Source organism: Pseudomonas cichorii (assembly GCF_019719005.1).
Lineage (GTDB): Bacteria > Pseudomonadota > Gammaproteobacteria > Pseudomonadales > Pseudomonadaceae > Aquipseudomonas > Aquipseudomonas cichorii_E.
Map to the genome: position 1 here is coordinate 116602 of NZ_JAIGPJ010000007.1, position 57671 is coordinate 174272.

Sequence of the window (57671 nt, forward strand, 5' to 3'; positions counted from 1 at the left end):
CGCGGCGGGCGGTTGTGGTCCCCAAGCCAAGGGCGGGGGAGCGGTGACGCGCGGGGCCCAAGCCCCCCCCCAGGGGCCCTTCCCCGCGACAGCAACCTACCAGCTCACTCTGAGCCCCAGATTTCCCCGCAGACCATCCAGGTCATTGTCATCCAGATTGCTGCTGTAATCGGCGCTCAGGTAAAGACTGATCTCACGTGACAATCTGGCTGTCAGACCCACTCCCATATCCGCCGTGGTGGCTTTGTGCTCAGTCTTGATCCGGTCGCTGTGATCGAAGGTCAGCGTGTCCGAGCCGTCGAAGTTGTGCCACAGGTTGCCCTGCACAAACGGTTCGACCGGGATACCCCGCACTTGATAGCGACCTTCAAGTCGCCCGCCGAGACGTGCGGTGGTGTAGGGCTGTGAGTCGAACGCGACGTGTGAAATTCCATCGTTCTGGCTATCAAGATCGATACGCTGGTGGATCACTTGTGCCTGAGGCTCGATGACCCAGTCCGGGTTCAGCTCAATCGGATAACCTGCCTCGATGGAAAAACTCAGGGCATCGCCTTCAATGTCCATGGGAATTCCACGTTGCGAGCGGGTAGAGCCATCCACTCGCGTACCCATTGCCACGGCATCCACATACCAGCCTTGCGGGTCTATCAAGGTCCAGTAAAGGCTCAGGCTATCGCCCTGGACTTTCAGTTTGCCGGTACGGCGATCCTTGAAGCCTTCGGCAAAGCCTTTGACGTGGCCGTCCAGTCGAGTGTGGGCCACGAACAGACCCGCCCGCTGGGTGCGCCCGCTGCCGGTTTGCAGGGCAAGCAGGTCATGGCCGATCTGATAGCCCTTGAGCGACGCATCCAGGTTCGGAGCTACCGTGCCCGACCAGTCCTGCCTGAAGTCGTTGCCGAATATACGCGCCCAGCCGGCAGGAAAGGCACCGGTTTCGGTCAACAGGTTCTGGTCGCCTTGACGCTCATGGAAGGTGCCCAGGGATGACAGCGCCAGCTTTGCCACGGCTGGCGGTACAACGGCGTAATTCGGCACTTCCAGGCGATACAAGGGAATGGGCGCAGCGCCACGTACCGGCTCGGGAAGCGGCGGGGTGCCCGGAGCCGGGACGGGTTGGGTCATTGCCGGTTGCACGGTGGGCGTTGGAGATGTTGGTGGTGTCGGAGTGGGGGACGGAGCTACAGGAGGTGTGGGCGGTATCTGAGTAGGTGGTTGAGGTGGCACTGGTATCGGAGGCGGTTCAGCGACAGGCTCTTCTGGCACGGATATGGCCGACAGAGGTACGGAAATCACTGATGAGCGCAGAAACCAGCTGTTCTCTGAACCGGCAGTAGCACCGCCCTTGAACAGGTAGTACTGATAGGCACCGACAGACAATGAGTTTTGCAGTGAAAAGGCCGAGTTATCGCTGGTCGCGCCATTGGCGGCCTCTACTACCTCGATCCCGTTCTGAAGCGTCAGCGCACCAGTGCCACCCAGATTATTGACTGCGATCCGGGTTGTGCCGCTGATCGAACCTCGGGAAACCACCAGCTTGTCGCTGGGTGAACTGTCGTCGCCCAGCACCGATTGCAGCAGCAGTTGCCCGTTGCTGCCAACGTAATTGCCATTGACCGTCAGGGTGTCAGTGGCGCTGCTGCTACCGTTGCTCATGTCCAGAGTGCCAGCATTATTGAGTGTGGTCAGACCGCTGCTGGTAAAGGGCGAAATGCTGCCCGATGCCGACGTCAGGGTGCTGCTGGCGTCGACATTCATGACTCCGGTTTCGCTGACGCTGTCTCCTAGTGTGAAAATGCCCGCCAGATCCAGCCGTGAACCATTGCTCACATTGACCGTTTCCCAATTGGTATAGCGTGCGGGATTTGCTGAGGTTGTTGCATCGAAAGTCAGCAGGTCCGTACCCGCGCCGCCATTGAGCAGAGGGTTGGGGCCCAGGAAGCTCTCATTCAGATTGCGCAGTGTCGCGGTGTCATTATCGCCTTCCATCAATACACTGCCGCGTATGTAGCCGCCATTGAGCCAAGTGAAGGTGTCATTGCCAAAGCTGGCGCGAACCCCGCCGCGAATCTCGCCGCCACTGACGGTCACCCGGTCGTTGCCACCGCTGACGCTGACGACCCCGCCAATACTGCCGCCCGACAGAATGATGGTGTCGCGACCAAAGCCTGTGACCAGATTATTGACGATGGTCCCGCCCGACATATCAAAGGTATTGTCATCCAGCTTCATGTCCACGCGGCCTATGGTCCCACCCGTCATTCGGGCCTGATCGCCATCCTCGAAGGCGTTGCTGATGGTGCCTTCGGTCATCAGAAAAGTGTCGAGGCCATCGCCTTGAGTCAGCGAGCGCAGGGTGCCGCCGCTCATGAAAAAATTATCGCGATCAGTCCCCTGATTGACATCGCCCGTGATGTTTCCAGCGGTGATGCGAAATTGATCCGCTCCAGCGCCCTGATTGAAACTGCCGGTGATGTTGCCGGAATTCATCTCAATACTGTCGCTTCCTGATCCATAGGTGACGCTGCCGATAATCGATCCCGTACCTCCGGCCGGAAAGATCAGCGTGTTGTTACCGACGGGTTTGTTCAAAGGGCCGCTGCTGCCGCTGTCACAGACCTGTATAGCGTTGCCGATGGTTGTGGCCAGATCGCAGGCACCATGAGCGTGGGGTGAGATGAAGCTCAGTACAGCCAGGGGAAGGATTCGTGCGGTGTAGCGCAGAAGTAACCGGTGGTCGATTCTCATGACAGCTCTCTCTGAACGCGTGGTCAGGGAGGCTGTTCATGGTTCCGTTACTGGCCTGTCCACCACGCAAGGGACGTCCATGAAGGGTTTTATCAGCCCGATCAATGGCTAACAGAGTCAAGTCAAGATCCGATTGAGTGGGTCGTCAATTAGTTGACCGACAGGCGGTGTCGGGCTTTGTCTGCCAGCAGGCTCAGAGGCCTTTTTGAGGGCGGCGTGATAACCAGAACGTCAGCGCCAGGGCGATGATCGACAGCAAAGAGGCATAAAAGAAAATCCAGCCATAGCCCTGACCCAGAGCAATGAAGCCCATCACCGGACCGGCAATCGCCAGTGCCAGGTCGAAGAACACCGCATAGGCGCTCAAGCCTGCGCCACGACTCGTGGTGGGGACTTGCTTGATGGCCTCCACACCCAATGCCGGATACACCAGCGACAGTCCCAGGCCGGTCAGGCCCGCGCCCGCCAGAGCAAAACCGGTATTGGGCGAAAGCCACAGCATGACCAGCCCGACGGTTTCCACAGCCATGCACAGCATCGCCGCAGTGAAGCCACCCAGGCGATTGATGGCACCGATAAAGAGCAGCCGCGCAAGGATGAAGCACACCCCGAACATGCTCAGGCACCAGGCAGCACCTTCCCAGCCACGACTGATATAGAACAGGGTGATAAATGTCGTCAGGGTGCCGTAGCCGATGGAAGAGAGTGTCAGCCCAAGGCCATAGGGCGCGATACGCCCGAACACCGACCAGTAGGGCAGGCGCTCGCCGGCAATCACTGGCACCGATGGCTTCTTGCGGATCATCACCAATGCCAGGGCAGCCATGGTGATCAAGGCAATGCCCAGGCTGTTGAATCCTGTGTGATCGATCACTACGACACCGACTGGCGCGCCGATGGCAATGGCGCCATAGGACGCGATGCCATTCCAGGAGATCGAACGTGCCGTATGTTCCGCGCCGACCTTGCCAATGCACCAACTGATGGTGCCAACCCCGATCATGCCCTGAGAAACGCCGAGAAACAGACGCGCCACGATCAGAATCCACAGGCTGGCCAGCGGGATGCTTTCCAGCAGCGTGGCGACCAGCGTCAGGACACCACTGATGGCTATCCCGCAAAGGCCAAGGACGATGGCGCGCTTGCTGCCCATATTGTCTGTAATCCGCCCGGCAAAAGGGCGGCTGAGCAGGGTGGCCAGGTATTGCGAACCAATGGTCAGGCCAGCGACAACAGCGCTGAAGCCGAGCTGGTCATGCACATAACCGGGCAGCACGGCAATCGGCAGGCCGATGCACAGGAACGCGATGAAGGTATAGGAGACGATGGAGACAATTTGCAGCGTGATCGTCATGGAACTGGGCTGCGCTGAAGGTTTTTGGCTTGTGGCGGCAGGCATCGGACTCGTTCGCTGGCAGGCGGTTGGAATGCATTCATCATGGCTCGGTAACGGCATAAATGAAAGCTTGCTAACAATCACGTGGGGCGTATTGCTGTTATTCGTGACTAGTCATAGGATGACTGACCACAAACACAATAACAAAAGGTGCGGCATGAAAAGAAATCTCCTGTTGGCGGCTGCGGTTTCCTGCTCGTTCGGTCTGTCTGCTCACGCAGCGACTTTCGCCTACATCTCCAGTCCTGCGGACGGGCTCATTTCCCAGTACCGGCTTGACGCGAAAAGCGGAGCGCTGAGCCTGATCGAGCAGACCAAGGCGGGCGATCAGGTCAATCCCATGGCACTCTCTCCTGATGGCAAGACGCTGTTTGCTGCCTTGCGGGCCAAGCCTTATCAGGTAGTCGGTTTCGGCATCGAGCCCGGAACGGGGCATCTGAAACAAATCTCCCAAGGGCCGCTGGCCGAAAGCCTGGCCTATCTGTCCACTGATCGCAGCGGCCGATTCCTGCTTGGCGCGTCCTATGGCGGCGACCTGCTGAGCGTTCAGCCCATCGATGAGCAGCAGCGCCCGAGCGACAAGATTCAGACCTACAAGACCGGCCTGCATGCGCATTCGGTTCGCACAGACCCGAGCAACCGATTTGTATATGCCGGTAACCTGGGTGTCGATCATGTCCTGCAATACCGCCTGGAAAAGGACGGCACACTTGCGCCGATAGGGACGGGCTACGTCACCGTCGCAGACAAGACCGGTCCACGCCATCTGGCTTTCTCGCCGGACGGCAAGTTCCTGTATGTAGTGGGAGAAATGAGCGGCACCGTGACCGGCTTTGCGATCAATGACAAAACCGGTGCGCTGACCCAGGTGACTCAGGCTGCCGGTATACCGGAGCGCCTGAAACTTGCCCATGGCGAGGTACGCGACGCCCGCAACAACGACCTCAAGGACGACCCGACTCCGCGCATCTGGGCGGCCGATATCCGCATGGCGCCGGATGGCAAGCTGCTGTTTATCAGCGAGCGTACGTCCAGCAGCGTATCGGCTTTCAAGGTCGAGCCTTCCAGCGGCAAGCTGACCTATCTTGAGAACTACGCGGTTCAGGAGAAGCAGCCACGCAATATCGCAGTATCCCCTGATGGGCACTGGTTGCTGGTGACGGGAGAGAAGAGCGAGGTAGTGGGCAGTTATTCGATTGGCGCAGAGGGCGTATTGAAGCGTGTGGGCGAAGCGCCGTCGGGTAAAGGTGCGCTTTGGATCGAGGTGTTGGAACAGCCGGGGGCTTGATTGACGCTTTCGCGAATAAGCGGAGCGCCGCCCGATTCGCTCCTACGGGAAATACACCGTAGGAGCGAATTCATTCGCGACAGGCGAGCTTAGATCACCACACCCTGACTACGCAGGTAGTCATCGTAGGTGCCGCTGAAGTCGATCACGCCGCTCGGGCTGAGTTCGATGATGCGGGTGGCCAGCGAGGATACGAACTCCCGGTCATGGCTGACGAAAATCAGCGTGCCCGGATAGTTTTCCAGCGCCAGGTTCAGGGCCTCGATGGACTCCATGTCCAGGTGGTTGGTCGGTTCGTCCATCACCAGCACGTTCGGCTTCTGAAGGATCAGCTTGCCGAACAGCATGCGGCCTTGCTCACCACCGGAAATGACCTTGACCGACTTGAGGATCTCGTCGTTGGAGAACAGCATGCGGCCCAGCGTGCCGCGTACCAGTTGCTCGCCGCCCTGGGTCCACTGACCCATCCAGTCGAACAGTGAGCAGTCGTCTTCGAAGTCGTGGGCATGGTCCTGGGCGTAATAGCCGATTTCCGCGGATTCGGTCCACTTGATCGAACCGGCATCCGGCGTCAGGTCGTTGACCAGAGTACGCAGCAAGGTGGTCTTGCCGATACCGTTCGGGCCGATGATCGCTACGCGCTCGCCGGCTTCAACCGTGAAGCTGAAATCCTTGAACAGCGTGTTGCCATCGAACCCTTTGGCCATGTGCTCCACGACCACTGCTTGACGGTGCAGCTTCTTGGTCTGTTCAAAACGAATGAACGGGCTGACACGGCTGGAGGGCTTGACCTCGGCCAGCTGGATCTTGTCGATCTGCTTGGCACGGGAGGTTGCCTGCTTGGCTTTCGAGGCGTTGGCCGAGAAGCGGCTGACGAAGGATTGCAGCTCGGAAATCTGTGCTTTTTTCTTGGCATTGTCGGCCAGCAACTGCTCGCGGGACTGGGTCGCCACGGTCATGTACTCGTCGTAGTTGCCCGGGAACAGACGAAGCTCGCCGTAATCCAGGTCAGCCATGTGGGTGCACACGCTGTTCAGGAAGTGACGGTCGTGAGAGATGATGATCATCAGGCTGTTACGCTGGGTCAGAACGTTTTCCAGCCAGCGAATGGTGTTGATGTCCAGGTGGTTGGTCGGTTCGTCGAGCAACAGCACTTCAGGATCGGAAAACAACGCCTGAGCCAGCAGGACGCGCAGTTTCCAGCCCGGCGAAACTTCGCTCATCGGGCCATTGTGCTGCTCGATGCCGATACCCAGGCCCAGCAGCAGCTCGCCAGCGCGGGACTCGGCGGTGTAGCCATCCATTTCCGCGAACTCGGTTTCCAGCTCGGCAACGGCCATGCCGTCGTCTTCGGTCATTTCCGGCAGCGAGTAGATACGGTCGCGCTCAGCCTTGACCTTCCACAGCTCTTCGTGACCCATGATCACGGTGTCCAGAACGGTGAATTCTTCGTAGGCGAACTGATCCTGGCGCAATTTACCCAGGCGCACGTTCGGTTCCAGCATGACCTGGCCACCCGAAGGCTCCAGGTCACCGCCCAGAATCTTCATGAACGTGGATTTGCCGCAGCCGTTGGCGCCGATCAGGCCGTAACGGTTACCGGCACCAAACTTGACCGAGACATTCTCGAACAAGGGTTTGGGACCGAACTGCATGGTTATATTCGCGGTGGAGATCAATTGCCTTACCTATCAATAACTTGGGAAATGCCGATGTGAGCCGTACCCGAAGGGCGGCTCGCTCCAGTCGGAGCTTGAGTGGTTCCAGCGAGGCATACGTCGATAGCAACCAGCCTCTCAGAGACGGGTTGCCGGAATATGAATGCGGGGTTCATGCCAGACTTTGGCGCGCATTGTCGCATAGGTGGGGCGGTAGTTGTACGGTGACGGGTCATGAATGCGTGGCTTTCTCTTGCTAACCGGCTTCCCGGTCGCTGTCAGTCACAGTAAGCTGTCGTGCGCAATCACCAGAATCTGAACAAACGGAATTCCAGTTCGACGGGAAATCGCTATGCCTAGACGTTTCAGAGGAGTACGCATGCAATTGGGTGTGCCCAATATTGGTGGGCATCTAAATACATTGATTCTAAACAACTCTCAGTATCGCGATATTGTGTGTTTTGTATTGAACAACAACCCTGGCTATAGCGAAATTCATGTGCATAGAAATGGTCTGAGGCAGGCTGTGATGATCTCACGTGTGGTGAGCGGGTATGGTGGAGGGCGAAACCATCTCTTGCATACGGATCCGCTTTTCACTGAAGCAGCGCAAGCCGCATCGGCCCATTGAGGTTGTACCTTTAAAGAGCGCGTACCGATTATCGGGAGCTGAAGCCGCCCTGATCTCTGTCAATGGCGAATTCCGTCTTGGTGCCTACGCTTTTGCCACAAGGGCCGGATACCCTGTCCAGACCCTTGCATTCAGGAGTAGTCCAATGTCGAGCAAGCCACCGCTCTTTAACGATGACATCCAGGCATGGGATCTGTACGCCTCTGCCGCGCTCAGTGCATTCATTGCCAGGGGAGAGTCCGCTGAACCTGCGGTTGAGGCCGCGGCCGATCTGGCGGATAACCTTCTCAAGGAGCGAGCAAAGCGTATCAAGGCTGCCAAGGAGCATCTTTTTCAGCACTGATTCGCCCGGGGCTCCAGGCGCGGGTGTCGTGACGAAGCGTCAGCTGATATGTTCGCAGCCTTCGGTTATGAATCAAGAGCTCGAAATGCTGCGAATACTCGGCAAGGCATCGTCAATCAACGTAAGAAAAGTACTCTGGGCATGCGCCGAAACAGACCGGCCTTTTGAGCGGGAAGACTGGGGAAGCGGTTTTCGGGCAACGGATACGCCCGAGTTCATGGCCTTGAATCCCAATGCCATGGTGCCCGTGATTCTGGAAGACGACTTTGTCTTGTGGGAATCCAATACCATCATTCGCTATCTGGCAGCCGCTCACCCGGATGAGGGGTTCTACCCGTCACAGCCCAGAGCCAGAGCCCGCATAGATCAGTGGATAGACTGGCAGGCAACGGACCTCAACAAGTCCTGGACCTATGCGTTTATGTCGCTGGTCAGGCGTTCGGCCGAATTTCAGGATCGAGATGCGTTGAAGGCATCCTGCAACAGTTGGTCCAGGCATATGCAGATACTGGATCGACAGCTTGAGCTGACTGGCGCTTATGTGGCCGGCGAGTCGTTTACCCTTGCCGATATACCGATTGGCCTCTCGGTCAATCGATGGTTTGAAACGCCGCTGGAGCATCCCGATTTTCCCGCAGTCGCTGCTTACTATGAGCGTCTGAGCGAGCGTCCCGGTTATTTGTTGTATGGCAGAAACGGAACTCCTTGACCGGATATTCACCGAATCCCTTCGTAAACAGGAGTCGCAGTCATGACCACCCTAAAAATAACCGCTGGCGGATATGAGTTCCTGGCCGAGGCCAATCCCGATGCGCCGCACACCGTTGCGGCCTTTTTGAAGTTGTTGCCTTATCGGCAGAAGTTCATTCATGTGCGCTGGAGCGGAGAGGGGTGCTGGGTGCCGCTGGACGATTACCAGCTCATGCTTGACGACAAACCCATCGGCTTCGAGAACGCGACCAGTCATCCTTCGGTGGGTGACATCCTGTTTTATCCGGGTGGTTACAGTGAAACCGAGATCATCCTGGCTTACGGCTCCTGCTGTTTTGCCAGCAAGATGGGGCAACTGGCGGGTAATCACTTCCTGACCATCGTTGAAGGCAAGGAAAACCTGCGCAAACTGGGCGTCAAGACCTTGTGGGAAGGGGCTCAGGATGTGGTTTTCGAGTTGGCCGAAGGTTGACTGGCAGCATGCGGTGCTAGAATCGGCTTTTTTCGACGAAGGCATGTCATGAAATTTCCGGTTTCTATCATCGCGGCAGCCCTGTTGCTGGCCGGGTGCGCGGCTCCCTCTGACTCGGCCCGTTCGGCCGGGCCGACCAAGGTCCTGTCCAGCAACAAGCAGGATGCTGCTGTCGCTCAATGCATTCAGGTGTCCTGGCAGAACGAAGCCATGTTCGGCACCACTTCGGATGTGTTCCTTCACAAGCTATCCGGTGGCGGCTTTACAGTCTTCACCACTGAAGCCAGATACTTCGCCGACGTGCGCAGTACAGGCCCAGCCACCGAAATCGAGTTCTATGCGCCGCAAGGCGATAGCCACTCCGCGTTGAGGGCAGCGGCGATCGCGACCTGTTTGTAAGAGGGAAGCAGGCTGAAAGCTACAAGCTACAAGCTACAAGCTACAAGCTTGAGGCTTACGGCTTACGGCTTGAAGCTTTCAGTTGTGAGCGGCTTGAAACTTGCTTGAAGCTTGAAACTTGCAGCTTGTAACTTTCAGCCCCCGGAGCCCCCATGCCTATCCCTGTCCCCGATAAAGGAACTGCCGAGCCAGGCCATAGCTTGTTGTGCGATGTAAGCCTGCCGGCTCTGGTGATCCACAATCAGGCGCTGGAGCACAATATTCGCTGGATGCAGGCCTTTGTCACTCAGAGCGGTGCGCAGTTGGCACCCCATGGCAAGACCAGCATGGTGCCTGCCTTGTTTCGTCGTCAGTTGGAAGAGGGTGCATGGGGCATTACCCTGGCCACTGCGGTGCAAACCCGCACTGCTTTTGCCCATGGCGTGCGTCGGGTGCTGATGGCCAATCAGTTGGTCGGCACTCCCAACATGGCAATCATTGCCGAGATGCTTGCTGATCCGCTGTTCGAGTTTCATTGCATGGTCGATCACCCGGATAACGTGGCGGCCTTGGGCGAGTTCTTTTCAGCACGCGGGCTGCGGCTGAATGTCATGATCGAATATGGCGTGCCCGGTGGCCGTTGCGGCTGTCGTACCGAACTGGAGGTGCTGGCGCTGGCAGAGGCGATCAATGCTCAACCCGCCCTGGCCCTCACCGGTATCGAAGGCTACGAAGGCGTGATCCATGGCGATCAGGCGATTGAAAGCATCAAGGCCTTTGCCGCGTCACTGGTGCGGCTGGCTGTCGAGTTGCAGGACAAGCAGGCCTTTGCCCTGGATCGTCCCATCGTGACCGCTTCGGGCTCAGCCTGGTATGACCTGATCGCCGAAGCTTTTGATGCCCAGGCTGTGCGTCAGCGTTTCCTCAGTGTGCTGCGCCCTGGCAGTTATGTGGTTCATGACCATGGCATCTATAAAGCTGCGCAATGCTGCGTGCTTGATCGTCGCGCCGATCTGGGCGAAGGACTGCGTCCGGCCATGGAGGTCTGGGCGCATGTGCAGTCCTTGCCTGAACCGGGTTTTGCCGTGGTCGCTCTGGGCAAGCGCGATATTGCCTACGACGCTGGTCTGCCCAATCCGTTGCGGCTTTACAAGGCCGGTTCGCTGTCATCCAGAGGCGATGACGTCAGTGCTTGCAAGGTCACGGCCTTGATGGATCAGCATGTCTTCATGACGATTGCGCCCGGTTGCGAATTGAAGGTCGGCGATATCATCTCCTTTGGTTCCTCCCATCCATGCCTGACCTTCGACAAGTGGCGCTCCGGGTGTCTGGTCGATGAGGAACTGAAGGTGATCGAAAGCTTCAATACATACTTTTAAGGTAATGGCACATTTACCATCAAACATGCAGTTGATCGCCTAAGGTTATGAAAGGAAAGCATTTCGCTGGAGCTTGCAGGCGAATCCGGCGACCATAGGCGTCCGACGATTCTCTATCCGGAGCCTGCGTGCCTGACGATCTGCCTTCCGCTCTTCCTCCCGACCTGGATGTCGAACTCAATCCGCCCGAGCGCCTGCCGCTGTTCAAACGCCTGCTGTCACGCTTGATCGGTCGTGGTTTGACGGGGCTTGGCGCTCAGCACAGGCCTTCGTGGTTTCAGGGGCATGCCGACGGGTATCTGAGCGGGCACATCGAGGGCGTGAACGAGGGTTACGCCGAAGGCCGTCTGGATGGGCTGGAGCAAGGCCGTAATGTCTTGCTGATTCGCGATACCCGTCCAGTCGAGCATCGTGGGCCGAAAGTCGATGATCATCTGTTCGATGACTGGCGTCTGGCGCTGACGCCCGAGCTGAAAAAGCGCATCAAGGCCGATGTCGCGCAAAAGCTGCCGCCCCATGCCCAGCCCAGCCCCGCGCAATGGAAAATGATTTTCAGCGATACGCCATCCACTTACGTAATTGCCGGCGCAGGAGCCGGCAAGTCCACATCGCTGGTGCTGCGGGTGTTGTTGCTTCACCACTACCTGGGGTTCGAGCTGGAAGCCATGACCGTGGTGACGTTCACCCGCGAGTCGCGCAAGGATTTCATCGGCAAGCTGATCGAGATAATGGCCTTGTGGGGTCATACCCTGAGCCACAAGCAGGCCCGGGATCTGGTTCGCACCTTCCACTCGCGAATCCTGCCTCTGGTTCGCAGCCTGCCGGGCTTCGAGCAACTGCGCGCTTTCGAGAATCTGGGCAATACGTCGGCCGCTGGGGACGAGGCCGACAGTAACCCGTTTGATCTGCGCATCAACGACGCCCAGCGTCAGCAATTGAACCTGTGCTATCGCGACCTGTATGCCAGCAGCGAACGCTTTCGCGAGGTGATTGCGCCGCTGTACCGCCATGCGCTGCAACTCAAGGAACTGGATCGCGATCACCCGGATGTGCAAAAGCGCATCACCGTGACTGAGCTATCGTCCAAGCGCGATGAAGAGCTGTGCGACATCATCGAGGACCTGTGGATTCGGGCAAAGGCCTGGCCCATAAAAGGCATTGAGCCCATGCGCCAGACCCTTGAAATCAATGGTTTTGCCTTTCACGTTCATGGCTACATCGCCGAGCTGGATGCCTGGGTCGTGCTGGGGCTTGATTCCAGCGAAGACCAACAGATGAAACGCCCCGGCGCCAAGCTTCCGGTCTGGGCCGAATGGGTCATCAAGCGCACACTGTTTCAAGCTTTCTGCCGCAAGCCGTTGATCTGGTTCGAGAACTACGAAGCGGCTGGCAAGGTGCTGCAATCCCTGGCCGGATCGGCCGTAGCGGGGCCGGGGTTCGATTACCGGGTCAAGGGTGAGCTGGGCGCTGCACCGCTGCTGGATTGCTTTGTCATGGCCGCCAGCTTTATCGAGAACCTTGGCCTCGATGTGCCCTCTGCCGTGGCTGAAATGAGTTTTGCCAGCAATGACCCTGACCGGTTTTTCTTCGAGGGTTTGAGCCTGTTCTGGAAGGCCCTTGAGAACCATCTGCTGGATCAGAAGCCGCCGATCATGACCTACAACCGGATGTTCGCCCTGTTTGGCGAAACATCACCGGAAAACCTGCGTCAGGTCAGCAATGAAGTGCTCAGGCCTCTGGCGCACCTGATGATCGATGAGTTCCAGGATGTCTCACCGCAGATCGTGCCCTGGATAAGGGCCAGCCTGCAGGAAATCCGACGTCGTGGCCCGGCCATGCACACCGGTCGCGTGGCCAGGCATTCATCGTTGCTGTGTGTGGGTGATGACTGGCAGTCCATCTATGGCTGGCGAGGCAGCTCGCCACACTACTTCATGGAGTTTCCCAAGGAGTTCTCATCGCCCGCGACCACCAAGGTCATGCTCAGCGATAACTTTCGCAGCCATCAGCACATTATCGATGCCGCCGAGCATATCGTGCGGGCTGCGCCTGCCATTGCGGGCAAGAAGGCCAAGGCCAGCGGCGCTGTCCAGGAACGGGTGCCGGTAACGGTGCTGAACCGCGATGACAATGAACTGGCCGAGCGTGTGGCCGAGCACTACAACGCCGGTGACTCGATCCTGCTGCTGTATCGAAAGAACAGTGAAAAGGCCATGATTTCCGAGCAACTGAAATCCCTGATCCAGGCTGATGCGGCCATGGGGCAGCAGGCGCGGCGAATCAGGATGCTGACCTATCACAGCTCAAAGGGATTGCAGGCCGATGCAGTATTCCTGCTAGGGGATTGTCAGCACTCGACGCTGTCGCCTTACAAGAATCAGGTGTATCGCCTGGCCGGTCTTGGTGATGCCGCAGATTCGCAGTCGTTCGACAATGCCCAGCAGGACGAAGTCCTGCGCCTGGCCTATGTGGCCATCACTCGTGCGGTACGCCATTGCTACTGGTACATCGATGAAAGCTCTGCGGGGAACGACCATATCAAGGTGCCCAAGGCATCGGACAGGGTTGCCCGGGACAAGCCTTTTTTCGATGACCTGCGCAAGAATCGATGAATGAGTGGGTGGGAGCTTAAGGCTCCCGTCTGTTTTACAGGAAGCCAGCCAGTTGATTGCTGCCGAACAGTTCCATCTCGGCTTCGATAGCCTCGATGATCCGCTCTACGTCGCTGGCGTTCATGACGGTTGCGCAGGGCAGGCCGGCAATCGCCACTACCGTTTCACCGCTGGCCCGATCGAACAGGCGGGCAATCATGCTGCTGGGGGCATCCATGGTGGCTTCAAAGCCAACCGGATGAAAGTGCCAGCGCATCAGTTGGCATGCATTGGGGAACGTGACTTTGGTCATGGAAGCGGCCCACCTGATTCAATCGAGCAATTCCTTCGGCCCCAATGGGTAGGGAGACCAGTCGAGATGCGACCGATAAAAGCCGAAGTGACCAAACAGTGAACAATCCTGAATGATCGTACTGCTTTCCAGCGGGATGATCTGAACGGTCTGACGAGACCTAAAAATAGCACCTGCCTGCACACAGCTGGAAAATATTTTCAGGCGCCAGTCGAATTTTTCAAATAATTTGATGTACGTCAAAAACGTTTGATCCTGCGAGCTGTTTGCTTCAAGTATTGAGGTGTGCCCGATGGATAGGGCAAGCTGGTTTCATTGACCCATGGAGTTGAAGAATGCTGAGTAAATCCGTTGCTGCTCTGATGTTGCTGGTTTCCACCAGTCATGCAGCAGACAGGGTCAATATCTACAACTGGACCGACTACATCGCGTCCGACACCCTGAAGAATTTTCAGGCGGCAACCGGTATCAAGCCCGATTACCAGACCTACGAAACCAATGAAGCCCTCAATGCCAGGCTCATGGCCCGTCACTCGGGTTATGACATCGTGGTCCCGTCGGTGCATTTCATGGCGCGGCAGATCGACAAGGGCGCCTTGAAGGTGCTCGACAAGCATCAGCTACCCAACTGGAAGAATCTGAACCCGGTCCTGCTCAAGGCGCTGGAGGTCAACGACCCTGGTAATCGGCATGGGTTTCCCTATCTGTGGGGCAGCACCGGCATCGGTTACAACGTGGACAAGGTCAAGGCCGTACTGGGTGACGACACGCCGCTGGACTCCTGGGACCTCATCCTGAAGCCGGAGAATATGCAAAAGCTTGCCCAGTGTGGTGTTGCCATCCTGGATAACGCTGCGCAACTGTTTCCGATCGTCTTGAATTATCTGGAACTGCCTCCCCACAGCGAGCAACCTGAAGACTATGCAAAGGCCGGGGCTGCACTGGCTGCCATTCGTCCCTATGTTCTGTACTTCGACTCGGTCAAGTACATCGAGGATCTGGGCAGCGGCAAGATCTGCATGGCATTGGGTTTTTCCGGTGATATGGCTCAGGCCCAGGACCGCGCAGATAAAGCCGATAACGGCATAAAAATCGGTTACACCGTCCCCAGAGAGGGCGCGCCGATGTGGTTCGACATGGTTGCCATGCCCATCGATGCTCCCAATGAAAAGGCTGGCTATGCCTTCATGAATTACCTGTTGCGTCCGGAAGTGATGGCCCACATCACCAACGAGGTCAAATATGCCAATGGCAATGAAAAAGCCGATGCATTGATCGACCCGGCTCTTTGGGCTGACACCAGCGTTTATCCCAATGCCGAGATGCTCAGCAGGATGTTCGTGCTTGAGCCGGTCGAGATGAAAACCGAAGCGTTGCGCACACGTATCTGGGCCAGTACCAAATCAGGAAATTGAATAGGATGGGGCAACTTTCCAGTCTGGAAATATCAGTGAAGTGCAACAAAAAGTCGTCACTTTGACGTCAGAAAAGATTTCCTGTTTTTGACTCCATTTATTCTCAAGTGCGACCGATAACCGGTTTATGGGGGATGGCTTTTATGCTGTCGCCCCTCTAATTGGCGAGGGTTCTGACTCTCTCGTTTCGTTATGCACGGATCGCATCGGGTTGTATCTCCCAAGAGAATGATTCCATGTCACTACGAAGCATCAATATTGCGCCTCGTGCTTTTCTGGGCTTTGCCTTTATTGCCGTTCTGGTAATAGGGCTGGGCATTTTCGCACTCAACCGCATGTCGATCATTCGCCAGGCAACCACGGACCTGGAAACCAACATGCTGCCCAGCATCGGCTATCTGGGCGAAGTAGACGAGAACCTGCTGCTGTTACGCATCATGTCGTTCAGGTACCTGATCAACCGGGAGCCCGAGCAGATACAGGAAACCGAAAGCCGTGCCCAGCTGTTGACTCAAAAACTCAAGAAAGCCGAATCCAGTTATGCAGCCTTGCCAGCGGACGGTGAGGAAAAAGACATCTACAGAAAGTTTCAAGTGTCGTTGGCCGAATACCTGGATATACAACAAACGGCGATAACGCTGTCGCGCAGTAATGATCTTGAAGCGTTGAAGACACTGGTCAACACGAAGATGAAAACCAGTACGGATTCGATCGCTTCGCAACTTGATCAATTGATCACAATCAATAAAAAATCGGCTCTGGATGCTTCCGAACTTTCAAGCATACACTTTGATAATGCCAATACCGCAGTCATTCTTGTTTCGGTGCTGGCGGCGGTCTTGACGGTTCTTCTGGCCTGGTTGTTGACGCGCAGTATTGTCATGCCATTGTCCAGAGCAGTACGTGCTGCACAGGAAATCTCCGACGGTAACCTGACCCGGCATATCGAAGTAGACGGCAATGACGAACCTGCACGTCTGCTGGAAGCTCTGGTAGTGATGCAGCAGAACCTGCGCAAGACCATCGAACAGATTTCAGGTTCTGCAACTCAGCTGGCTTCGGCGGCTGAAGAGCTGAGCGCGGTGACTGAAGAGTCCTCCCGCGGGCTGCAACAGCAGAATGATGAGCTTGAACAGGCGGCCACCGCCGTCAACCAGATGACCGCTGCCGTGGAAGAAGTAGCACGCAACGCGGTATCCACTTCTCAAGCCTCGCAGCAATCCAACGAAACAGCGCGTCAGGGGCGGGACAAGGTGGTGGAAACGGTGAAGGCGATCCAGGTCATGACCCAGGACGTACAGAGCGCTTCCAGTCTGGTCGAAGGGCTGGCCACTCAGGGACGCGAGATCGGCAAAGTACTGGATGTGATTCGTGGCATCGCCGAGCAGACCAACCTGCTGGCACTCAACGCTGCCATCGAAGCCGCACGTGCAGGCGAGGCGGGCAGAGGGTTTGCGGTCGTGGCAGACGAAGTGCGGGCGCTGGCGCATCGTACCGCCCAGTCGACCCGGGAAATCGAGCAGATGGTTGCAGGCATCCAGAGCGGCACTGGGCAGGCGGTGGAGTCCATGACCCTCAATACCGGCCGTACCCGAGTCACGCTGGACCTGGCTCAGGCCGCAGGCGATGCTCTGGAGCGGATCACCGATGCCATCTCGCAGATCAACGAGCGCAATCTGGTGATTGCCAGTGCTTCGGAGGAACAGGCTCAGGTTTCCCGGGAAGTTGACCGCAATCTGGTGAATATCCGTGACCTGGCCAACCAGTCCGCCGCTGGTGCCAATCAGACCAGCGCTGCCAGCCACGAGCTTTCACGACTGGCGGTGGGTCTCAATACGATGGTGGGTCGATTCGTGATCTGAAACTGGAGTGGGAGGCGGCAAGCCGCTTCCCACTAACGCCAACTCTTGAAACAAAATCTCATTCGCAATTTTTTTGCCAATACTTGCTTGTTTCTCGCAAAAAATCCTTGTGGTACTCCCCTTAATGAGCTTTTAAAGCTCATCAGAGAGCCTTTTTTTGGCGATCTTTTCTCTCGCGTTTTGTCTGTTTTTGCCTGCCGAATGCAACAAGAAGGCTTTTTTGGACTCCTACCATCCGAATTCTTCATATCGAAACATAACGGTATTAGTCTTTAAGCGTGATCAAGGGTACGTATTCGACTGATCCACAAAGGATTTCCCGGGGGCTGCGAACCCGCTCATGGCTGGCATATTCGCATCAGCTACACGCTGAATTTACATAAACACGTGCCGGACTCCATACCATGAATATGTCAAAACTCTCCTCCATAAGCCGCGTCTATCGCCGTTACGCCTGGTTTCTTTTTCCTGCCTTGTTGGTTTTCTGCGCGGCCTTCTGGCTTTCTATCGGCCGCGGGGTGCATGCCGAACCGAAAAACGGCACGCAAACCCTCGTATTCCTGCGCCATGCAGAGAAACCTTCCATGGGTCTTGGGCAGTTGAATTGCCAGGGCTTGAACCGCGCCATCGATTTGTCCGAGCTGTTGCCAAGGACCTATGGCAAGGCCGACTTCATCTTTGCCGCCAACCCGAGTCGTCATGTGGAAGAGGGTGAGGGTGATCTGTCCTACAGCTACCTGCGACCCTTGATGACAGTCGGACCCAGCGCAATCAAGCTGGGCCTGCCGGTCAATATCGACTTTGGTGCCAATGACACCGGCGCCCTGGCCGATGAACTGATGCATGACAAGTATCACAACGCAACTATCTACACGGCCTGGTCCCACGGTTATCTGCCGGAGTTGATCAACAAGGTCGCCCAGGAAGCTTCGGGCCAGAAAATGAAGCTGCTGGACGACTGGACGGGTGACGACTTCGATTCGGTGCTGGTGATTACCCTGAAATGGGTCAATGGCAAGGCCACGCTGGATTACGAGAACCATAGGCAAGGCCTCGATAATGGCATCGTCTCCTGTCCGACCTGATCGAAACCGCCCGTTCATGTCTGTGCGCGTCATGCTGGCTTGACGATATAGCCGGGAAGTCTGTTATCTGTGGCCATTGCCCATGGCCGAGGAACAGCGCATGTACAAGGATTACCCAGCCGCTTATCAGGTCAGCAAAGGTGCTGCGCTACAAGTGGACAAGCCGTTTTACGAGCGTATACGCGCCAGCGTCGATCAACGCACGCTGATCGAGAAATTCGAGGTGCCGATTCGCACCGGTCGGGCCTGGAAGGTCAAGGCGGGGCAGGTGTTTCGGGTCACCACGCCGGTGGGGCCGCAGGTTGGTGACTTCAATGTCTGGAGTGCCGATGATCCTCGGGAGCGCATGTGGGCTTCCCGTACTCGCCAGTTGCAGGGCGCTCATGTGACGACTCACGACAGGCTCTGGTCGAACCTGCCATTCCTGCGGCCCATGGTGACCATCACTGACGACAGCCTGGCCAGCTACGGCATCGACGAGCATGGCGGACGTCTGCATGATCTGCTTGGCACTCGCTGCGATCCTTACGTCAACAAGATGCTGACCGGCGAAGACTTTCACCATCACTGTCACTCCAACCTGACCCGTGCCGTGTTGCCCCACGGCCTGACCGAATTCGATGTCCATGATGTGCTCAATATCTTCCAGTGCACCGGCCTCAATCACGACGACATGTATTTCATGAAAGCCTGCCCGGCCCGCCAGGGCGATTATCTGGAGTTCTTTGCGGAAATTGACCTGCTGTGCGCCTTGTCCACTTGCCCCGGCGGTGATCTGTCATTGCCGATGTGGGGGCCGGACGCTCAGGACCCGTTATCCGTTTGCCGCCCGTTGGGTGTGGAAATCTACAGCCTGGAAGACTCATTGCTGGAAGGCTGGAAGTCACCTCAACGTGCAAGCTACGACGGCTTGCATGGGTTGAAGATTGCGCCGGCAGAGTGGGAAAAGTAGCCGCAGGCCATCAAGTTCATCGTTTACCCATGGCTTTACGGTTTGAGCCCGGATAATGTGTGAGCCCCTGTGTCTATATCAGCGCAGTACAGGGGCGCGAAGGGCCGAATGTCCCGCGCATGAGCCGATCACGGAGGAATGGCCGGGCATCTGACCGATGCATCACCGCTGGCTATCCGGACTCGAACTGACTCATGTGCTCTGTTTTTCGTACCTTGTCGGTACTTGTTGTCGTGCTCGGCCTTTCGGGCTGCATCGCCAACCCCATTCCGCTGACGCCACAGACTGTCGAGCGCCTGCACCAGCAAGCGCCCGTGCGGTTTCTGCTGACCTTTGACGACGGCCCAAGCGCATCGAGCTTCTACAACCCGACGCTTACGGTGCTCGACAGCCTGGCCCGTAATCCGCTGCAACCGGATATCAAGGCCGTATTCTTCGTTCAGACAGGCTCCAGCGGCGCAGGCGGCAGTGAGCAAGGGCGCGCAATCATGCAGCGCCAGAACGAGGAAGGGCATGTGATGGGTTTTCATACCAGCACGCCGCATCACACCAATCACCGCTCGCTGAACCCTGAAGAGCTTGAGCAATCCCTTACGCAAGGCAGTGCGATCATCGCCAGCATCACTGGCACGCCGACGGTTTTGTTGCGCCCGCCATTCTGGAACTACGACAAACGCACCTTCGCCGCCTATCGGCAGCATGGCTTGCATGTGCTGTTGACCGACCTGAGTGCCAATGACGGCAAGATATGGGGTTACAACTTCAGCCTGCGCCGCCGTTCCAATATGGTCCGCCAGCTATCGGAAGTGCGCGAGCGCATCGCCGCAGGCGAGCTGCCCTCCGTCGAGGGCGTCATACCGGTGGTGGTCACGTTTCATGATCTGAATCGCTACACGGCCCGGCATGCTCGGGAATACCTGCAGATACTGATCGACAGCGCCCATGAAACCGGCGTGCCCCTGGCTGAAAAGCCTTTCTACGACGACAGCGCGCAACTCAAGCGTGCAGCACTGGCTCGTACGGTCAAGAGCAGTGATGAGGCTGTGCGTTTGCCGGGCATATGGAACTGGCTCTGGGATCAAAACTCGCACTAGGCTCTAACCCGGTCACTGCTCCAGCGTATTCTTCCGGATATGACCATTCTGCAAGATCATCGCCAGACGCTCGCCTTGACCTACCAGACAATCAATATCGGTCAGTGGGTCGCCGTCGACTACCAGCAGGTCGGCCAGTGCGCCGGGTGCGATACAGCCCAGCTCACCCTCGCGCTGAAGAATCTGTGCCGCCACGCTGGTGGCGCTGCGCAGGGCTGCAAGATTGCCCAGCAGTTCGGCCCGAATCTTCAGCTCGTGGCTCTGGTACTCATGCATTTCGCCGAGCAGGTCCGAGCCATAGCCCATGGGCACGCCCGCTTCGGCGAACAGCAGCAGGGCATTGCGTCCGGCCTGACGCACGTCTTCGATCTTGGCCACCGAGTCGGCTGGTAGTCCGAAGCGTTCTCCATATTGGGCGAGCATTTCATAGGTGACTTGAGTCGGTACTGCAAAAGCCCCTTTTTCAGCCATCAGGCGTGCAGTGTCGGCATCCACCAGATTGCCGTGCTCGATGGTGCGCACGCCGCATTCGATGGCGCGGCGAATGGCGCGTGCCGTATAGGCGTGAGCCATTACATAGGTGTTGGCGGCTTCGGCCTCGTCGACGATGGCGCGGATTTCGGCTTCGCTGTATTGGGTGTTGGCAATCGGGTCGGTGGGCGAAGAAACGCCTCCGGAAGCCATGATCTTTATCTGGTTCGCACCTTGTTGCAGTTCTTCGCGAACCGCCAGGCGCACATTGTCGACACCGTCCACCACCCGGGCGATGGCCCCGGCGCGGAAGCAGCAGGAGCAGGGTTCATTCAGCAGCAACTCGCCACGGGCGCGCATGTCGCCGTGGCCACCGGTCTGTGACAAGGCCTTGCCCGATGCAAAGATCTTCGGTCCGGGAATCAGCCCCAACTGGATGGAACGGGCCAATGCCCAGTCGGCACCGCCGGCATCACGCACGGTGGTGAAGCCGCGTTGCAGCATGGCGGCCAGAATCGGAAGTGCGCGGTACATGATGATGGCGTTGGGTTGCAGGGCATTGAAACCCAGGTTGGCATTGGAGGCCAGAACATGAACATGGCAGTCGATCAGGCCAGGCATCAGGGTCTTGCCGCCCAGATCGATAACCCTGGCCCCGGCTTCGGCGGGTTCGCCAGCAGGGCGTACGGCGACAATGCGCTCACCTTCGATCACGACTTCCTGATCGGCGATCAATTGACCCTGTTGCAGATCAAGCAAGCGACCGTTGCGCAGTATCAGGCGGGAAGAGTCAGTGTGATTCATTGAAGGGCTCCAGTCAGAGGACGATGTGATGCGTGCTTGCGGTCGCGATAGAGCATCGCGCCGGTGCCGCTGATGATTGCTGCAAACATGATGTAGAAAGCCGGGGCCACGTTGCTGCCGGTCGAGGCGATCAGCCAGGTGATGGTGAAGGTGGCGAAGCCGCCGAAGATCGTGACCGCGAAGTTGTAGGCCACCGACAACCCGGTCGACAGCACGTGGGTCGGCAGCAACTCGCCGAATGCCGCGAGGATCGAGCCGATGTAGCCCGAAATCAGCAGGCCGAGCACCAGTTCAAAGACCAGCAGCGAAAACAGCCCCGGCATCTGGTTGATGAAGAGAAACATCGGGTAGGCGCTGAAGAAAATGGCCACTGCCGAGCCGAGGAGCCATGGCCGACGACCATAACGATCCGCAAGCGCCCCGACGATGGGTGTGGCCACGATCAGTACTGCGCCGCCCATCATCCCGGCGCTGAATCCCATCCATGAAGGCAGGCCGAGCACCCGCTGGGCGTATGACGGAATGTAAAACAGGACGGCGTAGGTGCAGACTGTCCAGAGCACGACCAGCGAGAAACTGATCAGGGTCTGGCGCGGATAGGTACGCAAGACTTCACGCAAGGGCGATTCGACAGTCTTGCTGGCCTTGTAGACCGGCGTTTCATCGACGCGGCTACGAATGTAGAAGCCCACCGGGCCGATCAGGGTTCCGATCAGAAATGGCACGCGCCAGCCCCAGCTTTCCAGTTGTGCCTGGGTCAGGTAACTGGACAGGACGGCACCCAGCGCGGAACCAAGCAATACGGCCACGCCAATGCTGGCTTGAATCCAGCTGGAGTAGAAGGCTTTCTTGCCTTCGGGTGCGTGCTCGGTCAGGAAGGCCGTGGCGCTGCCCATCTCGCCGCCCGCCGAGAAACCTTGCAGCAGGCGCGCCAGCACAATCAGCACCGGAGCCATCAGGCCTATCTGCGCATAGCTGGGGGTGATGGCGATGATCAGTGTGCCAAGGGCCATGAGCAGAATGGTCAGCGAAAGTGCCGCCTTGCGCCCGTGCTTGTCGCCATAGATGCCCAGCACGATACCGCCCACCGGGCGCATGAAAAAGCCGACGCCGAAGGTTGCCAATGCCAAGAGGTAGGAAGTCAGTTCGCTGCCGGTGGGGAAGAACACCTTGGCGATGATGACAGAAAAGAAGCTGTAGACCGTGAAGTCGAACCATTCCAGGCCATTGCCGATGACCGTGGCGGTCACCGCACGGCGGGCCTTTTGGTTGTGGGTGCGTGATGGAGATGCGTGTTCTGTGCTCACTTTTTTGACTCCTGCATGCAAGACATGCAGGAAACAACCCTGCATTTATAAGGGGGCAGAGTTGAAAAGCTGAAACATTATTCGGATCTAATGCCCGGTTGCGTTCGAGATTAGGCTTCGGCCTGGATTTGAGAAAGCGATCATTACGCAGGTTTGCATGCGTTTGGCGCATGCAAGTCAGTTGGCAATCTCATTGCTCAGCCATTTTTCGAAGGCTCGGGCAGCACGTCTTGGCATCTTGCCGCTGGGGGTGAGCAGGTAATAGCCGCCGATGGCACCGATATCCGAGTTGCATGCAGGCACCAGGGCACCGGATTGCACATGGCGATCAATCATCGGTCGCCAGCCCAGCACAATGCCGTGACCGGCTATGGCCAGATCCACGAGTACCGGATAGAGGTTCACGGTCATGCGCTGGTGGATCAGCGAAGCGTCCACGCCCTGGCGACCGAACCAGTCGTTCCAGGACAGCCATTGGCGCTGGCCGTCTTCGAGCATCAGCAGGCAGTGATCGAGCAGTTGCACCGGCTCCAGTGTCTGTCCGTCCAGATAATCCGGTGAGCAATAGGCATTCACCGATTCGGCAAACAGCAGACGGCTATCCAGCCCGGGTGGGGATTTTTCACGCAGGAAGTACAGCGCCAGGTCGAACTCGGCCCGGATCAGAGAATCCAGCCCGTCGACCACCCGCAGGCGTATGTCCACCGCGGGGAATTCGTCCTTGTAGCGACCCAGTAACGGACCCAGCCACAGCGCTGCCACGCCGCTGGAGCAGGCCAGGGTCAGTTGCTGTTCGCCGCTGTGGGTGATGACCTGAGCCGTGGCTTCGGCGCATTGAGTCAGGATCCGATGAATTTCTTCGGCATAGATCTGGCCCGCGATCGTCAGGTGAATGCGCTTGTGTTCGCGACGAAACAACGCCCGGCCCAGAAAATCTTCCAGTTGCGCGACCTGCCGGCTGATTGCGCTTTGGGTCAGGTGCAACTCGGTGGCTGCCCGGGTGAAACTGCCGTGGCGAACGGTGGCTTCAAAGGCGATCAGGTTCTGAAGTGGCGGAAGGGGTTCTATGCGCACAGAGGCTCCGTATTACAAACCATCGGGAAAGGGTGTCGACAGCAGCCAGTCCCTGAACACGCAGAGTGACGGCAGGTTCTGGAAGCGCGTGGCGTACACCAGATAGTAATTGCGGCCACTGTCCATGGGCTCGAACAGCGTGACCAGTTCGCCGCTGTTGATTTCATCCTGCACCAGAATGCGCGGCACCAGTGCCACGCCAATACCCGCCGCCACGGCCTGAATCAGGTGTGCGGTCAGCTCGAAACTCGGGCCGGGGCGCATGATGTGGTGGTCGAGCTGGTTTCTGTCGAACCAGTCGGACCAGGTATTGGGCCGCGAAACTACGCTTAGCAGCGAGTGCTGGGCAATCTGGCCTGGCGTCATGGACTCATGGCCAGCGAGTGCCGAAGGGCTGGCGATAAGCACCAGTTTTTCCGCAATCAGCGGATGGGCGATATAGCCCGGCCAATTGCCTGTGCCTGCACAGATGATCGCGTTCATGTCGCTGGCCGCAGGCGTCAGGTCGGCATGCACGATGCGCGAGTGGATATGCACCACATGGCCCGGATGCCTAGCATAAAAGTCATGCATGCGCGGCAGCAGCCACTTTGAGCCGAATGTGGGCAGCACGGCCAAGTGCAGGGTTCCGCCTTCGGACTTGTGGGCGATGGTCTGTAGCGTCGCGCTGCGAATCCGGCCCAGAGCGGCTGCCAGCTCATGCTGATACAACGCACCCGCCGTGGTCAGCTCGATACGTCGACCATCGCGCTTGAACAGCTCCACTTCAAGTTGCGCCTCAAGCGCCTGCACCTGACGGCTGACCGCGCTCTGGGTCAGGGCCAGCTCGTCGGCGGCCTTGGTGAAGCTGACATGACGCGCCGCTGCTTCAAAAGCGATAAGCAGTGACATCGAAGGCGTGAGTCTTCTCGGGTTCATTCATAAAACTCATGGAAAAACGGCAGGTTTTACATTTGCGCTCTTGGCCCTGAAGCCTGAAAATCAGCGTCAACCGTTGATAAAGCCATGCTCGGAGCGCTCTGAAGCATACGTGCTTTACCTATAAAAGTTTGCATATAAAAGTTTGCATATAAAAAGCCTAGCCTGTCAGGAAGCCACCATGATTGCCCTCTTGAAACCGACCTCTGCGCAGGTCGATCACTACGACCGTTTCCTCAATGCTCTGGTGCAGGAAGGGTTTCGAGGCGAAATCGCCAGGGATCATGGCTCACGAACCGTTCTGGCAACCGACAACTCGATCTACCAGCGTATGCCCCAGGCGGCGGTTTTTCCTCGCGACAGCGCCGATGTCGAGATACTTGCGCGACTGGCCGGGCGTGCCGAGCACAAGCAGGTGGTATTGACGCCACGGGGCGGCGGCACCGGGACCAACGGGCAATCCCTGACCGATGGCGTGGTGGTCGACCTCTCGCGGCACATGAACCGTATTCTGGAAATCAACGTCGAAGAGCGCTGGGTGCGGGTGCAGACCGGCGTGGTCAAGGACCAGCTCAACGCAGCGCTCAAACCTCACGGGCTGTTCTTTGCCCCTGAGCTGTCCACCTCCAACCGCGCAACGGTCGGCGGCATGATCAACACCGATGCCAGCGGCCAGGGCAGTTGCACCTACGGCAAGACCCGTGACCACGTGCTGGAATTGTCGACGGTGCTGCTCGGTGGCTCGCGCATACACAGCCTGGCCATGGGGGCCGAGCAACTGGAGTCGGAGCAGGCCCGAACCGATCGGGCAGGGGACGCCTATCGCTGCGCCAGCGAGATCGCCGATACCCAGGCGCAGTTGATCAAGGATATTTTCCCGCCGCTCAACCGTTGCCTGACCGGCTACGACCTGGCTCACCTGCGCGAAACCGATGGCCGTTTCAACCTCAATAGCGTGCTGTGCGGCTCGGAAGGCTCACTGGGCTTTATCGTCGAAGCCAAACTCAATGTGCTGCCGATTCCCAAGCATTCGATTCTGGTCAACGTGCGTTATGCCGGTTTCATGGATGCCCTGCGCGACGCCAAGGCACTCATGGCGCTCAAGCCGCTGTCCATCGAAACCGTGGACTCCAAAGTCCTGATGCTCGCCATGCAGGACATCGTCTGGCATGGCGTGGCCGAATACTTTCCTCAGGACCCGAATACCCCGACGCTGGGGATCAACCTGATCGAATTCTGCGGCGACGATGCGAGTGAAGTGGAGCAGCGGGTCCATGCCTTCGTCGAGCATTTGCAGAACGACACCTCGGTAGTACGACTGGGCCATACGCTGGCGGTGGGCAGCGCGGCGGTCAATCGGGTCTACGCCATGCGCAAGCGTTCGGTAGGCTTGTTGGGCAACGTCAAGGGCGAAGCCAGGCCTCAGCCGTTTGTCGAAGACACCGCCGTGCCGCCTGAAAACCTTGCCGATTACATTCAGGAATTCCGGGCGCTGCTGGACAGCTACAACCTGCAATACGGCATGTTTGGCCATGTGGATGCCGGCGTGCTGCACGTGCGGCCGATCCTCGACATGAAAGACCCGGTGCAGGCCGCGTTGGTGCGTCCGATTTCCGATGCAGTCGCGGCCCTGACCAAACGCTACGGCGGTTTGTTGTGGGGTGAGCACGGCAAGGGCCTGCGCTCGCAATATGTGCCGGAATACTTCGGCGAGCTGTACCCGGCGCTTCAGGCCCTCAAGGCTGCGTTCGATCCGTTCAACCAGCTCAACCCCGGCAAGATCGCGACGCCTGCAACCGTACCGACTGCCAGACTGACGCTGGTGGACGAAGTGCAATTGCGAGGCGATCTGGATCGTCGTATCGACGAGCGCGTCTGGCAGAGCTACGAAAGCGCCGTGCACTGTAACGGCAACGGTGCCTGCTACAACTACGATGCCGACGACGCCATGTGCCCGTCCTGGAAGGCTACCCGCAATCGCATTCATTCGCCGAAGGGCAGGGCTTCTCTGGTCCGTGAATGGCTGCGCCTGCAAGGTGAACAGAATATCGATGTGCTGACCGCCAGCGCCCGTGCCCGCTCGGCCAATGTCATCAAGAGTCTGGTGAGTAAAACAGCCAATACACTGGGCCGTCTCAGAGGCCAGAAAGACTTTTCCCACGAAGTCTATGACGCCATGGCTGGTTGTCTGGCCTGTAAATCCTGCGCTGGCCAGTGCCCGGTCAAGGTCAATGTGCCGGAATTCCGTTCGCGTTTCCTGGAGTTGTACCACAGTCGCTACCTGCGCCCGCTGAAGGATTACCTGATCGGCTCGCTGGAATTCAGCATCCCGTATCTGGCTCGCTTCCCGAAACTCTACAACGCCATGATGGGGGCCAAGCCCGTTCGCTATCTGCTTGAGCATGTGGCGGGCATGGTGGACAGCCCCTTGCTGAGCCTGATGGATTTCCGCGCCGCCTGTGCTCGCTGGAATGTCGGCATCGCCACGCCAGAGCGCCTTGCTGCGCTGTCGGAGCAGCAACGCAAGCGTACGGTGATTCTGGTTCAGGATGCCTTCACTCGTTACTTCGAGACTCATCTGGCGGCGGACTGGCTGGAGCTGATTTCACGTCTGGGCTATCAGGTTTACCTGGCACCCTTCGCGCCAAACGGCAAGCCGCTGCAAGTGCAGGGCTTCCTGGCGGCCTTTGAAAAAGCCGCCAGTTTCAACAGCCAATCGTTGCGCAAGCTTGAGGCTTACGGCATCCCGCTGGTGGGGCTCGACCCGGCCATGACCCTGGTTTACCGGCAGGAATACAGCAAGACCCTGGGCAGCGAAAATGCACCCACGGTGCTGCTGCCACAAGAGTGGCTGGCTGCGCAGATGGAAGAAACCGGGCAGGTCCAGCAGGGCGAAACCTATTACTTCCTGCCGCACTGCACCGAGAAAACCAACGAACCGGGCAGCGTCGGCCTGTGGCAGAAGGTCTTCGCCCGTACCGGTCTGAAGCTTGAAGTACTGGCCAGCGGTTGCTGTGGCATGTCAGGCACCTACGGCCACGAAACCCGCAATGCCAAGCATTCGGACACCATCTACAGCCAGTCCTGGCAACCGTTGGTGGCTCGCCACAATGGCGAGGGTCGGCTGGTTGCCGATGGCTACTCCTGCCGCAGCCAGGTCAAGCGCCAGGACGGGCAAGTGGTGCAGCATCCACTGCAAATACTATTGGCTCATATCTAAAACGGTGGGAGCGGACTTGTCCGCGAAGACGGCTTTCCCAGACACATAAATATGTGTGGGATGTTCCGGCCCTTCGCGAATGAGCGGAGCGCCGCCCGATTCGCTCCCACAATCCGTGCGAATGGGGTCAAACCAGATACCGCCGAAACCATCCCACGGTCCTGTCCCATGCCAGATTGGCGGCAGCCTCGTCGTATCGTGGGGTGGAGTCGTTGTGGAAGCCGTGGTTGGCACCCGGATAGATGTAGGTTTCGTAATGGGTGCCAGCCGCTTTCAACGCCGCTTCATACGCGGGCCAGCCTTCGTTGATGCGAGTATCCAGCTCGCCGTAGTGAATCATGATCGGTGCCTTGATCCGCACGACGTCTTCGGACTTGGGCTGGCGACCATAGAATGAAACTGCTGCTCCCAATTCCGGATAAGCCACGGCCGCCGCATTGGCAACGCCGCCGCCATAGCAGAAGCCGGTGATGCCAACCTTGCCGGTGGTTGCGTCATGTTTCATCAGCCATTCGATGGCGGCGAAGAAGTCGTTCATGAGTTTTTCAGGATCGACTTTCTGTTGAAGCTCGCGACCCTTGTCATCGTTACCCGGATAACCGCCCACCGAGGACAGGCCGTCGGGTGCCAGTGCAATGAAGCCTGCCTTGGCAGCGCGTCGGGCGACGTCTTCGATATAAGGGTTGAGCCCACGGTTTTCATGGGCAACCACAATCGCAGGCAGCTTGCCGCTGGCTTTCGCCGGACGCACCAGATAACCACGCACTTGCCCATGGCCTTTTGGCGAAGGGTAATTGACGTATTCGGCAATGATATCCGGGTCGGTGAACGCCACTTGTTCGGCCAGCGCGTAGTTCGGGCTCAGCGAAGCCAGCAGAGCCGTGGCGGTCAGGCCTCCCAGGGTGAACAGGGCAGCACGGTCGAGAAATTCGCGTCTGTTGATCTTGCCGTGGGCGTAGTAGTCGTACAGCTCAAGCAGTTCAGGGGCAAAGTCTTTGGCGGTGAGACGATCCATCTGCATGCTTCCTGTCAGATCATTGGGGTTTCTATTAAAGCAGCTTTGATGTCGAGGTGCCGCTCGTGGCACCTCGACATCCGGTCAGGATCAGAACTCCAGTGTGACCCCGGTATACAAGGCACGCCCATCGCCCGGCGAGTGCAGGGAATCGACGGCACCGTCCGGGTCATACCAGACGTACTCGTAGTAGCGGTTGGTCAGGTTCTTGAGTTGCAGGTCGAAGCTCACTGAATCGCTCACTTTCCAGGTCGCGCCCAGGTTCATCAGCACATAGCCGCCATAGGTGCCTTGGGTGTTTTCCCGCTCCAGATAGTAGTTGGTCTGGCCGTTCATCCAGGCGGTCAATTGCAAGGCGGGAGTGGCCTGATACGTCATACCCGCGTTGTACAGATGATGGGGGATATGGTCGATTTCCCGGCCCTTGCTGTTGGGCAAGGTGGCACTGGGCTCAAGGATTTTCGAGTATTGCCATGAGTAAGCCATCCATATTTCAGTGCGCTCGTTTGGATGCAGGTTTACTTGCAGGTCATAACCCCAGCGCCGGGTTTCCCCGACGTTGTCCGATTCGCCACTCGGGTCGTTCAGCCTGCGGCTGACCTCGCCACTGGCTTCCTGCTGCCAGTAGGCAACCCGGCCATCCATCCAGCGGGTGGGCGTGAACTTGATCCCGGTTTCCCAGCCTTCGTTGATCGACGGTGCCAGATCGGTATCCCGTGGCGGAATCTTGTAGGCCGCAGCGCCTGTGCCGACCTGAAAGGTGCGTCCCCAGTTGGCATAGAAACTGGCCACGTCCCAGGGCGAATACACCACGCTGAGTTTGGGTTGCTTGATCAGGCCGTAGTCATTGATGTCGTAGTCCAGGCCGGTCATTTCATTGGTGAAGTCGCCCTGGATCTTGTCGACCCGATAGGCCGGAACGATTTTCAGCGACTCGAACGGCTTGATCTCGGCCTGGACATACGCGCCGTAAGTGTCGAAATCGAATTGCTGATCGCGGGTCTGAGCCTGACGAACCCGATTCAGGGTGCGATAGCGCTCGCTCTTGTTTTCCTGCTGCTGCATGTCCGCTCCACCTTCCAGGGCGAAGTCATACAGCCAGCTGACTTCCGGACGCCAGGTCAGGGAGGTGAGGGCACCGTACTGGGTTTCGTAGGCATCCCGTTCCTGTTGTGAGGAGGTTCTCCAGTACTGGGTCCAGCGTCGATCATCGAAGGTATTGATGTAGGTCTTCGCCGACCATGCCAGGGTGTCGGCCAGGTCTGTGTCGAAATGCAGGCTGACCTGATTCATGCGCCGCGTGCCCTTGTCGGTGGCGTTGTAGCTGTTGGTCATGGTCGGGTGATGACGGGCATTTTCTTCGCTCAGGTAACCGGGCTCTTGGGCTTCGGTTTCGTAATGCCGGGCAATCAGGCCGATGCGATAGCTCTCGTCGTCCGGGGTATAGAACCACTTGCCGGACATGGAGAATTTGTCGGCTTCGGCATGATCCCGATAGCCATCGGATTTCTGATAGGCAAAGAAATAGTTCTGGCTCCAGTTGCTGTTCTCGAAGCCTTTGGACAGCTGGGTTTCCTGAGTATTGAAGCTGCCGTAGCGAATCCGCGCCTTGGTGTAGTTGCCGCCGGTGCGGGTCAGCATGTTGACGTTGCCTGCGATGTTATTCAGGCCATAGCGCGCATCGCTGGTACCGCGCACCACCTCGATGCTGTCCAGCTCCATGGGGAAAATCATGTCCATGAACGGCATGTTGCCGTCGTTGCTGTTGCTCGGAATGCCGTCGATCAACAGTTTCACTGCGTTGATTTCGCCTTCGCCATTAAAGCCGCGAAAGGAAATCTTGCCGGAAGTGGTGCCCTGATTGAATTCGGTAAGGATCACGCCCGGCGCACGGCTGAACAGCTCCCAGCTGTAATTGACCGGCATCTTTTCGAGAATGTCGCCACCCAGAATATCCACCGAACTCAGCACGCTGCTGGTGCTGAGCGGGCCGCTGCTGTTGCCCTGAACGGTGACGGAGCCGAGGGTCAGGGTCGAGTTTTCAACCTGGGTTTCGGCAAGGGCGGCGGACAACGGCGTCAGGGCAAATACCCCGCAGGTCAGCGCCTGACAGAGGGAGCGGGACACAGGGGCATGCATTGCGCGTGGCAATGTAGAAAAAACAGGCATAGCACTTACTTCCTGGAGACCAAGATATTTCAAGGACGTGGAATGGCCGTTCAAGGCGTTCCAGCGCCAGACAAGAAAAGCCGCGCCACAGTCGGCGGGCGGGTAAGGCGTGGTCAGGCCAGGGGAGAGGCGCGCGGGGTCAGACTGGGCCAGCGAACCCTGGGATGCAGCGTCGGCTGCTCGGGGTTGTCCAGTGCTGTATCAGGGGTGTAGCGAGGCAGAAAGTGTCGGTAGTAATCGGCTGGCAGCGCCGCCAGACCTGCATGGCCACAGCAGCAATCGCCATGCTGCATGGCGGCTTTCGAGGAAGCGGGTTGCGACGTATCGATCAGTTTCTTGAAACCGGGCGACAAGGCGATCGAACCGCTCCCGGAGCAGAACCCGCCCCACAGCAACAGATGCACATCCGGCGGCTGCATGGCGCGGCTCATCGGCATGGCCAGCATGTTGAGCAACACAGCCAGACAAGCGATCCAGGGACTGATGCGTTTCATTGAAGCCATGGGTGGGCCCGGAGCAAGAAGGCCGCCATTTAGCCGTATTTGATCAGGGAATGTAAATGCTTCTGTGGGCCGTATTTCAAGGGCGCAGAAGGGGATGAAAAGATTGGGGTGTGGCTATTTGACATCTTGATATTTTGTCATTTAGTGTCGTGGCCTGAGAAAAGGTTCTCAAGATATTTCACTCAAGCAGGGAGGCTGCTTCGCAATGGCCACTACCATCAGTACCGCGTCGATCAAGTCAGTACGTGTGCATCCGGGGCTGGGGATTGCCCGGGTCGGCAATGCGTTGGGTCATGACGAATATGTCCTGGCCGCAGAGGTTCCCGGAGCGGTTGCGAGCAGTGCGGATGGACAGTTTCGCGATGCCAACGGGCACTTGCGACGCCAGGCCGTGCGTTTTCGGATCTACGCTGAACTGACTGATGGATCGGTCCAGGAGCTTACCCTCGCCGATGGTGTGAAGATCGACTGGACCGTGGAACTCGCCAACCTCAAGGCCGGTTGGTACGACTTCGAGAATGCCATGGACCTGCCCGCGCCTTACGCCAAGAAAGCCGGTCGACGCAATCCGGCGGTCATTGGCAAGCAGCGCAAGGCGCTGGATATCCGTCCTGGTCCCAGAACCATCAGCGGTCGCAACAAGCAGGGCAAGGCCTTCCACTTCGACACCGGCGAGTTCTACAGCAAACCGGTCTATCTGGGCGAGTTGCGCACCGACGAAGAAGGTCGGCTCATTGCGCTGGGTGGTCATGGGCATTCCGCACCGCTCAAGGCGGGTACCAAGCCTGTCACCTTCGCCAACAATGAAGATTGGCATGACGACATTTCCGATGGTCCGGTCTACGCCCGTGTGACCTTCGCCAATGGCGATGTCCTTGAGGCCGAGCCTGGTTTCCTGGCGGTGACGCCGCCCAACTATGCGCCGGGCCTGTTCGGTGTGGTCACCATGGAAGACGTGGTGCGCAACCTGTATGTGAGCAATGGTCAACTGCCTGCCCACAAGAAGACTGAATTCACCCGCGACATCTGGCCGATCTTCGACCGCCTGACCAATATGCAGTGGACCAACCATGGTATTTACCTGCTTAGCGGCTCCGGCTCGCCACTGGATACCAAGAACAAGGCAGTCTTGAAGAAACTGGCCGATCCGTCTGCAAAGAATGCCGAGTTCCGCACCAGGGTCTTCGATCTTTTCCGTATCCCGAACGGCACTGGGGCGTTCACGTCTGCGCTATTGCCGTTCTATGGCGATTACTACGGCGATTATTCCGATGAAGAGGGTGCAGGCCTTGCCGTGACGCCTTTGATGTACAAGGCACTGGAAAACTGGGTGAAAGGGGATTTTGTCTCCGACTGGAAAGGTGAACCGGCTATCCCCGCGTTCTCGTCACTCAAACCAAAAGAGCAGGCCGAAGCGCTGGATCGGGTAGGGCTGCATGAATGTCTGGGCGGGCCGTTCCACCCTGGCATCGAACTGACCTGGTTCATGCGTGTGTCCAGCGTCTGGAAAAGTCCTTATCGCCTGGCCGTTCTGCCTCAGGGCCATGTCGTACGCCAGGATTACGGCAGCAAGCTGACACCGGAAGTCTGCCTGAGCAAAGGCGGCCCGCTGGACGGCGTAGGTCCAGGTTCCCTGACCCGCGCACTGGGCGTGCCATGGCAGACCGACGGCGCATCCTGCCTGTCCGATGCGGAATACGAACCGGGCTCTTATCTGTCCTTCCCCAGCTACTGGGGTGCCCGCGTGCCTAACAGCGTGCTCAGCAACGAGGCCTGGCAGCGTGTCGGTTCGACATTGTCGAGTGAGCCGCAGCAGCTCAAGAACTTCTCCTATCGCGAAGACTGGTTGCGCGACCTGAAAGGTTCCTACCTGGTGCGTATCAACAAGATGGTCAGCCAGTGGTGGGAGCTTGGCGTTCTGGTCAGCCAGGAAACATCGCCCGAGCTGCAAAAGAAACTGGGGCTGCCAGCCCAGGCCTGGGTAGAAACCGGTCGACCGGCAAGCGCCGTCGGCCCCAACACCAAGGTTGCCTTGCTCGCGGCCATCGAAGCTCTGGACCATCCACAGCCGTTGCTCAAAGGGGCTGAACTCGAAAAAGCCAAGCCGGGCAAGCATGTTGCACCACGCCGGTTGCGCAGGGACGAGATTTGACCCTCGTGTACGACGTTCTGATCGTGGGCGCCGGACCGGCAGGTTCGGCGCTTGCCATCTGCCTGGCCGAAGCAGGGCTTGATGTCTGCATGGTCGATCGTGGCGAAGCAGGCCAGCCACGGCCCGGTGAATGCCTGTCGCCCGAGGCGGTGCCGTCACTGGCCGCGCTTGGGCATGCCGACTTGCTGGAAGATATTTCGGCTGCGCGCCGCTGTTGCGGCGTGCAGTCCATCTGGATGACGCCGCAGCGGGACTTTCGCGATTACTTCGCCGAACGTTCATCCCATGGTTATTTCCTGGACCGTCAGGTGTTCGATGCCCGTTTGCGGGACAAGGCACAGGCCGCCGGTGTGGTGATGGAGCAGGGCGTTCAAGTGACCCATGCCGAATTCGCTGCAGTCACCACGCTGACGGGCTTGCGTGGCGCGCAGCCCTGGAGCGGTAAAGCCCGTTTCGTGGTCGATGCTTCGGGCAAATCCAGCGGCATTGCACGGCTCGGGGGGGCAGGAAGGCGGCGCTTGAGTCGTCAGGTGGCCGTGGCCGCCTGTTTGCCTGCCGGTACTTCGGAGCAGGCATCAACCGACTGGCTGTTGATCGAGGCGGACGCACTGGGCTGGTGGTCTGGCGCGACGTCAGCCAGCGGCCAGCGCCATCTGGTGCGCTTCTTTCCAGAAGGCGGCGATGTCGGCCGCAGCCCGGCCGAGCTTGCCCTGCAACTGCAACAGACAAAGCTGATGCACCTCTACGCCACTGCCGACGAGTTGTCGGTGGCATCTGTGCAGGTACTCGATGCAGGTTGTTCGGCACTGGACTGTGTCGCGACGTCGCAATGGCTTGCAGTGGGTGAGGCGGCAATCGCTTTCGACCCGGTGACTTCTCAAGGCCTGGCCCATGCGTTCGGTGCCAGCCAGCCGGCAGCCAACGCGATACTGGAATACCTGCATCACGGTCGCACGGACAAGCTTGAACGTTATGACCAGCAAACTCGCATCACCCTGGCGCATTCCCTCAAGGGGCTCATGAACCACTACGCGCAATGCCATAGCCTGGCGAGTGTCGGCTGAGCCTTTGCTGTGCAAGCGGGAGGCAGATCAGGTCGGTAAATCTCTAACTCTCAAGAGGAACCATTGACCGTGCAACCCAGTCATTTGTGCGGTCCCGCCATCGAGTTGTAGTCATGCTGATTGCACTGCTGATTTTCGTCGTCACTATAATTCTGGTCATCTGGCAGCCCAAGGGGCTGGGCGTAGGCTGGAGCGCAGCCTTCGGTGCGGTTCTGGCGCTTTTGACCGGTGCGGTCAGCCTGAGTGATATTCCTGCCGTCTGGCATATCGTGTGGAATGCCACCGGTACTTTCATCGCTCTGATCATCATCAGCCTGTTGCTGGATGAAGCCGGTTTCTTCGAGTGGTCTGCGCTGCACGTGGCACGTTGGGGTGGGGGGAGCAGCAAAAAACTGTTTGCCTTTATCATCCTGCTCGGCGCTGCGGTTTCTGCGTTGTTTGCCAATGATGGGGCCGCGCTGATTCTGACCCCTATCGTGATTCCCATGCTTTTGGCGTTGCGATTCTCACCGGCCGCAACCCTGGCGTTCGTCATGGCTGCCGGATTCATCGCCGATACAGCCAGCCTGCCATTGGTGGTTTCGAATCTGGTCAATATCGTTTCGGCTGACTACTTCGACATTGGTTTCAAGCGCTATGCCTCGGTCATGGTGCCGGTCAACTTCGTCAGTATCGCGGCCACGCTGGGCATGCTGATGTGGTATTTCCGCAAGGATCTGCCCGCCACCTACGACGTGACACAACTGCAGCGTCCCGGCGAGGCGATTCGTGACCGTGCGACCTTTATCGCGGGCTGGTGGGTGCTGGGGTTGCTGCTGGTGGGCTGCTTCGTGATCGAACCCCTCGGCATACCGGTCAGTGCAATTGCTGCTGCCTGTGCCCTGGTGCTCTATGTCATCGCGGCGATGGGGCACAGGATCGGAACCGGCAAGGTGCTCAAAGGCGCGCCCTGGCAAGTGGTGGTGTTTTCCCTGGGGATGTACCTGGTAGTGTATGGCCTGAAGAACGCTGGCCTGACCGATTACATCGCCAGAATTCTCAACGTCTTTGCAGGCTATGGAATCTGGGGTGCTTCCCTGGGGACCGGGCTGTTGAGCGCATTGCTGTCGTCGATCATGAATAACATGCCGACCGTGCTGGTCGGGGCGTTATCCATTCATGCGGCCGGGGTCGATGGCGTCATTCACGATGCCATGGTCTACGCCAATATCATCGGCTGCGACCTGGGACCCAAGATCACGCCCATAGGCAGCCTTGCCACACTGCTCTGGCTGCATGTGCTCGCCCGCAAGAACATCACCATCAGTTGGGGGTACTACTTGAAGGTCGGCATCGTGCTGACGCTTCCCATCCTTGTCGTCACCCTGAGCGCTCTGGCCGTTCGTTTGAGCCTCTGATACCGAAGATGTGTCACGCTATGCCAGCCAGCCCTGAGAAGGCTGGTCAAATCGAATGTAGGCAGGTGTTCAAATGAGTGAAGTTACACGGCAAATGCGTCTGGGCCTTTTCATTCAGGCCGCAGGTCATCATTCGGCTGGCTGGCGTTACCCCGGAGCCGAGTCCGGAAGTGAAAACTTCACGCTGATCCGTCGCCTGACCCTGGCCGCCGAAAAAGCCAAACTGGACATGGTGTTCTTCGGCGACAAGCTGGTGACCGGTCCCAAGGAACATCCTTCCATGATCGTGCGCCTGGAGCCCGTTGCGTTGCTGGGCGCGCTGGCGGCGATCACCGAGCGCATCGGGCTGGTGGCGACGGCCTCGACCACCTACAGCGAGCCTTACACCATCGCCCGGCAGTTCGCGAGCATCGATCACTTGTCCGAAGGCCGTGCTGGCTGGAACGTGGTAACCACCGGCTACGACAGCGCAGCCAACTTCACCCGCGCCACCCATCCCGACCATGCCCAGCGCTATGCCGTGGCCGAGGAGTTCGTCGATGTGGTGCGTGGCTTGTGGGACAGCTGGGAAGAGGGCGCTTATGTGCGCGACAGCGAAAGTGGCGTGTACCTTGACCCGGACAAACTGCACAGCCTGGATCACAAGGGCGAGTTCTTCTCCATCGCCGGGCCGCTCAACCTGACCCGCGCTCCGCAAGGTCATCCGGTACTGGTTCAGGCTGGTTCATCAGGGCCGGGTATGGCCTTGGCGGCGCGCATCGGTGAAGTGGTGTTCACCGCCCAGCAAGGTCTGGAAGAAGCCCAGCAGTTCTATCGCGACCTCAAGGCGCAAGTCGTCGCTCAGGGGCGCTCGCCGGATCATTGTCTGGTGATGCCCGGTGTCATGCCGATCCTTGGCAAGACCGCCGCCGAAGCCCTGGCACGTTTCGATCACCTGCAAAGCTGGACCGATCAGGAAGCTGCCTTGCTGATGGTTGCGGATCGTCTGGGGCAGGATCTTTCCGGCTTCGATCTGGACCAGCCGCTGCCGGACTTGCCGCTGCCGCAAAACATGCAAAGCCGCGCTCGCCTGTTGCTGGACCTCTCACACCGCGACGGCCTGACCCTGCGCCAGATCTGCAACCTGGCCGCTGGAGCACGGGGCCACAAAATCGTTGTCGGCACCCCGCAACGTGTGGCGGATGAACTGATTGCCTGGTTCGAGGGCCGCGCAGCCGATGGCTTCAACCTGATGCCCTCACACTTCCCGCAAGGCCTGGACGATTTTGTCGACGGCGTGCTGCCGATCCTGCGCAAACACAAACTGTTTCGTGAGGAATATAGCGGGAGCACGCTGCGCGAGCATTTGGGGTTGCCTGTCCCGGAGAATCGCTGGGCATAAGCTACAAGCTACAAGCTACAAGCTACAAGCGGCAGGCTGTGAGCTTTTAACTTGCAGCTTGCCGCTTAAGGCTTGCAACTTTCCCCCATTACACCCCACCCCTTGCTCCCATATCCAATGCAAATCCCGCAAATAACTTTTGCGGTTCTTACATAACCTCCAGACGCTGCATTCCTGCTTGTTTATGCCTTTTTGAAATAAGCATGAGGGGTTTCGGTATTTACGAAGAACGCTGGCGTTGTGGTTAAACGTCATCGCCTGCTGGCCAGACAGTGCCAGTGGTTTTCTACGGAGTCCGAAACCGCCCATGTCATTGCGTTCTTATCTTCTTGTTGCATTGCTGCTAAGTCTTGGCCTGACGCTGAAGCCTGCGGTTGCGGCGCAGCTCAATATTGCGGTGTCCGATATCGGGGCTGGCAGCAAGCCTGCCGGTGGCGGTCTGGTGGATGTCATTCATGCCCAGCAGCGTCTTGAGCAGGCGTTCAGTGCCGAGGGCGTGACGGTCAAATGGCACTTCTTCAAGGGTGCTGCGCCGCTGATCAACGAGGCGTTCGCCAATGGCCAGCTAGACATGGCCTATCTCGGTGATCTGGGCAGCATTGTCGGCAAGTCGGGCGGGCTCGATACGCGGGTGGTTGCTGTCGCGGCCCGGGGCGTCGCGCATTATCTGGCGGTACCGCCGGGTTCGTCGATTCATGCTCTGGCAGACCTCAAGGGCAAGCGTGTCGGCCTGTTTCGCGGGACTGCCGCGCAGCTTTCGTTCATTGATGCACTGCGCACCGCCGGGCTGACCGAAAAGGATATGAGCGTCATCAATCTCGATTTCGCTGCCGCCAGCGCGGCGCTGGCCGCCAGGCAGATCGATGCGACCTGGGGCGGTATCAATATCCTGGCGCTGCGCGAGCGGGGCCAGGCTCAGGTGCCTGTCTCGACCCGCGAACTGGGTGGTGCGGGTGAGTTGTCCGGTCTGGTTCTGGTGTCGCAGAAACTGCTCGACGAGCATCCGGACCGGGTCCGCAGGATCGTTCAGGTCCAGCGTGAGGCATCGAACTGGGCCAGCGACCCGCACAACCGCGAGGCCTATATCCAGTTACTGGCCGATCAGGCGTCTTACCCTGCCAATCTGCTGAAGGCCAATCTGGAAGGTGCGCCGCCATTGTCGGTGCTGCTGTCGCCGGAGCTGGACAGCGGTTTTGTCGAACGCCTCAAACAGTCCATCGGCAGTGCCAGGGAGGCGCGCCTGATTCGTCGTGATATCGATGTGGATCAGTGGCTCGCGCCGCAATTTCTGCAACAGACCCGACCTTGAACCTTATCTGCCGACAGCACCTCGCTGACGGTACGGCATCCCTTGCTCGCTGGAATACCCCATGAAACGTGAAGCTCAGCAAAAATACCTCCCTTGGGTCACCGGCATGGCGCTGGCCATGGCAGTAGCGCCCGCGATGGCCGAAACCACGACCCGTCTGGGCACCGTGCAGGTCGAGGGCGTGCGCGAAGCCGACCCTCAGCAGCCGCCTTCGTCAAAGCGCGAGCTGAGCGGCAAGACCCTTGAGCAGCAAGGCATCTACCGGCTTGAAGACCTGCAACAAGTAGCCTCGGGGCTGGATGTGGCCACAGTGGATTCCTACGACACGCGCATGACCATTCGGGGCGTGGGCGATGGTGGCGGCACCGAAATCAACATCGGCATGCCCAGCAGCGTCGGGCTGTTTCTGGACAACGTTTACCTGAGTCGTCCGGGCATGATGTCCAACGACCTGCTGGATATCGAAAGCGCTGATGTACTGAGCGGGCCGCAAGGCACCCTCAAGGGTTTCAACACCACAGGCGGCGCGGTGGATATCCATAGCCGCAAGCCAACCTTCACCCCTGAAGGCTCGTTGCGCCAGTCTATCGGCCAGCGCGGCTATACCCAGACCCAGGCGATGTTCTCCGGGCCGCTGACCGAAACCCTGGCGGGTCGCATCAACCTGTCACACACCGAAAAGGGCGGTTACATCAAGAACATCTACACCGGCCATGATCTGGGCGGCAGCAATCAGGACGGCATTCGCGGGCAGTTGCTCTGGCAGCCAGCGGACGACTTCAGCTTGCGGATCATCGCTGATTACAACAAGGCGACCAGTGAACCGGTGTCTGTGCTGGACAAGGCCAATACCGTCAACGGCACGGTGCCTTACCTGAACCGCACGGCGCTGGTGGGCGCGACGGTGGTCGGCGGTGGCTACAAGGTCAACGCAGACGATGAAAACCAGGCATACGTGCGCCAGGGTGGTTTGTCAGCAGAGGCGAACTGGACACTGGCCAACGGTTACAACCTGCGCTCGGTGTCGTCGTTCCGCTATTTCGGTTTCCAGCCCAACAACACCGATGCCCTGAACATTCCCCTGTATGCGGGCAGCGGTGCCGATGTGCGCGACCGTATCTGGTCCCAGGACATTCGTCTGGATTCACCCAAGGGTGAGCTTTTCGACTACGCCATCGGGGCCACCTACTGGGGCGAGAACCTGGACACCTTTGCCCACGATTACTACGCCGCGGGCACTCGCACCACGCAGTATTACGGCAACACCTCCAACACCGGCAAGACAGTAAAACGCTGGGGCGAGATCAACGACACGGTGTTTTCGCTCTATGCCCAAGGCACGCTGCACGTTACCGAGAAGTTCGATATCACCGCCGGGCTGCGTGACAGCTACAACAAAAAATCCGGCTCGTTTCGCCGGGTCAACAAGAACGATTTCGACTCGGGCGAGCTGAACCAGTACAGCCAGTTGCCCGCCGGGATGCTCAACTTCAGCTACTTCTTCATGCCCAACCTGCAAGGCTATTTCACCGTGGCCTATGGCGAAAAGGCCGGTGGTCTGAACGTGTCCTCGGGGGCGGCCAACACCGCCGGTTTCGACAGCCTGCTGATCGAACCTGAGGAAACCCTTGGCAGTGAACTGGGGCTCAAGAGCCGCTGGCTCGATAACCGGGTCATCGTGGATGCAGCCTTGTTCTGGTCGAAAGTGCGTAAATTCCAGACCACGGCCTATGATCTGGAAAGCCAGAGCAGCTACCTGATCAACGCCGGCACCATGCAATCGCGTGGCCTGGAAACCAATCTGACCCTCAAGCCGCTGGATGGCCTGAGCATCAACTTCAACGGCACATTGCTGGACAACACGTATCTGGACTTCAAGGGCGGCAGATGCCCGGCTGAAGTGACGCTTGCGCCTCGTCCGCCAGCCTCCTGCGACCTGAGCGGCAGCCGGGTGTTCCGCTCGCCGAAACTCACCTACAACCTGAGCAGCCGCTACGAGTGGCAGGCATTCGAGGGCCTGGAAGCCTTTGTCGCCGGGCGCTACTCGTATCGCACCTGGGCTTACGGCACCGTGGACAACTCCGAATTCACCCGCATTCCGGGCTATGGCCTGCTGAGCCTGTCCACCGGCCTGAGCGGCCAATACAACGAGGGCACCTGGAACGCTTCTTTGTGGGCCAATAACGTCACGGACAAACGCTATTACCGCTCACTGAATGCTGGTGACTATGGCTCGGCCTTTGGTGTGGTGGGTGAGCCGCGCACCTTGGGCATGACCGTTGGCTACGACTTCTAAAGGCCCTGACCGATGAGCAGATTTCTACTCGATCGCCGCAGCTTCATGCGCGCCGGTGCTGTACTGACAGGCTCCGCGCCCTTTATCGGCAGCGCTCTGGCTGCTCAGCCGGCCCCCAAGGCCGAGGCCCGACTCGGGTGGCTGGGCAAGCAAATCCCGGCGTCGTTCAGCGGCGTGACCTGGGGCACGCCATGGCCCTGGGGGCAGGTTGCCGCTGGCAGTCAGTTTCAGATTCACGGCAGCGATGGATCGACACCGCCGTTGCAAAGCTGGCCGCTGGCTTACTGGCCTGATGGCAGCCTGAAATGGACCGCCCATGCCATGGGGCCGCAGCAGGGCGTTGCAGAGCATTACGATCTGCGCCCGGGCAGCGTCGCCGCACCTGAAGGACGTGGGCTGGCCAGTGAAAACGATGAGCAGATCCGCATCGACACCGGCGTGTTGCAATGCGTCATTTCGCGTCAGGGCGAAAACCTGCTGCGCAGCGTCAGCCGCAAAGACCGGCTCACGCTGCAGAACGGGCATTTGCTGTTGCAAGTCCAGGGCGACCCGGATCAGCCCGCAGCGCCGATACGGCAATACCGCAGTGAAATACAACGCGCCGTGCTGGAACAGAATGGCCCGGTCCGGGCGGTAGTAGCCTTGCACGGCACCCATCGCCTGCAAGGCGGCGACGGGACTTTGCTGCCTTTCATCGTGCGTATCTATGCCTACGCCAACAGTGAAAACCTGCGCCTGATTCACACCTTGCTGATCGATATCGATGAGCAGCATGACTTCATCAAGGGCGTGGGCCTGCGTTTCGATACGCCGCTCGATCAACCCTTGCATGACCGGCACGTGCGTTTCGTCGCTGCCAACGGCGGGGTCTTTGCCGAAGCAGTGCGCGGCCTGACCGGCCTGCGCCGCAATCCGGGCGACGAGATCATGCGCGCTCAGGTCGAAGGCAGAAGCACCGGTCCTGTGGAAGGCTTTGCCCCGGAAGTTGCCAATCGACTGCACTACATTCCCGCGTTCGGCAGCTATCGCTTGCTGCAGGCGCACCCGGACGGTTACCAGATCAGCAAGCGCACAACGTCCGGCCAGAGCTGGCTCAACAGTGCCACGGGGCAAAGGGCGGCAGGCGTGGGGTATATCGGCTCGCCTCAGGGTGGCGTGGTATTCGGCCTGCGCAATTTCTGGCAGAGCTACCCGGCGCAGTTGGATATCGAAGGGGCGCAGACTGAAAGGGCGCAAGTCACCGTCTGGCTGTGGGCACCTCAGGCCGCACCGATGGACTTGCGCAGCTACCACGACGGCATGGGCCAGGACAGCTTCGTCAAACAGCGCGAAGCTCTGGAGATCACCTACGAAGATTATGAACCCGGCTTCGGCACGCCCTCGGGCGTCGCGCGGACCAGCGAGCTGGAATTGCAGTTCGTTGCAGCCACGCCCAGTGGCGCAGTGTTGCAACAGATTGCCTGGCGCATTCAAGAGCCACCTCTGCTGCTGGTTTCGCCCGAGCGCTTGCATGCCGCAGGCGTGTTCGGACCTGACTGGGCACCGGTCAGGAAAGAGAACGGGCGCAGGCAGCAGATCGAGCAACAACTGGCGTGGTATTTCGACTTCTATCGCGACGAGGTCGAACAGCGAAAGTGGTACGGGTTCTGGGACTACGGCGATGTCATGCACACCTATGACGAACAGCGGCATGTCTGGCGCTATGACGTGGGTGGCTTTGCCTGGGACAACTCGGAACTGAGCACCGACCTGTGGCTCTGGTACTACTTTTTGCGCACCGGTCGCCAGGATGTATTCCGCATGGCTGAAGCCATGACCCGTCATACCGGCGAAGTGGACGTGCATCATATCGGGCGGTTTGCGCCGCTGGGTTCGCGGCATAACGTTCAGCATTGGGGCGACAGCGCGAAACAGTTGCGCATTTCCACAGCCGCCAACCGCCGGTTTCTGTATTACCTGACCGCCGATGAACGCATCGGTGATTTGCTCCATGAGCAAGTGGAAGCCTTGCGCACCCTGCGCGACGTGGTGCCCGGTCGCAAGATCGGGCAGCAGCGTGATTCTCGCGACGGCTACGCCAGCATCACATTCGGCACCGATTGGGGAGCCATCGCAGCAGCCTGGCTGACCGACTGGGAGCGCAGCGGCGACCCGGCCATGGCACGCCGTCTGCTCAACAGCATGGAGACGATTGCCGCGCAGCCCCATGGCTTTTTCACCGGCCTTGGCAACATGCAACTGGACAGCGGACGCTTCGATATCGACACCAGCGGCAAGCTGTCGGTGTCGCATCTGTCGGCAGTATTCGGTCTGGCCGAGATCTGCAGCGAGCTGTTGCAACTGTTGCCCTCGGCCAGTTTCGAGCGTGCCTGGCTGGATTACTGCCGGTTGTACAACGCCCCGGCGGCAGAGCGGGAAAAAGCCCTGGGCGCACCACTGGCCAATCTCAATCTCGCCCAGGGCCATGCACGCCTGACGGCATTCGCGGCCTATCGATTGCGTGACCGTGGCTTGAAAGACCGGGCCTGGAAGGAGTTCTTCGGCGGCTCGGGCGGTATCCCGAAACCCAACCGAAGCCTGCATGTCGTGCAGCCGCCAGCCTATCTGTATCCGTTGAATGAGCCTGATCCCGTGTCGGTGATCGATGAGCATTCTGGAACATCCGCCGCGGCCAATCTATCGACCAATGCCGTGGCCCAGTGGGGCCTGACCGCTATCGCCTTGTTGGCGCTGGATAACTAGACGGTCCTTTATTCATCTGTTTCGAGACTGTATTCATGCCTCACCCGAACGTTGCACCCATCGCGCCTTCCAGCGTGGTGGTCCAGGATGATTTCCAGACCTTCAACACTCGACTCTGGAGCGCCGAAACCGAACTGCCGGAGCAATCCCGTGTCTGGGCCGAGCAAGGTCGCCTGATCATGGATACCCGCGCCGGAATGACCGTCTGGCTGCGCCTGCGCCTGAGCGGAGCCTACCGCATCGAATTCCTGCGCCAGGTTCTGGTGGCAGGGCAGGCCAATGATCGTCTGTCGGACATGAACGTCTTCTGGGGTGCCCATGATGGCGAGGCCAGCGAACTGATCGAGCGCGACGGCGTGCTGGAATCCTATGACTCGCTGGCCACCTGGTACGTGGGCATGGGCGGCAATACCAACACCACCACCCGGTTTCGTTACTACGACGGTCAGGGCAATCGTCCGTTACTGGGCGAGAAACTGGACGCTGCCCATCTGTTGGAAGCAGGGAGGATTTACCGGATTCGTATCGATGTGACCTCTTCAGCGACCCGCTATTGGGTCGATGAAGAGTTGCTGTTCGAGCAAGCGCTCGACGGGCTGCCGGTTGCCGGGTATTTCGGGCTGCGTTCGGTCTGGTCGCGTCAGGCCATCAGCCGCTTCAGTGTGCAAGCCCTGTAAGAGGCAGGTCGGCGAGTTCTTCTTGCGGCGGGTTCGCTTCCAGAGCCTGCATCGCCTGATCCGCCTCATGAAAGGCATCGATCAGGTTCTGCGCCAGGAATGACAGCTTGTAGCCGGCACGGCTGACAATGCCGTAGTGAGTGAAGAATTCCGGTGCCTGCGGGTCCAGGCCTGTCACGTTGAGCAGCTTGAGGCCCTGACGCAGGTAAGGGTTATTGCGGCTGACGTTGGTGGTGCCAATGGCATCGGAATGCTGGATGACACTGATCAGGCTGTAACCGTTATCGCATTCGATGCTGGTCTGGAAGTCTGGTCGTCCGCTGAGTTCAACCAGCGCCTTGCGCAGATTGGGCGGGCGCACGGTGCCCGCCAGCGGATAGCTGAACAATTGCTCGACGCTGACTTCATCGAACGCGGCCAGAGGATGTTCGCTACGGCAACAGAAACCCCAGCGATGCTGGCTGAGCAGCTCCACCCGATAATCCGGGTCGTGCTCGAAATTGCGGGCGTCGGCAACGAAGAACTCGCATTCCTCGGCCAGCAATCGCTGCCCGAGAGCCTGCCAGTTATCGACATGAAAACGCAGCCGGACCTTGGGCAGCCGCCGGGTGAAAAGCCCCAGCGCCTGAGGCATCAGCCAGGCCGCCGGAGCAGGGCCGCAGGCAAACGACAGCTCGCCGTCTTCGTGCTCGTTGAACTGATGCACCGCATTGATCAGGTCATGGGCATTGCCCACCATCAGCCGTGCGTGCTCCAGCACAATCAGGCCTTTCTTGGTGGGTGCAAGGTTTCGGGTGCGATCGATCAGGCGGGTTCCGAAGCTCTGTTCAAGCGCCTGAATGCTGCGGCTGAACGCCGACTGGGACAGGCTGACCGACTCGGCGGCAAGGCCGAAGTTGCGATGCTCCACCAAGGCAATGAAGTGCCGCAGTTGACGTAGATCCAGATGCATTGGTGGCCGTGATTGCAGGGGACAAGCGTGTGACTTTGCCGGATTTTCGCGGCATTTAAAAAGAATTAAAAACGCCTGTTCAATCGTATTCGGGCATAAAGCGATCAAGGCTCATCAGCCTCGACAATTGACGTAACATCGCCAGTCGATTCGTGCAGCCAGAGACTGCGTGTGAGTAGCGACGGACAATGAAAGGAGCGAAACAGTGAGCACATTCCCCGGCGACTTCCTATCGCTCAATGACTTTGAACAGGCCGCCCGGCGCATCCTGCCAAGGCCGTTGTATGCCTATGTCAGCGGTGCAGTTGAAGACGAGTGCTCGCTCAGGTTGAATCGTCAGGCCTTTGCCGAGTATGCGTTCCAGCCGCGCTTTCTGATCGACGTGTCGAAGCGCGATCAGAGCGTAACCCTGTTTGGCCAGACCTACAGCAGCCCTGCGGGTATCGCGCCGATGGGGCTGTCTGCACTGACCAGTTACCGTGGTGACATCACCATGGCCCAGGCGGCTCAGGCACGCCGGATGCCATGCATCATGAGCGGATCATCGCTGATTCGTCTGGAAGAGGTGATGGAAGCGGCTCCCGATACCTGGTTTCAGGCCTATCTGCCGGGTCACAGCGAGCAGATTGAGGCACTGATCGAACGGGTGGCCAGGGCAAGGGTCAGTACGCTTGTGGTCACGGTCGATATGCCCGTGTCATCCAACCGTGAAAACAACATTCGTGCGGGTTTCTCGACACCTTTGCGGCCCAGCCTGTCGCTGGGCTGGCAAGGCGTGACACACCCGCGCTGGTTGTTCGGTGTGTTCATGCGCACCTTTATGAACCACGGCATGCCGCACTTTGAGAACAATTACGCTACACGCGGCGCACCAGTGATGTCCCGTAATGTGCTCAGGGATTTTTCGGATCGCGGCCATTTGTCCTGGGAGCACATTGCAGCCGTGCGCAAACGCTGGAAGGGCGCGATGGTGCTCAAGGGCATTCTCAGCCCGCATGATGCTCTCATGGCACGGCAGCTTGGCATCGATGGTGTGATTGTTTCCAACCATGGTGGCCGTCAGCTGGATGGCAGCCTTTCACCCTTACAGGCGCTCCCGGCCATTGTCGATGCTGTCCCGGACCTCACGGTCATGCTGGACAGCGGCGTGCGACGTGCAACCGATGTGCTCAAGGCCATGGCGCTGGGTGCCAAGGCCGTGTTCATCGGTCGGCCATTCAATTACGCCGCCGCTGTCGCCGGGCAAGCGGGCGTGGCCCATGCACTGAAGCTGATTCATGATGAAATCAGCCGTGATATGGCGATGCTGGGCATCACACGCCTGGAGCAATTGACTGCGGAGTATCTGTTCAGACAGTCCTGAAATCACGAGCCTGGATGCTCGTGCTTCTATACATATTTCAATTGGTTATTTATCGCCTGATAAACCGTCCATTAGGCTATATGCCATTCCGTCATCTCTTGATGACGTCGTTTATCGCAGTGTGATCCGTGCGCGGCCTGCTTTTCTCTGATTCCTTGTGTTGAGTTCTCCATGAAAGTGCCCGTAACGGTCCCTCAGGATCCCTTGGTCAGTACCCGTGGGCTGGGCAAGTCGTTTGGCTCAAGCCGGGTCTTGCAGGATATCGATCTGGATCTGTATCCCGGCGAGGTCGTGGCCTTGCTGGGGGCCAATGGCGCAGGTAAATCCACCCTGGTGAAAATCCTCTCCGGCAGCCATGAGCATGATGCGGGCGAGTTGCGGGTCGAGGGCAGGGCGCTTGGTTTTGCGTCCCCTCATGAAGCGCGTCGTGCCGGTATCGTTGCCGTTCACCAGCAGGTTGACGAAGCCGTGGTGCCGGGTTTCAGCGTGGCCGAGAATCTGGTGCTGGATGAACTGTGTCAGCCGCAAGGTTCCATCTGGAGCAAACGGCGGCACATGCATGAGCGTGCTGCCCAGATCGCGGCAGGTCTGGATTTGCACTTGCCGCTGGAGGCTGCCATCGAAAGCCTCGGCACGGCTGAGCGGCAACTGGTGGTGCTGGCCCGCGCGCTGGCCCTCAAGCCCCGGTTGCTGGTGCTGGATGAGCCCACGGCGTCCTTGTCGGCTACCGAGGCTGAGCGCCTGTTCGCGCTGATCGACGTGCTGCGCGGGCGCGGGGTCAGCATTCTCTATATTTCCCATCGCCTGTCAGATTTGCAGCGCATTGCAGACCGGGCGATTGTGCTGCGCGATGGACGTCTGGCGGGCGAGTTCGCCGCACCGCTGGACCTGGCCGCTGCCGTGCGCGCCATGCTCGGCAGTGAACTGGCTCCGGTGGTTCATGAGCAGACTGCGCAAGGTCGTGAAGTCCTGCGGGTGCGTAATTGCCAACTCGGCACAGCCAGCACGGCTTTCGATCTCAGCCTGCATGAAGGTGAAGTGGTCGCCATGACCGGCTTGCTGGGCGCAGGCAAGAGCGAGATTGCCGAACTCTTCTTTGGTCTGCGTAAACCCGTGGCGGGCGTTATCGAACTGGACGGGCAGCACTGGACGCCGAAGTCGCCACGCCAGGCCATTGCAGGCGGTGTATTCATGGCCAGTGAGGACCGCGTGCGTGGCTCATTGGTGCCGGGCTTTTCCCTGACCCGAACCCTGACCTTGCCGTTTCTGCAGCGATTCAGCCGTGGCGGTTTCATTGATGCTGGCGCAGAGCGCGAGGCGGTGCAGGAGCACGTGCAAACTCTGGGCATCAAATGCGCAGGCATTGAGGTGCCCATGGAGACGCTTTCCGGTGGCAATCAACAGAAAGTGGTGCTGGCCCGCTGGTTGCTGGGCAATGGTCGCCTGCTGATTCTCGACGAGCCGTTTCAGGGCGTGGATATCCGCGCCCGCCGGGAAATCGGTGCGCGAATTCGTGCCAGCGCTGCTCAGCGCGCCACGCTGGTGATCTGCTCCGACCCCGACGAGGCGCTGGAAATCGCCGACCGGATTCTGGTAGTGCGTGACGCCAGTGTGGTGGCCGACTACCCGCGTGCCGGCCTGCAACGGGAGCAGCTAGTCGCGCACATGGCGGGCGTAGCGCCGCAACCCCCAATCAACCCTCTGCATCGCCAAGGAGCAACGCTTGCCTGAGTCGACGTCTTCAAACTTCCTGAAACCACGGCCATGGGAATCATTGCTGCGCTTCACCATTCATTACGGGCTGTTGCTGCTCCTGGCGTTGGTGGTCGTGCTGTTTTCGGTACTGGAACCTGCGTTTCTGCGGATCGGCAATCTGTTCATCATTCTGCAGTCAGTGTCCATCGTGGCGTTGCTGGCGTTGGGCGTGACCTTGAGCATGTCGGTGGGCGGGCTCGATCTGTCCATTGGTGCGGTGGCCGCCATGAGCCTGATGTGCGCCAGTTATGTGATGGTGGTTCTGGACTGGGGGCCGCTGCCGGCGATTTTCATCAGCCTGGCCTGCGGGGCGCTGGTGGGTTTGCTCAACGGATTTCTGATCGTGCGCATGGGCATCCCGGACATTCTGGCGACCCTGGGCAGCATGTTTTTGATCATCGGCCTGCAACTGATTCCCACCGGTGGCCGCTCCATTGCCGTCGGCATGACTCTGCCCAACGGCGACGAAGCTTCCGGCAGTTTCAGTGCCGCTTTTCTGGCGATTGGGCGTGCGCGGCTGTGGGACACCGTGCCGGTTCCGGTGCTGGTCATGCTGGTCGTTGCGCTACTGGTCTGGGGCTTTCTTGAGCTGACCCGCTTTGGCCGGGTGTTCTACGCCATCGGTGGCAACGAACGGGCGGCGCGGCTGGCTGGTGCCCCAGTGGAAAAATACAAGCTGCTGGCCTACGTGCTCTCGGCCTTGCTGGCGTCACTGGGTGGCCTGCTGCTGGCGGCCCGGCTGGGGCGTGGCGATGTCAGCTCCGGCAATGGTCTGGTGCTGGACGCGCTGGGCGCTGCACTGATTGGTTTTGCCGTGCTCGGTGCCCGCAAGCCCAATGCGTTTGGCACGCTGGTGGGTGCGTTGCTGGTTGCAACCTTGCTCAACGGCCTGACCATGCTCAATGCGCCTTATTACACCCAGGATTTCGTCAAGGGCGCGGTACTGGTCCTGGCGCTGATGTTTACTTTCGGCCTCGCGCAACGGGCGCGCTGAGCCTCATTGTCAGAGAAGGAACACTCGATGCATCGACTCATCACTCGCGGGCTGCGACGCCTGCTCGCCGCCACGCTGGTCGCTTCCCTTGCTACAGGTGCCAGCGCTGCCGGAATATCCGGTGCGCCTGCGCCGTTCGACAAGGGCGGGGTCAATATCGCGCTGGTGGGCTATCTGTTCTCGGGGGATTTCCCCGAGGCTTACCTGCGTGGCGTCGAGAAACAGTCCGAGGCGCTGGGCATCAACCTGCGCCTGTTCGATGCCCGACAACAGGCAGCAACTCAACGAGAAATGCTGGAGCAGGCCATCGACCTTGGCGTGGATGGCATCATCGTGCAACTGGGCCTTGCCGAAACCCTCAAGGACACCGTGGCCAAGGCCGTCGCCAAAGGCATCAAGGTCGTCGCTTTCGATATCGATCTTGGCAATCCGCAAGTGATCCAGATCGAACAGGATCACCATCAACTGGCGCGTCTGGCGCTGGATCAGGCCCTCAAGGACAACGGCAAGGCATTCCAGGCGGGTTATGTGTTCATCGGTGGCTTCACACCGATGGAGCGTCGCGATGAAATCTGGCGGCAGGTCAAGGCGGACAATCCCGGCATTGTCGAGAAGGCGCGTTTCGGCACCCTCAACCCGCCTATCGCCAACTCGGTGGCGGATCAAGCCAGTGCGGTGCTGCGGGCCAACCCCGGTTTGCAGGTGATCTTCGCGCCTTTCGATGAATTCGCCAAAGGCGCCAAGATTGCGGTCGATGAGGCTGGCCTTGGCAAGCAGATCAAGATTTACAGCGCCGACATTTCCACCGCCGATATCCAGATCATGAAAGAGCCCGGCAGTGCCTGGGCTGCGACGGCTGCGGTAAACCCGGAAGTGGCAGGCGCCATCAGCGTGCGCAGCCTGGCCATGCGCATTGCCGGTGAAGATCCGGGAGCCCGGGTGCTGGTGCCGCCTACCCTGATTACCCGCCAGCAGTTGCTGGACCTGGATGTGAAGAATGTCCGCGACCTGGCCAGGAAAGTGCCCGCGTTCGGTGAAGCAGCAGGTGTCGCGCGTTCGGCCTGGATTCCGTTGGCCAAATAAAATGAATGTCTTTCGCGAATGAATTCGCTCCCACAGAGTAGGAGCGAATTCATTCGCGAAAAAGCCCATGTAACTGTTGCCTGTCCAACAACTAATGTTGAATAAGCAACAGTGTTTAAGGCCGATATAACCTAAGTCTTATTGGTTCTTTGGCATTGATTGCCACCTCGTCTAATGTCCTGTCCTCAAAGGGTTTTATTGACTCTTCGTGCTTGCTTTTGCCGTGCTCGCTACTTCCCGACGTTAAAAAATACAGCCGAAAACCGTCGCAATAATTATTTGCCGACAGGTATTTCTGCGACTCAAAGGAGCCGTTCCATGTATTACCGTTCACGGTCATTGCTGGCTGCCGCTGTAGTGGCGGCTATCACACAACTTCCAGCGCAAGCCGAAGAAGCTTCCCCGAGTGCTGATGACGACACGCGCCTGGGTGCCGTACTGGTAACCGGCACGCGGGGCAAGGCCCGTACCGTGCTGGATTCGCCCGTGCCGGTGGACGTATTGACCGCCGATGACCTCAAGTCTGCCGGTGCCAGCGGTGGTGAACTGGGTCAGGCGTTGCAGACGCTCTTGCCGTCGTTCAGTTTTCCCCGCCAGTCCAACTCCGGCGGTGCGGACCATGTAAGGGCCGCGCAGTTGCGGGGCATGAGTCCCGATCAGGTGCTGGTGCTGGTCAACGGCAAGCGGCGTCATACCTCGGCGCTGGTCAACGACTCCTCGAAGATCGGTCGAGGTACCGCGCCGGTGGACTTCAACTCGATCCCCATCAGCGCCATCAAGCGCATCGAAGTGCTGCGTGACGGGGCCGGTGCGCAATATGGCTCCGACGCCATTGCCGGGGTGATCAACATTATTCTTGACGATGCTCCCGAAGGCGGCGAAGTTTCGACTACTTATGGCGCCTATCACACGCGCCAGGACGCCATCGGCAAGACCACCACGGATGGCCGCAACTCGCTGACCACGGCCAAGATCGGCACACGTCTGGGAGACGAGGGTGGTTTTATCCGTGGCGGCACCGAATACAAGGACCGTGACCCCACCAACCGGGCTGGCTTCGACGGTTTTGCCGATACACCGGGGCAGCGCAACTATGTGATGGGCGACGGCGTGGCACGGGACGTCAATGCCTGGTTCAACAGCGAGCTGCCGTTGGGCAACGGCAAGGCTTACTCATTCGGCACCTACAACGAACGACACACCACGGGTGCCGAGTTCTATCGCTATCCCAGCGATCAGCCGCAGTTTTATCCCAACGGCTATCTGCCGCAGTCATTGGGCGATAACAAGGACCTGTCGGCCACCATCGGCTTCAAGGGCCTGATCGGCGAGCAGTGGGATTTCGACAGCAGCCTCACCCATGGCCGCAACCACTTTGAATCGGCAACCCAACGCACCCTCAACGTGGCCCTTGGAGCCGACTCGCCGACCCGCTTCGATACCGGAACATACGAGCTGCGCCAGACCACTGCCAACCTGGATTTCACCCGGGAATTGCGCCTGGCAGGTCGTCCTTTCGTGCTCGCACTGGGCAGCGAATACCGCTACGAAAACTACCTGACCTACGCGGGCGACGAAGCCTCGTATGTCGGCACCGGAGCCGATGGTGCCAACGGCCTGCGCCCGAGCGAAGAGGTTGACCTGGACCGCAATGTCTTCGGCACCTACGCCGAATTGTCCGGCGACCTGACCGACCGGCTGTTTGTCGATGCCGCCACTCGCTGGGAGCGTTATGACGATGCAGGCAGCAAGCTCACCGGCAAGCTGAGCGGCCGCTACCGCCTGACCGAGCAACTGGCCTTGCGCGGCGCTGTCTCCAATAACTTCCGGGCGCCGTCACTGGCGCAGGTGGGCTTCCAGAACACCACTAGCAACTTCGGCACCGGCGGCACGCTGACCGATATTCGCGTGCTCTCGGTCAATGACCCGATTGCCCGCGCCCTGGGTGCCGAGGACTTGAAGCCGGAAACCTCGAAGAACTTCAGCATCGGCCTGACGGCGCAGTTGAACGAGCGCTTCGATGCGTCCTTCGATGTGTTCCGCATCGACGTCAAGGACCGCATTACCTTGTCTCAACGCATCGGCAGCGATGCGCTGGAGCAGTACATCAACGACAACCTCGGTGTCGCCGGGGTCCATGATGTGAACTTCTTTACCAACGCCGCCGACACCCGCACCGACGGAGCCGAGCTGGTCCTCAATTACCGCCAGCCATGGCTGGACGGGCAACTGGGCCTGACCACGGCTTACACCTGGAACCACACCAAAGTCACCAAGACCAAAGGCACGCCTTCACAGCTCAGCAGTCTGGGGATTGGCAGCGATGCGTTGGTGGGCGTGGAAGAGCGCAACACCCTGACCGATGCGGCACCCAGGGACCGTTTCGTGATTTCCGCCAACTGGGCCAGCCAGCACTGGGGCCTGCTGGGCCGCCTGACGCGTCAGGGCAAGACCACACGGGTGTTCGACTTCGGGGATTCCCAGCCTGAGCAGACCTATAACGCGGTCTGGCAGCTGGATGCCGAGGTGCAATACAAGTTCACGCCCAGGTTCGATATTGCCCTGGGCGGCAACAACCTGACTGACCAATATCCGGAGCGTTCCAGCTCCGAGATCAACTATGGCGGCAATCTTCCGTATGACGTGTTGTCACCGGTTGGAACCAATGGCGCGTATTACTACGCCAGGGTGACTTACGGATTCTGATTCGCCCTGTAGGGGTAATGCAAAAACTGGTGGCCAGTGTGAAATCCGTGGGAGGGGCCTTGGCCGCGACTTCAAATCAGACACTGATGTGGTGAGTGTATGAATGTCGTGGCGGCCAAGGCCCCTCCAACAATTGATGTACGCTGATATGAGGGGGATCGTTTAAAAGGAAATCTCTGCCGGTTGCGACAGGCGCAACACCGAAAGATCACCGGTCACACGCTTCCAGGTCAGGCGAATGGCCTCGATGTTCTCGCGGTTCTTGGCTGTATTTTCATGCAGGATCACGATCACCCGGGTATTCAGCCGCTCCGGTTGTGTGGCGCCTTTATCGCGCCATTGGCCGTAGGCATCCAGAGCCGTAAATCCATCGGGGAAACGTGGCGTGACTTCCTTGTCGAGAAACGCCCGCCAGCGCGCTACATTGGCCTGATCCTTCTCGCTGTCCAGCAAGCCCAGCGAAAAATACAATTCCGTGCGTAACCATATCGCTTGCGGCGGACGACCACTGTCGCCCTGCAAGGTGGAAGTGCCTGGGTCAGTCGTGTGAACGGGAAGAGCGGGAGACGCGGAACAACCGACCAGCAGCATAAACAGGCCGGGTACTAACAGGCGTGGCAACATCAGGGATTCCTGCAGTGGCATCGATAAAGAGGCTCACTATAAGAAGCCGGGCTAATGGTTAGAAATAATAAAAAACCTGTTTCCTGAAGCAAAAAGAATAAGCAAACCCCAACCCCGATAAGAGCGAATTGATTCGCGAGATGTCATTGAAGGCGATACATCTTCTTCAAAACCAGTTCGCGAATGAATTCGCTCCTGTGCATGCTCAATGCGCTTTGATGGCCGCCGCAACCGAATCTTCAAAACGCTCCAGAACCATACCCACTTCCTCTTCGCTGATGGTCAGTGCCGGCAGGAATCGCAACACGGAGCTGTGGCGTCCTCCGGTTTCGATCATCAGGCCATTCTCGAAGCAGTTGAGCTTGATTGCACGTGCCAGTTGCGAGTGGCCTGGCCCGGTGCGTCCCTTTTCTTTGGGATGAGTGACCTCGACCCCCAGCATCAGACCGCGACCACGCACCTCGGCCAGTGCCGGGTAGCGCTGGGCAATGTCCTTGAGCCCGCTGGCAAGTCTTTCGCCTCGCGCTGCCGCCTGGGCTGCCAGGTTTTGTGATTGCACATGACGGATAGTCGCAGCACCCGCCACCATTGCAATCTGATTGCCACGGAAAGTACCGGCATGCATGCCGGCGCTCCAGGTATCCAGATGCTCGGCAAAGACAATCACTGACATCGGATAACCGCCACCAATGGCCTTGGACAGCACCAGAATGTCCGGGACGATTCCGGAATGTTCAATGGCAAAGGTGCTGCCGGTACGGCCCAGGCCGGTCTGTACTTCATCGATGATCAGCAGGATTTCCTGCTCGCGGGTGATCTCGCGCAACTCGCGTAGCCAGTTTGCCGACGCCGCAATGCAGCCGCCTTCGCCCTGAATCACTTCGACGATCACTGCCGCGGGTTTCTGCACACCACCTTCGGGATCGCTGAGCACTGTGCGGATGTATTCGATAGACAGTTGGTCGGTCTGAGAGCCATCGGTACCGAAGGGGCAGCGCAGTGCATAAGGGAAGGGCAGGAAGTGAGTGCCGGGGTTGACCGCACCTGCGTTGATCTTGGGCTTGAGGTTGCCCATGGCCGACAGCGCGCCTGCGGTCATGCCGTGATAGCCGCCGTGAAACGCCATCAGCGGAGTGCGCTGGGTGTAATGACGGGCCAGCTTGATGGCGGCTTCCACAGCGTCCGAGCCGCTGGGGCCGCAGAACAGGATCTTGCTGTTATTGCGCATGCCCGCAGGCAATGTAGAGAACAGCGCCTGTACGAATTCATGCTTGGCCGGTGTGGCCAGGTCCAGGCCCTGTTGCAGTTGATCGGTATCCAGGAATTGCAATACGGCTTCGCGGACAACGGCAGGATTGTGACCCAGTGCAAGAGTGCCGGCATTGGCCAGGCAGTCAAGGTACTCACGTCCCTGGTCATCCTTGAGGCGTGAACCGTTACCGCTGACGAACAGGCGTTGGAATGTGGCCGCGTAAGTCCTTGCGTTGGATTCGACTTTTTTCAGATAGCTCAACTCTTGCATAGTCGGTCACTCGTTTGCCTTGAAAAATGGGATCTCCTGCGAGTCGTCTGCACGCCCGCGTGATGGAGTTGGATTCTGCTGCACAGGTCATGGACCGACAATTTCCCACGGGGCAATGTCCCCGCTTTCCGCGCCAGACAGTCATTGCGTCAAACGCTTCAATAGCGCCGTCAATGCAGCCGAGCGCCTGACCCAACGTCCAGGCATCAAGAGGACGTCATGGATATCTTCAAAACGGCAGCGAAACGTTCACTGCCGATACTCATTGCCCTGATCACCAGCGGCTGTGTGATGGGACCCGATTACCAGCCTCCGGCGGTCAGCATGCCCGCGCAATGGCATGCACCTTTGCCCCATGGTGCCAGCGTCAAGGCGCTGTCCGGCTGGTGGCAGCAATTCAACGACCCGCAACTCGAACGCCTGCTGCAATGGGCCGAGGCCGACAGCCCTACGCTGGATCAGGCCCGGGCGAGCATTCAGCAGGCCAGGGCGACCCTGGCGGTAAGTGATGCCGATGCGTCACCTGCGTTGCGAGGCAGCCTGTCGCGCAACCGCACAGGCGAACGTCAAGACAGTACGCGACAGTCTTATTCCAGTTCATCGGCGGGTCTTGATGCTGCCTGGGAGCTCGACCTCTTCGGCAAGTTCCGGCGCAATCGTGAAGCAGCAGCCAATCGTATACAGGCCCGTGTCGATGACTGGCATGACGCACGGGTATCACTGGCTGCCGAAGTGGCCGATGACTACGTTCAATATCGAGGTTGTCAGCGCCTGGTCCTGGCCTATCAGGAACAGCTCGACTCGCAGCGTCAGACGGCAGAGCTCACCGGGTTGTCGCTCAAGGCGGGCTTCACTGCACCGGCCGATCTGGTCCTGACCCAGGCGTCGGCAGCCAGCAGCCAGTCGACCCTGATCAATCAGCGCAGCGAGTGCGAGTTGCTGCTCAAACAACTGACTCAACTGACCGGCAGCGATGAAAACCGGGTGCGTGAATTGTTGGGTCAGGCCCCGGCAATATTGCCGTCGCCAGCCCGCCTGAATGTCCATTCCATTCCTGCCGACCTGATCCGCCAACGTCCCGACCTGGCCTCGCGAGAGCGCGAGCTGGCCGCCGCCAGTGCAGATATCGGCGTGGCCGAAGCCCAGCGCTGGCCAAGCCTGAGCCTGACCGGCTCGTTCGCCGTCGGCACCACGGATGGTCAGTTGGTGCGCAACTGGACGGTGGGGCCTTTGTTGTCCTTGCCGCTGCTCGATGGCGGCCTTGGTCGCGCCACGGTCAAGAGTGCCGAAGCAGCTTATGATTCGGCACTGGCGGCTTATCGGCAAACCTTGCGCACCAGCGTGGGTGAAGTGGAGCAGGCGCTGGTCCGGCTCGATGCGGCGCGACGCCGTGAGGCTGATGTGGAGCGGGCGACCCAAGGCTATAGCGAATATTTTCAGGCCGTGGACAAATCCTGGCAGGCCGGTGGCGTGAGTATCCTGGACCGGGAGGTGGCCCGGCGTTCTGCGCTGGATGCCCGGATCGAGCTGATCACCTTGCAGCAGGAGCAGGTGCGTTACTGGATTGCTCTTTATAAAGCGTTGGGTGGTGGCTGGCAGGACAGCCCTGAAAACCGGTCAGTCGCGCAGGCTTCGACAGGAGAGCGATCTTGATTGCCGGTCGTCGAAAACTTGTCTGGATTGTGCTGGTACTGGGCGTTGCTCTGGCGCTGGTGTGGATGATGCGCAGTCGCCCACAGGCCCCTGTCGCCGAGCCGGTGAGCAATCTCAGCAGTCTCAGCGTCGAAGTCACCCGTGCGCAGTGGCGTCCCTGGCCTGATGAACTGACCGCAAGCGGCCGTCTCTTGCCCTGGCAGGAGG

At 59.0% G+C, this 57671-nt stretch carries 44 protein-coding genes (1 of these 44 running past the window's edge); 29 read left to right on the plus strand and 15 right to left on the minus strand.

What is annotated here, in order from left to right; genetic code table 11:
* Window positions 1-96: 96 nt before the first annotated feature.
* Both K5D32_RS08195 and K5D32_RS08200 read right to left on the minus strand, forming a co-directional pair.
* Window positions 97-2745 carry an autotransporter outer membrane beta-barrel domain-containing protein gene (locus K5D32_RS08195; protein ID WP_221599779.1) on the minus strand — a complete coding sequence of 883 codons (2649 nt, stop codon included), beginning with the start codon at window positions 2743-2745 and terminating at the stop codon, window positions 97-99.
* A gap of 193 nt (window positions 2746-2938) precedes the next feature.
* A complete protein-coding gene (locus K5D32_RS08200; protein ID WP_221599781.1) occupies window positions 2939-4144 on the minus strand; it encodes an MFS transporter in 1206 nt (401 codons plus the stop codon).
* Window positions 4145-4298: 154 nt separating this feature from the next.
* Between K5D32_RS08200 and K5D32_RS08205 the strand changes: the two genes are divergently transcribed.
* Window positions 4299-5429: a lactonase family protein gene (locus K5D32_RS08205; RefSeq protein WP_221599783.1), complete on the plus strand. Its 1131-nt coding sequence runs from the start codon at window positions 4299-4301 to the stop codon at window positions 5427-5429.
* A gap of 89 nt (window positions 5430-5518) precedes the next feature.
* On the opposite strand, the gene K5D32_RS08210 is transcribed toward K5D32_RS08205, so the two are convergent.
* A complete protein-coding gene (locus tag K5D32_RS08210) occupies window positions 5519-7108 on the minus strand; it encodes an ABC-F family ATPase (RefSeq protein ID WP_221599785.1) in 1590 nt (529 codons plus the stop codon).
* Between the two features lie 358 nt (window positions 7109-7466).
* Between K5D32_RS08210 and K5D32_RS08215 the strand changes: the two genes are divergently transcribed.
* The 7 genes from K5D32_RS08215 to K5D32_RS08245 all read left to right on the plus strand — a co-directional run bounded on the left by K5D32_RS08215 (window position 7467) and on the right by K5D32_RS08245 (window position 13613).
* Complete coding sequence (locus tag K5D32_RS08215; protein ID WP_221577576.1) at window positions 7467-7718, plus strand: hypothetical protein; 252 nt, start codon at window positions 7467-7469, stop codon at window positions 7716-7718.
* Window positions 7719-7863: 145 nt separating this feature from the next.
* Window positions 7864-8061: a hypothetical protein gene (locus K5D32_RS08220; RefSeq protein ID WP_221577575.1), complete on the plus strand. Its 198-nt coding sequence runs from the start codon at window positions 7864-7866 to the stop codon at window positions 8059-8061.
* Window positions 8062-8146: 85 nt separating this feature from the next.
* Window positions 8147-8770 (plus strand): glutathione S-transferase family protein, encoded by a 624-nt coding sequence (locus K5D32_RS08225; protein WP_221599847.1) that lies wholly within the window; start codon window positions 8147-8149, stop codon window positions 8768-8770.
* A gap of 42 nt (window positions 8771-8812) precedes the next feature.
* The gene (locus tag K5D32_RS08230; RefSeq protein ID WP_221594035.1) at window positions 8813-9244 is read left to right on the plus strand and encodes a DUF3830 family protein; all 432 of its coding nucleotides are present in this window, start codon (window positions 8813-8815) and stop codon (window positions 9242-9244) included.
* Between the two features lie 48 nt (window positions 9245-9292).
* Entirely contained in the window at window positions 9293-9643 is a 351-nt protein-coding gene (locus K5D32_RS25920; protein ID WP_260407307.1) for a 2-oxoacid ferredoxin oxidoreductase, read from the plus strand.
* A gap of 152 nt (window positions 9644-9795) precedes the next feature.
* Window positions 9796-11001 carry an amino acid deaminase gene (locus K5D32_RS08240; RefSeq protein WP_221599787.1) on the plus strand — a complete coding sequence of 402 codons (1206 nt, stop codon included), beginning with the start codon at window positions 9796-9798 and terminating at the stop codon, window positions 10999-11001.
* Window positions 11002-11129: 128 nt separating this feature from the next.
* Window positions 11130-13613: a UvrD-helicase domain-containing protein gene (locus K5D32_RS08245; protein WP_221599789.1), complete on the plus strand. Its 2484-nt coding sequence runs from the start codon at window positions 11130-11132 to the stop codon at window positions 13611-13613.
* A gap of 34 nt (window positions 13614-13647) precedes the next feature.
* On the opposite strand, the gene K5D32_RS08250 is transcribed toward K5D32_RS08245, so the two are convergent.
* Entirely contained in the window at window positions 13648-13905 is a 258-nt protein-coding gene (locus K5D32_RS08250) for a DUF1652 domain-containing protein (protein ID WP_122320400.1), read from the minus strand.
* Window positions 13906-13923: 18 nt separating this feature from the next.
* Window positions 13924-14148 carry a hypothetical protein gene (locus K5D32_RS08255; protein ID WP_221577571.1) on the minus strand — a complete coding sequence of 75 codons (225 nt, stop codon included), beginning with the start codon at window positions 14146-14148 and terminating at the stop codon, window positions 13924-13926.
* 92 nt (window positions 14149-14240) lie between these two features.
* On the opposite strand from K5D32_RS08255, the gene K5D32_RS08260 reads away from it, so the two are divergent.
* The 5 genes from K5D32_RS08260 to K5D32_RS08280 all read left to right on the plus strand — a co-directional run bounded on the left by K5D32_RS08260 (window position 14241) and on the right by K5D32_RS08280 (window position 20313).
* Window positions 14241-15320: a polyamine ABC transporter substrate-binding protein gene (locus K5D32_RS08260; protein WP_221577570.1), complete on the plus strand. Its 1080-nt coding sequence runs from the start codon at window positions 14241-14243 to the stop codon at window positions 15318-15320.
* 236 nt (window positions 15321-15556) lie between these two features.
* The gene (locus K5D32_RS08265) at window positions 15557-17182 is read left to right on the plus strand and encodes a methyl-accepting chemotaxis protein (RefSeq protein WP_221599791.1); all 1626 of its coding nucleotides are present in this window, start codon (window positions 15557-15559) and stop codon (window positions 17180-17182) included.
* 404 nt (window positions 17183-17586) lie between these two features.
* A complete protein-coding gene (locus K5D32_RS08270) occupies window positions 17587-18267 on the plus strand; it encodes a hypothetical protein (protein ID WP_221594032.1) in 681 nt (226 codons plus the stop codon).
* Window positions 18268-18367: 100 nt separating this feature from the next.
* Window positions 18368-19219: a DUF1989 domain-containing protein gene (locus tag K5D32_RS08275; protein WP_221599793.1), complete on the plus strand. Its 852-nt coding sequence runs from the start codon at window positions 18368-18370 to the stop codon at window positions 19217-19219.
* Window positions 19220-19413: 194 nt separating this feature from the next.
* Window positions 19414-20313 (plus strand): polysaccharide deacetylase family protein, encoded by a 900-nt coding sequence (locus tag K5D32_RS08280; RefSeq protein ID WP_221599795.1) that lies wholly within the window; start codon window positions 19414-19416, stop codon window positions 20311-20313.
* 12 nt (window positions 20314-20325) lie between these two features.
* On the opposite strand, the gene K5D32_RS08285 is transcribed toward K5D32_RS08280, so the two are convergent.
* The 4 genes from K5D32_RS08285 to K5D32_RS08300 all read right to left on the minus strand — a co-directional run bounded on the left by K5D32_RS08285 (window position 20326) and on the right by K5D32_RS08300 (window position 24887).
* Window positions 20326-21588 carry an amidohydrolase family protein gene (locus tag K5D32_RS08285; protein ID WP_221599797.1) on the minus strand — a complete coding sequence of 421 codons (1263 nt, stop codon included), beginning with the start codon at window positions 21586-21588 and terminating at the stop codon, window positions 20326-20328.
* Window positions 21585-22895 carry an MFS transporter gene (locus K5D32_RS08290; RefSeq protein ID WP_311775777.1) on the minus strand — a complete coding sequence of 437 codons (1311 nt, stop codon included), beginning with the start codon at window positions 22893-22895 and terminating at the stop codon, window positions 21585-21587. Before K5D32_RS08290 ends, K5D32_RS08285 begins: the two co-directional genes overlap by 4 nt.
* A gap of 177 nt (window positions 22896-23072) precedes the next feature.
* Window positions 23073-23969, minus strand: a complete 897-nt coding sequence (locus K5D32_RS08295; protein WP_221599801.1) for a LysR substrate-binding domain-containing protein — start codon at window positions 23967-23969, stop codon at window positions 23073-23075.
* A gap of 12 nt (window positions 23970-23981) precedes the next feature.
* A complete protein-coding gene (locus K5D32_RS08300) occupies window positions 23982-24887 on the minus strand; it encodes a LysR substrate-binding domain-containing protein (protein ID WP_221599803.1) in 906 nt (301 codons plus the stop codon).
* A 181-nt stretch (window positions 24888-25068) separates the two neighbouring features.
* Here K5D32_RS08300 and K5D32_RS08305 point away from each other — a divergent pair, with 181 nt between their 5' ends.
* The gene (locus K5D32_RS08305) at window positions 25069-28107 is read left to right on the plus strand and encodes an FAD-binding and (Fe-S)-binding domain-containing protein (RefSeq protein ID WP_221599805.1); all 3039 of its coding nucleotides are present in this window, start codon (window positions 25069-25071) and stop codon (window positions 28105-28107) included.
* Between the two features lie 127 nt (window positions 28108-28234).
* Here K5D32_RS08305 and yghX read toward each other — a convergent pair whose 3' ends face one another.
* The 3 genes from yghX to K5D32_RS08320 all read right to left on the minus strand — a co-directional run bounded on the left by yghX (window position 28235) and on the right by K5D32_RS08320 (window position 31794).
* The gene (gene yghX / locus K5D32_RS08310; RefSeq protein WP_221577560.1) at window positions 28235-29122 is read right to left on the minus strand and encodes a YghX family hydrolase; all 888 of its coding nucleotides are present in this window, start codon (window positions 29120-29122) and stop codon (window positions 28235-28237) included.
* Window positions 29123-29212: 90 nt separating this feature from the next.
* Complete coding sequence (locus K5D32_RS08315; RefSeq protein ID WP_221599848.1) at window positions 29213-31261, minus strand: TonB-dependent receptor; 2049 nt, start codon at window positions 31259-31261, stop codon at window positions 29213-29215.
* 143 nt (window positions 31262-31404) lie between these two features.
* On the minus strand, window positions 31405-31794 hold the full coding sequence (locus tag K5D32_RS08320; RefSeq protein WP_221599807.1) for a DUF2946 domain-containing protein: 390 nt from the start codon (window positions 31792-31794) through the stop codon (window positions 31405-31407).
* Window positions 31795-31999: 205 nt separating this feature from the next.
* Here K5D32_RS08320 and K5D32_RS08325 point away from each other — a divergent pair, with 205 nt between their 5' ends.
* The 8 genes from K5D32_RS08325 (at window position 32000) to K5D32_RS08360 (ending at window position 44812) form a co-directional block, all read left to right on the plus strand.
* Window positions 32000-33946, plus strand: a complete 1947-nt coding sequence (locus K5D32_RS08325; RefSeq protein WP_221599809.1) for a LodA/GoxA family CTQ-dependent oxidase — start codon at window positions 32000-32002, stop codon at window positions 33944-33946.
* 5 nt (window positions 33947-33951) lie between these two features.
* Window positions 33952-35010 carry an NAD(P)/FAD-dependent oxidoreductase gene (locus tag K5D32_RS08330; RefSeq protein WP_311775778.1) on the plus strand — a complete coding sequence of 353 codons (1059 nt, stop codon included), beginning with the start codon at window positions 33952-33954 and terminating at the stop codon, window positions 35008-35010.
* Window positions 35011-35123: 113 nt separating this feature from the next.
* Entirely contained in the window at window positions 35124-36407 is a 1284-nt protein-coding gene (locus K5D32_RS08335) for an arsenic transporter (protein WP_221594767.1), read from the plus strand.
* A 73-nt stretch (window positions 36408-36480) separates the two neighbouring features.
* Window positions 36481-37788, plus strand: coding sequence for an LLM class flavin-dependent oxidoreductase (locus K5D32_RS08340; protein ID WP_221599813.1), 1308 nt, complete (start codon window positions 36481-36483; stop codon window positions 37786-37788).
* A 307-nt stretch (window positions 37789-38095) separates the two neighbouring features.
* A complete protein-coding gene (locus K5D32_RS08345) occupies window positions 38096-39097 on the plus strand; it encodes an ABC transporter substrate-binding protein (protein ID WP_221577554.1) in 1002 nt (333 codons plus the stop codon).
* A 61-nt stretch (window positions 39098-39158) separates the two neighbouring features.
* Window positions 39159-41393: a TonB-dependent receptor gene (locus K5D32_RS08350; protein ID WP_221599815.1), complete on the plus strand. Its 2235-nt coding sequence runs from the start codon at window positions 39159-39161 to the stop codon at window positions 41391-41393.
* Window positions 41394-41405: 12 nt separating this feature from the next.
* Window positions 41406-44135 carry a Tat pathway signal sequence domain protein gene (locus tag K5D32_RS08355; RefSeq protein ID WP_221599817.1) on the plus strand — a complete coding sequence of 910 codons (2730 nt, stop codon included), beginning with the start codon at window positions 41406-41408 and terminating at the stop codon, window positions 44133-44135.
* Window positions 44136-44170: 35 nt separating this feature from the next.
* Entirely contained in the window at window positions 44171-44812 is a 642-nt protein-coding gene (locus K5D32_RS08360; RefSeq protein ID WP_221599819.1) for a DUF6250 domain-containing protein, read from the plus strand.
* Here K5D32_RS08360 and K5D32_RS08365 read toward each other — a convergent pair.
* Complete coding sequence (locus K5D32_RS08365) at window positions 44793-45764, minus strand: LysR family transcriptional regulator (RefSeq protein WP_221599820.1); 972 nt, start codon at window positions 45762-45764, stop codon at window positions 44793-44795. The genes K5D32_RS08360 and K5D32_RS08365 overlap by 20 nt on opposite strands.
* Before the next feature lie 205 nt (window positions 45765-45969).
* Here K5D32_RS08365 and K5D32_RS08370 point away from each other — a divergent pair, with 205 nt between their 5' ends.
* The 5 genes from K5D32_RS08370 to K5D32_RS08390 all read left to right on the plus strand — a co-directional run bounded on the left by K5D32_RS08370 (window position 45970) and on the right by K5D32_RS08390 (window position 53665).
* A complete protein-coding gene (locus K5D32_RS08370) occupies window positions 45970-47127 on the plus strand; it encodes an alpha-hydroxy acid oxidase (protein WP_221599823.1) in 1158 nt (385 codons plus the stop codon).
* Between the two features lie 171 nt (window positions 47128-47298).
* Window positions 47299-48858 (plus strand): sugar ABC transporter ATP-binding protein, encoded by a 1560-nt coding sequence (locus tag K5D32_RS08375; RefSeq protein WP_221599825.1) that lies wholly within the window; start codon window positions 47299-47301, stop codon window positions 48856-48858.
* A gap of 19 nt (window positions 48859-48877) precedes the next feature.
* The gene (locus tag K5D32_RS08380) at window positions 48878-49876 is read left to right on the plus strand and encodes an ABC transporter permease (RefSeq protein WP_374107971.1); all 999 of its coding nucleotides are present in this window, start codon (window positions 48878-48880) and stop codon (window positions 49874-49876) included.
* Window positions 49877-49903: 27 nt separating this feature from the next.
* Window positions 49904-50959, plus strand: a complete 1056-nt coding sequence (locus tag K5D32_RS08385) for a substrate-binding domain-containing protein (protein WP_221599829.1) — start codon at window positions 49904-49906, stop codon at window positions 50957-50959.
* 318 nt (window positions 50960-51277) lie between these two features.
* On the plus strand, window positions 51278-53665 hold the full coding sequence (locus tag K5D32_RS08390; RefSeq protein WP_221599830.1) for a TonB-dependent siderophore receptor: 2388 nt from the start codon (window positions 51278-51280) through the stop codon (window positions 53663-53665).
* 162 nt (window positions 53666-53827) lie between these two features.
* Here the strand turns inward: K5D32_RS08390 and K5D32_RS08395 are convergent, their stop codons facing one another.
* Both K5D32_RS08395 and K5D32_RS08400 read right to left on the minus strand, forming a co-directional pair.
* Complete coding sequence (locus K5D32_RS08395) at window positions 53828-54289, minus strand: DUF3574 domain-containing protein (protein ID WP_221599832.1); 462 nt, start codon at window positions 54287-54289, stop codon at window positions 53828-53830.
* 205 nt (window positions 54290-54494) lie between these two features.
* Entirely contained in the window at window positions 54495-55811 is a 1317-nt protein-coding gene (locus K5D32_RS08400; protein ID WP_221578748.1) for a diaminobutyrate--2-oxoglutarate transaminase family protein, read from the minus strand.
* Window positions 55812-56030: 219 nt separating this feature from the next.
* On the opposite strand from K5D32_RS08400, the gene K5D32_RS08405 reads away from it, so the two are divergent.
* Together K5D32_RS08405 and K5D32_RS08410 are read left to right on the plus strand one after the other, a co-directional pair.
* On the plus strand, window positions 56031-57464 hold the full coding sequence (locus tag K5D32_RS08405; protein ID WP_221594755.1) for an efflux transporter outer membrane subunit: 1434 nt from the start codon (window positions 56031-56033) through the stop codon (window positions 57462-57464).
* Window positions 57465-57529: 65 nt separating this feature from the next.
* Window positions 57530-57671, plus strand: the 5' end (the start) of a protein-coding gene (locus tag K5D32_RS08410) for an efflux RND transporter periplasmic adaptor subunit (protein WP_221578751.1). 902 nt of this gene lie beyond the right edge of the window; the window shows 142 of its 1044 coding nt (coding positions 1-142); it begins with the start codon at window positions 57530-57532; its stop codon lies beyond the right edge, outside the window.

What these genes read in the sequence shown, in the direction of transcription:
- K5D32_RS08225 (WP_221599847.1), top strand. Translation starts at nt 8,147, where the DNA reads ATGCTGCGAATACTCGGCAAGGCATCGTCAATCAACGTAAGAAAAGTA.
- K5D32_RS08325 (WP_221599809.1), top strand. Translation starts at nt 32,000, where the DNA reads ATGGCCACTACCATCAGTACCGCGTCGATCAAGTCAGTACGTGTGCAT.
- K5D32_RS25920 (WP_260407307.1), top strand. Translation starts at nt 9,293, where the DNA reads ATGAAATTTCCGGTTTCTATCATCGCGGCAGCCCTGTTGCTGGCCGGG.
- yghX (WP_221577560.1), bottom strand. Translation starts at nt 29,122, where the DNA reads ATGGATCGTCTCACCGCCAAAGACTTTGCCCCTGAACTGCTTGAGCTG.
- K5D32_RS08400 (WP_221578748.1), bottom strand. Translation starts at nt 55,811, where the DNA reads ATGCAAGAGTTGAGCTATCTGAAAAAAGTCGAATCCAACGCAAGGACT.
- K5D32_RS08285 (WP_221599797.1), bottom strand. Translation starts at nt 21,588, where the DNA reads ATGAATCACACTGACTCTTCCCGCCTGATACTGCGCAACGGTCGCTTG.
- K5D32_RS08320 (WP_221599807.1), bottom strand. Translation starts at nt 31,794, where the DNA reads ATGGCTTCAATGAAACGCATCAGTCCCTGGATCGCTTGTCTGGCTGTG.
- K5D32_RS08350 (WP_221599815.1), top strand. Translation starts at nt 39,159, where the DNA reads ATGAAACGTGAAGCTCAGCAAAAATACCTCCCTTGGGTCACCGGCATG.
- K5D32_RS08250 (WP_122320400.1), bottom strand. Translation starts at nt 13,905, where the DNA reads ATGACCAAAGTCACGTTCCCCAATGCATGCCAACTGATGCGCTGGCAC.
- K5D32_RS08270 (WP_221594032.1), top strand. Translation starts at nt 17,587, where the DNA reads ATGAATATGTCAAAACTCTCCTCCATAAGCCGCGTCTATCGCCGTTAC.
- K5D32_RS08375 (WP_221599825.1), top strand. Translation starts at nt 47,299, where the DNA reads ATGAAAGTGCCCGTAACGGTCCCTCAGGATCCCTTGGTCAGTACCCGT.
- K5D32_RS08215 (WP_221577576.1), top strand. Translation starts at nt 7,467, where the DNA reads ATGCAATTGGGTGTGCCCAATATTGGTGGGCATCTAAATACATTGATT.
- K5D32_RS08200 (WP_221599781.1), bottom strand. Translation starts at nt 4,144, where the DNA reads ATGCCTGCCGCCACAAGCCAAAAACCTTCAGCGCAGCCCAGTTCCATG.
- K5D32_RS08405 (WP_221594755.1), top strand. Translation starts at nt 56,031, where the DNA reads ATGGATATCTTCAAAACGGCAGCGAAACGTTCACTGCCGATACTCATT.
- K5D32_RS08305 (WP_221599805.1), top strand. Translation starts at nt 25,069, where the DNA reads ATGATTGCCCTCTTGAAACCGACCTCTGCGCAGGTCGATCACTACGAC.
- K5D32_RS08385 (WP_221599829.1), top strand. Translation starts at nt 49,904, where the DNA reads ATGCATCGACTCATCACTCGCGGGCTGCGACGCCTGCTCGCCGCCACG.
- K5D32_RS08390 (WP_221599830.1), top strand. Translation starts at nt 51,278, where the DNA reads ATGTATTACCGTTCACGGTCATTGCTGGCTGCCGCTGTAGTGGCGGCT.
- K5D32_RS08335 (WP_221594767.1), top strand. Translation starts at nt 35,124, where the DNA reads ATGCTGATTGCACTGCTGATTTTCGTCGTCACTATAATTCTGGTCATC.
- K5D32_RS08280 (WP_221599795.1), top strand. Translation starts at nt 19,414, where the DNA reads ATGTGCTCTGTTTTTCGTACCTTGTCGGTACTTGTTGTCGTGCTCGGC.
- K5D32_RS08260 (WP_221577570.1), top strand. Translation starts at nt 14,241, where the DNA reads ATGCTGAGTAAATCCGTTGCTGCTCTGATGTTGCTGGTTTCCACCAGT.
- K5D32_RS08240 (WP_221599787.1), top strand. Translation starts at nt 9,796, where the DNA reads ATGCCTATCCCTGTCCCCGATAAAGGAACTGCCGAGCCAGGCCATAGC.
- K5D32_RS08230 (WP_221594035.1), top strand. Translation starts at nt 8,813, where the DNA reads ATGACCACCCTAAAAATAACCGCTGGCGGATATGAGTTCCTGGCCGAG.
- K5D32_RS08355 (WP_221599817.1), top strand. Translation starts at nt 41,406, where the DNA reads ATGAGCAGATTTCTACTCGATCGCCGCAGCTTCATGCGCGCCGGTGCT.
- K5D32_RS08345 (WP_221577554.1), top strand. Translation starts at nt 38,096, where the DNA reads ATGTCATTGCGTTCTTATCTTCTTGTTGCATTGCTGCTAAGTCTTGGC.
- K5D32_RS08365 (WP_221599820.1), bottom strand. Translation starts at nt 45,764, where the DNA reads ATGCATCTGGATCTACGTCAACTGCGGCACTTCATTGCCTTGGTGGAG.
- K5D32_RS08340 (WP_221599813.1), top strand. Translation starts at nt 36,481, where the DNA reads ATGAGTGAAGTTACACGGCAAATGCGTCTGGGCCTTTTCATTCAGGCC.
- K5D32_RS08300 (WP_221599803.1), bottom strand. Translation starts at nt 24,887, where the DNA reads ATGAACCCGAGAAGACTCACGCCTTCGATGTCACTGCTTATCGCTTTT.
- K5D32_RS08360 (WP_221599819.1), top strand. Translation starts at nt 44,171, where the DNA reads ATGCCTCACCCGAACGTTGCACCCATCGCGCCTTCCAGCGTGGTGGTC.
- K5D32_RS08395 (WP_221599832.1), bottom strand. Translation starts at nt 54,289, where the DNA reads ATGTTGCCACGCCTGTTAGTACCCGGCCTGTTTATGCTGCTGGTCGGT.
- K5D32_RS08315 (WP_221599848.1), bottom strand. Translation starts at nt 31,261, where the DNA reads ATGCATGCCCCTGTGTCCCGCTCCCTCTGTCAGGCGCTGACCTGCGGG.
- K5D32_RS08195 (WP_221599779.1), bottom strand. Translation starts at nt 2,745, where the DNA reads ATGAGAATCGACCACCGGTTACTTCTGCGCTACACCGCACGAATCCTT.
- K5D32_RS08205 (WP_221599783.1), top strand. Translation starts at nt 4,299, where the DNA reads ATGAAAAGAAATCTCCTGTTGGCGGCTGCGGTTTCCTGCTCGTTCGGT.
- K5D32_RS08275 (WP_221599793.1), top strand. Translation starts at nt 18,368, where the DNA reads ATGTACAAGGATTACCCAGCCGCTTATCAGGTCAGCAAAGGTGCTGCG.
- K5D32_RS08265 (WP_221599791.1), top strand. Translation starts at nt 15,557, where the DNA reads ATGTCACTACGAAGCATCAATATTGCGCCTCGTGCTTTTCTGGGCTTT.
- K5D32_RS08220 (WP_221577575.1), top strand. Translation starts at nt 7,864, where the DNA reads ATGTCGAGCAAGCCACCGCTCTTTAACGATGACATCCAGGCATGGGAT.